General features: G+C 60.2%; 37 protein-coding genes, 1 tRNA gene and 1 pseudogene (1 of these 39 cut by a window edge). 28 read left to right on the forward strand and 11 right to left on the reverse strand.

What is annotated here, in order from left to right; genetic code table 11:
- From AC3WQN_RS14440 to brnQ, 6 genes are all read left to right on the forward strand, one after another.
- Window positions 1–1,671, forward strand: the 3' portion of a protein-coding gene (locus tag AC3WQN_RS14440) for a 2-oxoglutarate dehydrogenase E1 component (protein WP_103399431.1). The gene continues 1,161 nt to the left of window position 1, outside the view; only the last 1,671 of its 2,832 coding nucleotides appear in the window; its start codon lies off the left edge, out of view; its stop codon occupies window positions 1,669–1,671.
- A 42-nt stretch (window positions 1,672–1,713) separates the two neighbouring features.
- Window positions 1,714–2,931, forward strand: a complete 1,218-nt coding sequence (gene odhB, locus AC3WQN_RS14445; RefSeq protein WP_103399430.1) for a 2-oxoglutarate dehydrogenase complex dihydrolipoyllysine-residue succinyltransferase — start codon at window positions 1,714–1,716, stop codon at window positions 2,929–2,931.
- A 161-nt stretch (window positions 2,932–3,092) separates the two neighbouring features.
- Entirely contained in the window at window positions 3,093–4,529 is a 1,437-nt protein-coding gene (lpdA, locus tag AC3WQN_RS14450) for a dihydrolipoyl dehydrogenase (protein WP_103399429.1), read from the forward strand.
- 179 nt (window positions 4,530–4,708) lie between these two features.
- Window positions 4,709–5,875, forward strand: coding sequence for an ADP-forming succinate--CoA ligase subunit beta (gene sucC / locus AC3WQN_RS14455; RefSeq protein WP_007919879.1), 1,167 nt, complete (start codon window positions 4,709–4,711; stop codon window positions 5,873–5,875).
- A complete protein-coding gene (gene sucD / locus AC3WQN_RS14460) occupies window positions 5,875–6,756 on the forward strand; it encodes a succinate--CoA ligase subunit alpha (protein ID WP_095060813.1) in 882 nt (293 codons plus the stop codon). The genes sucC and sucD overlap by 1 nt, the downstream gene beginning before the upstream one ends.
- Window positions 6,757–7,218: 462 nt before the next feature.
- A complete protein-coding gene (gene brnQ, locus AC3WQN_RS14465) occupies window positions 7,219–8,532 on the forward strand; it encodes a branched-chain amino acid transport system II carrier protein (RefSeq protein ID WP_103399428.1) in 1,314 nt (437 codons plus the stop codon).
- A 90-nt stretch (window positions 8,533–8,622) separates the two neighbouring features.
- Here brnQ and AC3WQN_RS14470 read toward each other — a convergent pair whose 3' ends face one another.
- Window positions 8,623–9,867 (reverse strand): NHL repeat-containing protein, encoded by a 1,245-nt coding sequence (locus AC3WQN_RS14470; protein ID WP_158248598.1) that lies wholly within the window; start codon window positions 9,865–9,867, stop codon window positions 8,623–8,625.
- A gap of 342 nt (window positions 9,868–10,209) precedes the next feature.
- On the opposite strand from AC3WQN_RS14470, the gene AC3WQN_RS14475 reads away from it, so the two are divergent.
- Window positions 10,210–10,947 carry a DUF599 domain-containing protein gene (locus AC3WQN_RS14475; RefSeq protein WP_095143807.1) on the forward strand — a complete coding sequence of 246 codons (738 nt, stop codon included), beginning with the start codon at window positions 10,210–10,212 and terminating at the stop codon, window positions 10,945–10,947.
- 159 nt (window positions 10,948–11,106) lie between these two features.
- Here the strand turns inward: AC3WQN_RS14475 and AC3WQN_RS14480 are convergent, their stop codons facing one another.
- Window positions 11,107–11,352, reverse strand: coding sequence for a hypothetical protein (locus AC3WQN_RS14480; RefSeq protein ID WP_095143806.1), 246 nt, complete (start codon window positions 11,350–11,352; stop codon window positions 11,107–11,109).
- 159 nt (window positions 11,353–11,511) lie between these two features.
- On the opposite strand from AC3WQN_RS14480, the gene AC3WQN_RS14485 reads away from it, so the two are divergent.
- The 4 genes from AC3WQN_RS14485 to AC3WQN_RS14500 all read left to right on the forward strand — a co-directional run bounded on the left by AC3WQN_RS14485 (window position 11,512) and on the right by AC3WQN_RS14500 (window position 15,403).
- On the forward strand, window positions 11,512–11,988 hold the full coding sequence (locus AC3WQN_RS14485) for a PaaI family thioesterase (RefSeq protein ID WP_103399426.1): 477 nt from the start codon (window positions 11,512–11,514) through the stop codon (window positions 11,986–11,988).
- Window positions 11,985–12,437, forward strand: a complete 453-nt coding sequence (locus tag AC3WQN_RS14490; protein ID WP_103399425.1) for a PaaI family thioesterase — start codon at window positions 11,985–11,987, stop codon at window positions 12,435–12,437. The genes AC3WQN_RS14485 and AC3WQN_RS14490 overlap by 4 nt, the downstream gene beginning before the upstream one ends.
- Before the next feature lie 89 nt (window positions 12,438–12,526).
- A complete protein-coding gene (htpG, locus tag AC3WQN_RS14495; RefSeq protein WP_103399466.1) occupies window positions 12,527–14,431 on the forward strand; it encodes a molecular chaperone HtpG in 1,905 nt (634 codons plus the stop codon).
- Between the two features lie 243 nt (window positions 14,432–14,674).
- Complete coding sequence (locus AC3WQN_RS14500; protein ID WP_103399424.1) at window positions 14,675–15,403, forward strand: dienelactone hydrolase family protein; 729 nt, start codon at window positions 14,675–14,677, stop codon at window positions 15,401–15,403.
- Window positions 15,404–15,964: 561 nt separating this feature from the next.
- Here the strand turns inward: AC3WQN_RS14500 and AC3WQN_RS14505 are convergent.
- A complete protein-coding gene (locus AC3WQN_RS14505; RefSeq protein WP_103399423.1) occupies window positions 15,965–16,837 on the reverse strand; it encodes a pirin family protein in 873 nt (290 codons plus the stop codon).
- Between the two features lie 62 nt (window positions 16,838–16,899).
- A complete protein-coding gene (locus AC3WQN_RS14510) occupies window positions 16,900–17,316 on the reverse strand; it encodes an OsmC family protein (protein WP_095143801.1) in 417 nt (138 codons plus the stop codon).
- Between the two features lie 190 nt (window positions 17,317–17,506).
- On the opposite strand from AC3WQN_RS14510, the gene AC3WQN_RS14515 reads away from it, so the two are divergent.
- Complete coding sequence (locus AC3WQN_RS14515) at window positions 17,507–17,971, forward strand: DUF3859 domain-containing protein (RefSeq protein ID WP_103399422.1); 465 nt, start codon at window positions 17,507–17,509, stop codon at window positions 17,969–17,971.
- 140 nt (window positions 17,972–18,111) lie between these two features.
- Here AC3WQN_RS14515 and fabB read toward each other — a convergent pair whose 3' ends face one another.
- From fabB to AC3WQN_RS14540, 5 genes are all read right to left on the reverse strand, one after another.
- Window positions 18,112–19,332: a beta-ketoacyl-ACP synthase I gene (fabB, locus tag AC3WQN_RS14520; protein ID WP_103399421.1), complete on the reverse strand. Its 1,221-nt coding sequence runs from the start codon at window positions 19,330–19,332 to the stop codon at window positions 18,112–18,114.
- 11 nt (window positions 19,333–19,343) lie between these two features.
- On the reverse strand, window positions 19,344–19,859 hold the full coding sequence (fabA, locus tag AC3WQN_RS14525; protein ID WP_103399420.1) for a 3-hydroxyacyl-[acyl-carrier-protein] dehydratase FabA: 516 nt from the start codon (window positions 19,857–19,859) through the stop codon (window positions 19,344–19,346).
- A 247-nt stretch (window positions 19,860–20,106) separates the two neighbouring features.
- Complete coding sequence (locus AC3WQN_RS14530) at window positions 20,107–22,005, reverse strand: ATP-binding protein (RefSeq protein ID WP_103399419.1); 1,899 nt, start codon at window positions 22,003–22,005, stop codon at window positions 20,107–20,109.
- Window positions 22,002–22,931: an ABC transporter substrate-binding protein gene (locus tag AC3WQN_RS14535; RefSeq protein ID WP_103399418.1), complete on the reverse strand. Its 930-nt coding sequence runs from the start codon at window positions 22,929–22,931 to the stop codon at window positions 22,002–22,004. Before AC3WQN_RS14535 ends, AC3WQN_RS14530 begins: the two co-directional genes overlap by 4 nt.
- A 1-nt stretch (window position 22,932) precedes the next feature.
- Window positions 22,933–25,056, reverse strand: a complete 2,124-nt coding sequence (locus tag AC3WQN_RS14540; RefSeq protein WP_103399417.1) for a TonB-dependent receptor plug domain-containing protein — start codon at window positions 25,054–25,056, stop codon at window positions 22,933–22,935.
- Between the two features lie 196 nt (window positions 25,057–25,252).
- Here AC3WQN_RS14540 and AC3WQN_RS14545 point away from each other — a divergent pair, with 196 nt between their 5' ends.
- From AC3WQN_RS14545 to pyrF, 11 genes are all read left to right on the forward strand, one after another.
- Entirely contained in the window at window positions 25,253–26,278 is a 1,026-nt protein-coding gene (locus tag AC3WQN_RS14545; protein WP_103399416.1) for an NAD(P)H-dependent glycerol-3-phosphate dehydrogenase, read from the forward strand.
- 31 nt (window positions 26,279–26,309) lie between these two features.
- Window positions 26,310–26,657: a DUF4389 domain-containing protein gene (locus tag AC3WQN_RS14550; RefSeq protein WP_103399415.1), complete on the forward strand. Its 348-nt coding sequence runs from the start codon at window positions 26,310–26,312 to the stop codon at window positions 26,655–26,657.
- Window positions 26,654–27,103 (forward strand): phosphohistidine phosphatase SixA, encoded by a 450-nt coding sequence (sixA, locus tag AC3WQN_RS14555; RefSeq protein WP_103399414.1) that lies wholly within the window; start codon window positions 26,654–26,656, stop codon window positions 27,101–27,103. Before AC3WQN_RS14550 ends, sixA begins: the two co-directional genes overlap by 4 nt.
- Window positions 27,104–27,373: 270 nt before the next feature.
- Entirely contained in the window at window positions 27,374–29,041 is a 1,668-nt protein-coding gene (locus AC3WQN_RS14560) for an AMP-binding protein (protein ID WP_103399413.1), read from the forward strand.
- A 32-nt stretch (window positions 29,042–29,073) separates the two neighbouring features.
- Entirely contained in the window at window positions 29,074–29,517 is a 444-nt protein-coding gene (locus AC3WQN_RS14565) for a hotdog fold thioesterase (protein WP_103399412.1), read from the forward strand.
- A 159-nt stretch (window positions 29,518–29,676) separates the two neighbouring features.
- Window positions 29,677–30,483: an alpha/beta fold hydrolase gene (locus tag AC3WQN_RS14570; protein ID WP_103399411.1), complete on the forward strand. Its 807-nt coding sequence runs from the start codon at window positions 29,677–29,679 to the stop codon at window positions 30,481–30,483.
- On the forward strand, window positions 30,480–31,331 hold the full coding sequence (locus AC3WQN_RS14575) for an alpha/beta hydrolase (protein ID WP_103399410.1): 852 nt from the start codon (window positions 30,480–30,482) through the stop codon (window positions 31,329–31,331). The genes AC3WQN_RS14570 and AC3WQN_RS14575 overlap by 4 nt, the downstream gene beginning before the upstream one ends.
- Window positions 31,332–31,381: 50 nt before the next feature.
- Entirely contained in the window at window positions 31,382–32,041 is a 660-nt protein-coding gene (locus AC3WQN_RS14580) for a glutathione S-transferase family protein (RefSeq protein ID WP_103399409.1), read from the forward strand.
- Between the two features lie 23 nt (window positions 32,042–32,064).
- Window positions 32,065–32,871 carry a DUF4892 domain-containing protein gene (locus tag AC3WQN_RS14585; RefSeq protein ID WP_371918479.1) on the forward strand — a complete coding sequence of 269 codons (807 nt, stop codon included), beginning with the start codon at window positions 32,065–32,067 and terminating at the stop codon, window positions 32,869–32,871.
- Between the two features lie 72 nt (window positions 32,872–32,943).
- The gene (locus AC3WQN_RS14590; RefSeq protein WP_103399407.1) at window positions 32,944–33,999 is read left to right on the forward strand and encodes an AI-2E family transporter; all 1,056 of its coding nucleotides are present in this window, start codon (window positions 32,944–32,946) and stop codon (window positions 33,997–33,999) included.
- 171 nt (window positions 34,000–34,170) lie between these two features.
- On the forward strand, window positions 34,171–34,869 hold the full coding sequence (pyrF, locus tag AC3WQN_RS14595) for an orotidine-5'-phosphate decarboxylase (protein WP_172736464.1): 699 nt from the start codon (window positions 34,171–34,173) through the stop codon (window positions 34,867–34,869).
- A 77-nt stretch (window positions 34,870–34,946) separates the two neighbouring features.
- On the opposite strand, the gene AC3WQN_RS14600 is transcribed toward pyrF, so the two are convergent.
- Window positions 34,947–35,951, reverse strand: a complete 1,005-nt coding sequence (locus AC3WQN_RS14600; RefSeq protein WP_103399406.1) for an NADP-dependent oxidoreductase — start codon at window positions 35,949–35,951, stop codon at window positions 34,947–34,949.
- 232 nt (window positions 35,952–36,183) lie between these two features.
- On the opposite strand from AC3WQN_RS14600, the gene AC3WQN_RS14605 reads away from it, so the two are divergent.
- The 4 genes and pseudogenes from AC3WQN_RS14605 to AC3WQN_RS14620 all read left to right on the forward strand — a co-directional run bounded on the left by AC3WQN_RS14605 (window position 36,184) and on the right by AC3WQN_RS14620 (window position 40,830).
- On the forward strand, window positions 36,184–36,945 hold the full coding sequence (locus AC3WQN_RS14605; RefSeq protein ID WP_103399405.1) for an SDR family oxidoreductase: 762 nt from the start codon (window positions 36,184–36,186) through the stop codon (window positions 36,943–36,945).
- 392 nt (window positions 36,946–37,337) lie between these two features.
- Window positions 37,338–38,732 carry an aminotransferase-like domain-containing protein gene (locus AC3WQN_RS14610; protein WP_103399404.1) on the forward strand — a complete coding sequence of 465 codons (1,395 nt, stop codon included), beginning with the start codon at window positions 37,338–37,340 and terminating at the stop codon, window positions 38,730–38,732.
- Between the two features lie 286 nt (window positions 38,733–39,018).
- Window positions 39,019–39,924, forward strand: a pseudogene (locus tag AC3WQN_RS14615) (methyl-accepting chemotaxis protein); the annotation flags it as partial.
- Window positions 39,925–40,125: 201 nt separating this feature from the next.
- Window positions 40,126–40,830 (forward strand): methyl-accepting chemotaxis protein, encoded by a 705-nt coding sequence (locus tag AC3WQN_RS14620; protein WP_492606943.1) that lies wholly within the window; start codon window positions 40,126–40,128, stop codon window positions 40,828–40,830.
- 90 nt (window positions 40,831–40,920) lie between these two features.
- Here the strand turns inward: AC3WQN_RS14620 and AC3WQN_RS14625 are convergent, their stop codons facing one another.
- Complete coding sequence (locus AC3WQN_RS14625) at window positions 40,921–41,679, reverse strand: hypothetical protein (RefSeq protein WP_178081885.1); 759 nt, start codon at window positions 41,677–41,679, stop codon at window positions 40,921–40,923.
- A gap of 370 nt (window positions 41,680–42,049) precedes the next feature.
- Here AC3WQN_RS14625 and AC3WQN_RS14630 point away from each other — a divergent pair.
- Window positions 42,050–42,122 (forward strand) — tRNA-Glu (locus tag AC3WQN_RS14630).
- Window position 42,123: the final 1 nt, after the last annotated feature.

Here is a 42,123-nt window from a genome sequence, read left to right on the forward strand (position 1 = left end):
GGCACCGTGCACATCGTGATCAACAACCAGGTCGGTTTTACCATCAGCAACCCGCTGGACTCGCGTTCCACCGAGTACGCTACCGACGTTGCGAAAATGATCCAGGCGCCGATCCTCCATGTGAATGGTGATGATCCGGAAGCCGTATTGTTCGTGACCCAGTTGGCCATCGACTACCGCATGCAGTTCAAGCGTGACGTGGTGATCGACCTGGTCTGCTACCGTCGTCGCGGCCACAACGAGGCCGACGAGCCAAGCGGCACCCAGCCGATCATGTATCAGCAGATCACCAAACAGCGCACCACCCGTGAGCTGTATGCCGATCGCCTGACTCAAAGCGGTGTGCTGGACGCGGAGCGTGTGCAGTCGAAAATCGACGAATACCGCAACGCACTGGACAACGGCCTGCATGTTGTAAAAAGCCTGGTTAAAGAGCCGAACAAAGAGCTGTTCGTGGACTGGCGTCCGTATCTGGGCCATGCCTGGACTGCGCGCCACGACACTCGCTTCGACCTCAAGACCCTGCAGGAACTGTCCGCCAAGCTGCTGGAAATTCCAGAAGGCTTCGTGGTTCAGCGCCAGGTTGCGAAAATCTACGAAGACCGTCAGAAGATGCAAGCCGGCGGCCTGCCGATCAACTGGGGTTACGCCGAAACCATGGCGTACGCGACCCTGGCGTTCGAAGGTCACCCGATCCGCATGACGGGTCAGGACATCGGTCGCGGTACGTTCTCGCACCGTCACGCTGTCTTGCACAACCAGAAAGATGCAGGGACCTACATCCCGCTGCAAAACCTGTACGAAGGCCAGCCACGTTTCGACCTGTACGATTCGTTCCTGTCCGAAGAAGCCGTACTGGCGTTCGAATACGGTTACTCGACCACCACGCCTGACGCACTGGTGATCTGGGAAGCCCAGTTCGGCGACTTCGCCAACGGTGCCCAGGTCGTTATCGATCAGTTCATCACCAGTGGCGAACACAAGTGGGGCCGTCTATGCGGTCTGACCATGTTGTTGCCGCACGGTTACGAAGGTCAGGGGCCTGAGCACTCCTCGGCACGTCTGGAGCGTTACCTGCAACTGTGCGCCGAGCACAACATTCAGGTAGCCGTACCGACTACGCCGGCTCAGATCTACCACTTGCTGCGTCGTCAGGTGATTCGCCCGCTGCGCAAGCCATTGATCGTACTGACGCCGAAGTCGCTGTTGCGTCACAAGCTGGCCATCTCGACCCTGGAAGATCTGGCCGAAGGTTCGTTCCAGACCGTTATCCCGGAAATCGATGCTCAGGATCCGAAAAAGGTCGAGCGCATCGTCCTGTGTAGCGGCAAGGTCTACTACGACCTGCTGGAAAAACGCCGTGCCGAAGGTCGTGACGATATCGCCGTCGTGCGTATCGAGCAGCTGTACCCATTCCCTGAGGACGACTTGAACGAAGTCCTGGCTCCTTATACCAACCTCAAACATATCGTTTGGTGTCAGGAAGAGCCGATGAACCAGGGTGCCTGGTACTGCAGCCAACACCACATGCGCCGCATCGTAGGCAATCACAACAAGTCTCTCGTACTTGAGTACGCGGGCCGTGAGGCTTCTGCTGCACCTGCTTGTGGTTATGCATCGATGCACGCTGAGCAGCAGGAAAAACTGCTGCAAGACGCCTTTACTGTTTAACGCCTTCGCGCACCTGAAACCGAATTTAAGGAACTACAGACAATGGCTATCGAGATCAAAGCCCCCACTTTCCCGGAATCGGTTGCCGATGGCACCGTTGCCACCTGGCACAAGCAACCGGGCGACGCGGTCAAGCGCGACGACCTGATCGTCGACATCGAAACCGATAAAGTCGTACTGGAAGTGTTGGCGACCGCCGACGGCGTGTTGGGCGCTATCGTCAAGAACGAAGGCGAAACCGTTCTGTCCGACGAAGTCCTGGGCTCCATCGAAGCGGGCGGCGTTGCTGCCGCTCCAGCCGCTGCTCCAGCTGCTGCCGCACAGGCTGCTGCTCCGGCCGCTGCTGGCGAAGACGATCCTGTTGCTGCACCAGCTGCTCGCAAGCTGGCTGAAGAAAACGGCATCAACATCGCTTCCGTTGCCGGTACCGGCAAAGGCGGTCGCGTGACCAAGGAAGACGTAGTCGCTGCCGTTGCTGCCAAGAAAGCCGCACCGGCTGCCGCGCCTGCCAAGGCTGCCGCACCTGCCGCCGCCGCTCCTGTGTTCGCCGCTGGCGACCGCATCGAGAAGCGTGTTCCGATGACCCGCGTTCGCGCTACCGTCGCCAAGCGTCTGGTTGAAGCTCAGTCGAACATGGCGATGCTGACCACGTTCAACGAAGTCGACATGACCGAAGTCATGGCCCTGCGTTCGAAGTACAAGGACCTGTTCGAGAAGTCCCACAACGGCGTACGCCTGGGCTTCATGTCGTTCTTCGTGAAAGCGGCCACCGAGGCGCTGAAACGCTTCCCGGCTGTCAACGCGTCGATCGACGGCGGCGACATCGTTTACCACGGTTATGCCGACGTTGGCGTGGCGGTTTCCAGCGACCGCGGTCTGGTTGTACCGGTTCTGCGTAACGCCGAACTGATGAGCCTGGCTGAAATCGAAGGCGGCATCGCCACCTTCGGCAAGAAAGCCCGCGATGGCAAGCTGTCGATGGACGAAATGACCGGTGGTACGTTCACCATCACCAACGGCGGTACTTTCGGTTCGATGATGTCGACTCCGATCGTCAACCCGCCACAGGCGGCTATCCTGGGCATGCACAACATCCTGCAGCGTCCTATGGCGATCAACGGTCAGGTCGTTATCCGTCCGATGATGTACCTGGCTCTGTCCTACGATCACCGTTTGATCGACGGCAAAGAAGCTGTGACTTTCCTGGTGACCATCAAGAACCTGCTGGAAGACCCGGCTCGTCTGTTGCTGGATATCTGATAGAGAAGCAGCGGCAAGCTTCAAGCGACAAGCTGCAAGTACAAGCAGTTTGGTTTGGGGGTTGCCGCGTCACATACAGCGATGAGCTGCAAGCGCAGGTTGCAAGGTAACGCAGCTTGGCTTGTAGCTTGTAGCTTGAAGCTAAAAGAGGATTCTTTTACATGTCGCAGAAATTTGACGTAGTAGTGATCGGCGCGGGCCCTGGCGGTTACGTGGCTGCCATCAAGGCCGCGCAGCTGGGTCTTACGACCGCCTGCATCGAGAAGTACACCGACAAGGAAGGCAAACTGGCTCTGGGCGGTACTTGCCTGAACGTCGGCTGCATTCCATCCAAGGCCCTGCTGGACAGCTCGTGGAAATTCCACGAAGCCCAGGACGGTTTCGCGATCCACGGTATCAATCACGCTGGCGTGACCATGGACGTGCCAGCGATGGTCGGCCGTAAAGCCAACATCGTCAAAGGCCTGACCTCTGGCGTTGCGACCCTGTTCAAAGCCAACGGTGTGACCTCCATCCAGGGTCACGGCAAGCTGCTGGCCGGCAAGAAAGTCGAAGTCACCAAGCCAGACGGCTCGGTTGAAGTCATCGAAGCCGAAAACGTCATCCTCGCTCCGGGCTCGCGTCCGATCGACATTCCGCCAGCTCCGGTTGACCAGAATGTGATCGTCGACTCCACCGGCGCCCTGGAATTCCAATCGGTTCCAAAACGTCTGGGCGTGATCGGCGCTGGCGTGATCGGTCTGGAACTGGGTTCGGTATGGTCCCGTCTGGGCGCTGAAGTGACTGTCCTGGAAGCCCTGGACACCTTCCTGATGGCTGCCGACACCGCCGTTTCCAAAGAAGCACTGAAAACCCTGACCAAACAAGGTCTGGACATCAAGCTGGGCGCTCGCGTCACCGGTTCCAAAGTCAACGGCGAAGAAGTTGTCGTGACCTACACCGACGCCAACGGCGAACAGACCATCACCTTCGACAAGCTGATCGTAGCCGTTGGTCGCCGTCCGGTGACCACCGATCTGCTGGCCGCTGACTGCGGCGTGACCCTCGACGAGCGCGGTTTCGTGCACGTTGACGATCACTGCGCGACCACCGTACCGGGCGTTTTCGCGATCGGCGACGTGGTTCGCGGCATGATGCTGGCTCACAAGGCCTCGGAAGAGGGCATCATGGTTGTCGAGCGCATCAAGGGCCACAAAGCCCAGATGAACTATGACCTGATCCCTTCGGTTATTTATACTCACCCGGAAATTGCATGGGTCGGTAAAACCGAGCAGGCCTTGAAAGCTGAAGGCGTTGAAGTTAACGTCGGCACTTTCCCGTTCGCAGCCTCTGGCCGTGCCATGGCAGCCAACGATACCGGCGGTTTCGTCAAAGTCATCGCCGATGCCAAGACTGACCGCGTATTGGGCGTCCACGTGATTGGCCCGAGCGCAGCAGAACTGGTCCAGCAGGGCGCAATCGGCATGGAATTCGGCACCAGCGCCGAAGACCTGGGCATGATGGTCTTCTCCCATCCGACCCTGTCCGAAGCCTTGCACGAAGCAGCTTTGGCCGTGAATGGCGGCGCCATTCACATCGCCAACCGCAAGAAGCGTTAAGACAATAAGAAACCACGGCGGAATGGCCCGTCGTGAGCCTTGCATGCAAGACTCACCGCGGAATATCCGCTGGACGCAGTCTTGCGTAGCCCGGCTACGCAAGCAGCAGTCAAAGGTGGTGCGGCACTTGAACAAGTGCAGCACCGAATGCGCAGTACCTAACGAAGACGGTAATAAGCATGAATCTTCACGAGTATCAGGGTAAGCAGCTGTTCGCTGAATACGGCCTGCCAGTATCCACCGGTTACGCGGTAGACACCCCGGAAGCAGCAGCAGAAGCTTGCGACAAAATCGGCGGCAGCGAGTGGGTTGTCAAAGCCCAGGTCCACGCCGGTGGTCGCGGTAAAGCGGGCGGCGTCAAGCTGGTTCGCAGCAAAGAAGACGCTAAGGCATTCGCTCAACAGTGGTTGGGCAAGCGTCTGGTGACTTACCAGACTGATGCCAATGGTCAGCCAGTCACCAAGATCCTGGTTGAATCGTGCACTGATATCGCTAAAGAGCTGTACCTGGGCGCTGTCGTTGACCGTTCGAGCCGTCGCATCGTGTTCATGGCTTCCACCGAAGGTGGCGTGGACATCGAGAAAATCGCTCACGACACCCCTGAGAAAATCCTCAAGGCCACTATCGATCCACTGGTTGGCGCTCAGCCATTCCAGGGTCGCGAGCTGGCATTCCAGCTGGGCCTGGAAGGCAAGCAAGTTGCTCAGTTCGCCAAGATCTTCGTAGGTCTGGCCAAGCTGTTCAAGGATCACGACCTGGCTCTGCTGGAAGTGAACCCGCTGGTGATCAAGGCTGACGGCGATCTGCACTGCCTGGACGCCAAGATCAACATCGACGCCAACGCCATGTACCGTCAGCCTAAGCTGAAGACTTTCCACGATCCGTCGCAAGACGATCCGCGCGAAGCGCACGCTGCCAAGTTCGAACTGAACTACGTAGCACTGGAAGGCAACATCGGTTGCATGGTCAACGGTGCTGGCCTGGCCATGGGTACCATGGACATCGTCAACCTGCATGGCGGCAAGCCAGCCAACTTCCTCGACGTGGGCGGCGGTGCTACCAAAGAACGCGTTACCGAAGCGTTCAAGATCATCCTGTCCGACACTAACGTCGCTGCAGTACTGGTCAACATCTTCGGCGGCATCGTTCGTTGCGACATGATTGCCGAAGGCATCATCGGCGCTGTGAAAGAAGTCGGCGTGAAAATCCCGGTTGTTGTTCGCCTTGAAGGCAACAACGCTGAGCTGGGCGCTAAAGTACTGGCAGAAAGCGGTTTGAACATCATCGCTGCTACCAGCCTGACCGACGCTGCTCAACAAGTTGTTAAAGCTGCGGAGGGCAAATAATGAGCGTCCTGATCAATAAAGACACCAAAGTTATCTGCCAGGGTATTACCGGTTCGCAAGGTAGTTTCCACACCCAGCAAGCCATCGAATACGGCACCAAGATGGTTGGTGGCGTAACTCCGGGCAAAGGCGGCACCGAGCACCTGGGCCTGCCAGTGTTCAACACCGTGAAAGACGCTGTAGCTGCCACTGGCGCCACCGCCAGCGTGATCTACGTTCCGGCTCCTTTCTGCAAGGACTCGATCCTGGAAGCTGCCTTCGGCGGCATCAAGCTGATCGTGTGCATCACCGAAGGCATTCCTACCCTGGACATGCTGGATGCCAAGGTCAAGTGTGACGAGCTGGGCGTGATCCTGATCGGCCCTAACTGCCCAGGCGTGATCACTCCAGGCGAATGCAAGATCGGCATCATGCCAGGTCACATTCACTTGCCAGGCAAGGTCGGTATCGTTTCCCGTTCCGGCACCCTGACCTACGAAGCTGTTAAGCAAACGACTGACGCCGGTTTCGGTCAGTCGACTTGCGTCGGCATCGGTGGTGACCCGATCCCGGGTTCGAACTTCATCGACATCCTGAAACTGTTCCAGGAAGACCCGAAGACCGAAGCGATCGTGATGATCGGTGAGATCGGCGGTTCGGCTGAAGAAGAAGCGGCTGCCTACATCAAGGCACACGTGACCAAGCCGGTTGTTTCCTACATCGCTGGTGTGACTGCTCCTCCGGGCAAGCGCATGGGCCATGCTGGCGCAATCATCTCTGGCGGCAAAGGCACTGCAGACGAGAAGTTTGCTGCCCTGGAAGACGCAGGTGTTAAAACCGTGCGTTCGCTGGCAGACATCGGCAAGGCTTTGTCCGAGCTGACCGGTTGGGCTGTCAAGTAAGCCTCGCGCTTAACTGACGCTTTACCAGGCAAAGGCCACCTTCGGGTGGCCTTTGTCGTTTGTGGCATTGCGGAAAATATCCAGCGCTTGTGGCGAGGGAGCTTGCTCCCGCTGGGCTACGAAGCGGCCCCGATTCAGGCGATCATCATCTTTCAGATGATCCGCGTTCTCTGTTTTTACGCCTGCTGCGCAGGCGAGCGGGAGCAAGCTCCCTCGCCACGGGGGGGCAGAGGTGAAATATAGATATGTAAACGCGACAGAATAATGTCGCATATCGGATAGTTCGCCCTCAAACAGTGCGTTTGTCGGACAAATTCGTTAGGCTAGCCGCCATTTTGCGATTGCGGCCCACAAGGTTGCTGCGCGCTAAACGGGTCAGTCCCAAACGGACCGGCAGCATTTCCCTCACCCTTCAGGGAAATCCCTCTCTAAATTCCGATTCAGTAGTGTGGTATTTCCTTAATGAAAGTGTTGAAAGGCCAGGACATTCTGGCACTTGGTTTTATGACGTTTGCCCTGTTCGTCGGGGCTGGCAACATCATCTTCCCGCCTATCGTCGGTTTGCAGTCCGGGCCCCATGTCTGGATGGCGGCGCTGGGCTTTCTGATCACCGCGGTGGGTTTGCCGGTGGTTACCGTGATCGCTCTGGCCAAGGTCGGTGGCGCCATGGACGCCCTGAGTAGCCCGATCGGTAAAGTCGCCGGTGGTGTGCTCGCTGCTGCTTGCTACCTGGCCGTGGGGCCGCTGTTCGCCACGCCGCGTACCGCTACGGTGTCCTTCGAAGTGGGCTTGGCACCGCTGACTGGCGAAAGTCCGCTGGCGCTGTTCCTCTACAGTGCGGTGTACTTCCTGGTGGTGTTCTTCATCTCGCTGTACCCGGGTCGCCTGCTGGATACGGTCGGCCGTTTCCTGGCGCCGCTGAAGATCATCGCACTGGCCGTCCTCGGTATCGCGGCATTCATGTTGCCGGCGGGTGACGTTGGTCAGGCAACCCCCGAATACATCGCGGCGCCGTTCTCCCAAGGGTTTATCAATGGTTACCTGACCATGGATACCCTGGGCGCACTGGTATTCGGCATCGTCATCGTCAACGCCATTCGTTCCCGTGGCGTCGAGTCCCCGGCCTTGATCACCCGATACGCGATCATCGCCGGGCTGATTGCCGGCGTTGGTCTGGTGCTGGTGTACGTGAGCCTGTTCCGTCTCGGCTCAGGCAGCCATGAAGTGGCAGCCGGCGCGACCAATGGCGCGGCGGTACTGCACGCTTATGTGCAACACACCTTCGGCTCCCTGGGCAGCGGTTTCCTGGCTGTGCTGATCTCCCTGGCGTGCCTGGTCACCGCAGTCGGCCTGACCTGTGCCTGCGCCGAGTACTTCAGCCGAGTGCTGCCGCTGTCCTATAAGACACTGGTGGTGATCCTGGCGGCGTTCTCGCTGGTGGTGTCCAACCTGGGCTTGACCAAGCTGATCGCGTTCTCGATCCCGGTACTGACCGCTATCTACCCGCCGTGCATCGTGCTGGTAGCCTTGAGCTTCTGCAAAGGTTTCTGGCTGGAACAGGGCCGCATTGTCGGGCCGGTGATGCTGGTGTCGTTCCTGTTCGGCTTGATCGACGCACTCAAGGGGGCGGGCCTGGCTGACTGGATGCCGACCCAACTGGCGCATCTGCCGCTGGCTGAGCAAGGCCTGGCGTGGCTGGTGCCGTGCGTCTTCACCCTGGTGGTCGCGGTCGCTTGTGACCGTATGCTGGGCAAGCGCAGCGAAGCCCTGGCTTAAGCTTCACGGCTCGTCACGAGCGGGCCGGCCAAGTAGAAACAGAAATGCCCCGTATCAATCGATACGGGGCATTTTTACTGGTGAGTGCCGTTATGTCTCCTGATAGCGGACCACCGTTGCAGGATCTGTTTTGAACGTGCAATCGCCGGATACCAGGATTTTTTGGTTGGGCTGTACCAACACCGATAGCCATTCTTCGCGACCGGACCCGATATCTGTTACTCGGTATCCGCCGTCGCCAAATGAGGAATCAAGCTCCCCGTTTATCTTATAGCGTGCGATCAGGCAGCTTTCGCTGCCTTTCAAGCCTATTGAGCCTACGACAACGAGGTGGTCTCCTGGGGTCGCGGAGATGGCCCTCCATCGACAGGCCAGACCGGAAGGGAGTTCTGTGACGACTGGTTTACCACCGTTGAACACCCGATTGGGTTTGCCGTTGCTATCGAGCGCAGCCAGGATTCCTCTTCGTTTCGATTCGGTTGTATCAAAAATATCGGTATCCATCAGCCCGGTGACAAATAAGCTGCCGTCATCGCGTAAAAGCAAGCCGTAAACAAGTGTCGCCGCACTGCCGCCCTCGGCAATGCTGAAAATCGAATAACCGTTATCTCCAAAGCCAAGATCCGGAGTGCCATCGGCATTGAAGCGAGCAATCGTTCCCTTTCGTTCTCGATTGATGCCTGCGACGGTAATACTTCCGCTTGCCGATACCCCTACCGCGTGGGTATTACTCAGTCGAACACTGAATTCAAAATCCTCGCTTCCATCGCTGAGATATCGCCTGACCTTGTTTCCGATTGCCGTTACGAGCTCCCCATTTGGTCCTATCGCTGTAGCGAGACGAAGGGCGTTGCGCTTGTTCTCCAGGGCGGCCGGGGCTTGGGGAGGCTCAGAGGCACTGGGAAGGGGAGGAATGTAAATGCCCCCATCTCCAAATGTGTTGTCCAGTGATCCATCCGCTAGAAATCTTGCAAAGGCCAACTGAGCCAAATGGCCGTAGTGCGTACCTATGAGCAGGGTCTTGCCGTCATTGAGTAAATGAGCGCCATATGTCTCTGCGTGGATATTTTTCTTGAAGCCTCCTGTCACGATGCCATTGGCTCCGAAATTCGGGTCGGGAGCTCCATTTTCAAGTAATTGAACAAGTTGAAATTGCAGCAGTGCCGGCTCTGTGGGAACACCCACTGCGGACCCCGCGAGCAGGATTTTCCCGTCGTCGCGGATTCCTAAGATTTGCATGGGCAAACTACCAGGAGCAAATTCATAGAACATACCGCGATTCGCAAAATCAGGGTCAAAGCCCTGTTCAACGGGATCAATTTTGATATGGGACATGATTGGACTCGCTGCGTAAATGAAGTGGAATCCCGGCGAACGCATTCATACGGGATGACCTCTCAAGTTACTCACCGTTGAATTGCATTGATAGCTGTTAGAAGTGACAGCTATCGATCCTTTTTTTTTAATAGGCTCCGCATATCAGTCTGGCGTGCATGAAGGATATTTGTTCATTGTCCAGATTTGACTGCTTGGCAGCCGTTGCTGGCATAGTGAAGTTCTAACGTGTCTTTTTCCTTCTGGCCACGTCGAATCTGTACGTGTGCCCTGCGTGGAAAACCTGCGATTGAATCCATGCTGCCAAGCTTTCTCCCCAGTCAAAATCAAACAAGGACCTGCATGTCGTTCATCCACGCCAACCTGATTCACCTTATCGCCGCGCTCTGGTTTGCCATCTGCTGGGGCGGCTACACCCGTTATGCATCGTGGAAGGGCCGTGACACCGCGTGCCTGGCCAGCGTACTGCACTTGTACCGTGAAGACTGGATGCGCCGCATGCTGCTGCGTGACAACCGCATCGCCGACGCCAGTGTGATCGGCAACCTGGAGCGCAATGCCTCGTTTTTCGCTTCCAGTACGTTGATTATCCTCGCCGGTATTCTCACGGTGCTGGGGGCGTCCGAGCGGGCGGTGTCGTTGCTGGCGGATATTCCGATGGTCCAGCAGGCTTCCCAGGGGATGTCGGAGATCAAGCTCCTGTGCCTGGCGCTGGTGTTCGTCTATGCCTTCTTCACGTTCAGTTGGTGCATGCGCCAGTACAACTTTGCCGCGATCCTGGTGGGGTCGGCACCGATGGTGGGGGAGCGCCATGTTTCCGAGCAGGAGCGCAAGGCGTTTGCCGCACGGGCGGCGCGAGTGATCTCGATGGCGGCCAACCAGTTCAACTTCGGTTTACGTTCCTATTACTTCGGCATGACCATGCTCGCCTGGTTTGTCAGCCCCTGGTTGTTCATGTTGATGAGCGCCGGCGTAGTGCTGGTGTTGTATCGTCGGGAGTTCCATTCCGATGTGCTGGAGGTCATGGTCTATACCCCGACCGAGGCGCCATTGCCTGAGGCGGGCAAAGAGGCGGCTTGATGGCGCACACCCCACAAGTGGCAGGTTGATGGATAGCCTGCCTGTTCGTTGCTGCCAATGTTGAGTCCGGTATTCAGGGCGATCCTGCTCCACGCCTGTATTACGGACAAAAGAAAACCCGCACAAGGCGGGTTTTCTTTTGTCACACTAAAAACCGAATTAGTTCTTAGGTGCTTCCGGAGCGGCTTCTTTTGCTGCTTCTACGCTCGATTCAGCCTGATCTTTGGCGGCTTCGGCGTTTTCTTTTGCCGCTTCGTTCACTTTATCCTGAGCTTCGTTCATTTTTTGCTGGGCTTGCTCAGCAGGTTGGTTAGGCGCTTGAGCTTTGTCCTCGGATTTTTTATCGCAGGCAGCGAGACCGAGGGAAGCGGTCAACATCAAGGCAATAGCTAAAGTCTTACGCATGGGGTGTTTCTCCTTGTGGAAAATATCTAGTTGGCCTTTCGAACGCGGCGTCATGGGTTAAGTTCAATGTTTCGTTCAGATATATAAGTTTGTTCTTTCGGGAACTTTTTCTTACACCCTCAATGGCTGTGCCACGTCACTGCAAAGAGTCTTTCTCGAATGACAGAAAACCCCGTTTTTGAGCGTGCAATGCGGTTTTTATCGGCGCTGCGTCATTGCCAGGTATTGGGCTTGCGCATACACAGTGCCGATCACGAAGGACTGACCATTACCTTGCCCTATAGCCCACAGATCGTCGGAAATCCACAGACGGGGGTGATTCATGGCGGCGCGATCACCTCGTTGATGGACACCGCTTGCGGCATGGCAACACTGTGCGTGCTGCCGGAGTTCGAGGTGTGCCCGACCCTGGATTTGCGGATCGACTACATGCATCCGGCCGAGCCTCATAAAGATGTGCATGGCTTTGCCCAGTGCTACCGGGTGACGACTGACGTTATTTTTACCCGCGGCTTTGCTTATCAGGACGACCCCGAACAACCGATCGCCCACGTGGTCGGGACCTTCATGCGCATGGGCAAGGGCGTCAAAGGCACCAAGGGCTTTGGCGGTGTGATCAGTGGTGAGACGAAATGAGCGATAACTTCAAGGCACAATTGCAGCAGGCCCATGAGCGCGGCGATTACGCTTCGGTGCTGCGCCTGATTCCCTACGCCAAGCTGATTGGCATCGAGTGTTCGAGGGTCGGGGATGAACTGCTTTTTCGCCTGCCGGCCAACAAGGACAATATTGGCAACCCGCTATTGCCGGCGATTCACGGGGGCGTGATTGCCGGCTTCATGGAGTTGGCGGCGGCCTTGCACCTGCTGGTGTTCACCGGCTCCCCGGGGGTGCCGAAAATTATCGATTTCTCCCTCGATTACCTGCGTGCCGGGCAGTTTCGCGATACCTATGCCAAATGCCAGGTGTGCCGGCAGGGGCGACGCGTGGCCAATGTGGCGATAACCGCGTGGCAGAGCACCGAAGCCGAGCCGATTGCTACGGCACGCGGACATTTCAAGATTGAAGAACATCCTGGCCCTTGAAATCCGGCTCTGTGCCCCCAACTCTGATGACATCCCGCCGCCACCCCTTCAGGGAGCGGCCACTGCCATCCAATCGGAGTTTGATGACCATGACCGTGGAAACTCAAAAGGAAACCCTGGGCTTCCAGACCGAGGTGAAGCAACTGCTGCACCTGATGATTCATTCGCTGTACTCCAACAAGGAAATTTTCCTTCGCGAACTGATCTCCAACGCCTCTGACGCTGTCGACAAATTACGTTTCGAAGCCCTGTCCAAGCCTGAGTTGCTGGAAGGTGGCGCCGAACTGAAAATCCGTGTGAGCTTCGACAAGGACGCGAAAACCGTCACCCTCGAAGACAACGGTATCGGTATGAGCCGTGAAGATGCGATTACGCACCTTGGCACCATTGCCAAGTCCGGCACCGCCGATTTCATGAAGCATCTGACGGGCGACCAGAAGAAAGACTCACACCTGATCGGTCAGTTCGGTGTCGGTTTCTACTCCGCCTTCATCGTCGCCGACAAGGTTGATGTTTTCAGCCGCCGTGCGGGCCTCGCGGCGAGCGAAGGCGTGCACTGGTCGTCCAAGGGCGAAGGCGATTTTGAAATCGCCACCCTCGACAAGGCCGACCGTGGCACTCGTATCGTGCTGCACCTGAAGTCCGCTGAAGACGAGTTCGCCGATGGCTGGCGTCTGCGCAACATCATCAAGAAGTACTCCGACCACATCGCGCTGCCGATCGAGTTGCCAAAAGAGGCCGCTGCCGCTGAAGGTGAAGAGGCTCCGGCCATTGAATGGGAAACCGTCAACCGTGCCAGCGCCCTGTGGACCCGTCCGCGTACCGAGATTGCGGATTCGGAATACCAGGAGTTCTACAAACACATCGCCCACGATTTCGAGAACCCGCTAAGCTGGAGCCACAACAAGGTCGAAGGCAAGCTGGAATACAGCTCGTTGCTCTACGTGCCGGCCCGTGCTCCGTTCGATCTGTACCAGCGCGAAGCGCCGAAGGGCCTGAAGCTGTACGTGCAGCGTGTGTTCGTCATGGACCAGGCTGAGTCGTTCCTGCCGCTGTACCTGCGCTTCATCAAGGGTGTGGTCGACTCCAACGACCTGTCGCTGAACGTGTCGCGGGAAATCCTGCAGAAAGACCCGATCATCGATTCGATGAAATCGGCGCTGACCAAGCGCGTGCTGGACATGCTGGAAAAACTGGCGAAGAACGAGCCTGAGCAATACAAGGGCTTCTGGAAGAACTTCGGTCAGGTCATGAAAGAAGGCCCGGCTGAAGATTTCGCCAACAAGGAAAAAATTGCTGGCCTGCTGCGTTTTGCCTCCACTCAGGGCGACGACGGCGAGCAGGTTGTAGGCCTGGCTGACTACCTGGCTCGCGCCAAGGAAGGCCAGGACAAGATCTACTACCTCACCGGTGAAACCTACGCACAGGTCAAGAACAGCCCGCACCTGGAAGTCTTCCGCAAGAAAGGCATCGAAGTGCTGCTGCTGACCGACCGTATCGACGAGTGGTTGATGAGCTACCTCAGCGACTTCGACGGCAAGAGCTTTGTCGACGTGGCACGCGGTGACCTGGACCTGGGCAACCTGGACTCGGAAGAGGACAAGAAAGCCGCGGAAGAAGTCGCCAAGTCCAAGGAAGGTCTGGTTGAGCGGATCAAGAGCGCGTTGGGTGACAACGTTGCCGAAGTGCGGGTTTCCCACCGTCTGACCGACTCCCCGGCGATTCTGGCCATCGGTGAGCAGGACCTGGGCCTGCAGATGCGTCAGATCCTGGAAGCCAGCGGTCAGAAAGTGCCGGACTCCAAGCCGATCTTCGAATTCAACCCGGCTCACCCGCTGATCGAGAAGCTCGACGGTGAGCAGAGCGAAGAGCGTTTTGGCGACCTGTCGCACATCCTCTTCGATCAGGCGGCCCTGGCTGCCGGCGACAGCTTGAAAGACCCGGCCGCCTATGTGCGTCGGCTGAACAAGTTGCTGGTTGAACTGTCGGTTTAACCGCGTTGTAGAAAAACCCGCTTCGGCGCAATGCTGTTCAGTTAAGGTGATGAGGTCGCAATTGTAGGAGCGAGCTAGCTCGCGATGGACGTTAACGATTACGCGTACTTTCTGAGTAACCACGTAGTTCTTGAGTTCATCGCGAGCGCGCTCGCTCCTACAAAGGTCGGCGTTCGCTTAATTGAACAGCATTGCTGCTTCGGCGGGTTTTTTCATTCTGGCGTTTCTTTACGGGAGTGAGTCATGAGTCAAATCACTGTGCGTTCCGTGGTCTATCAGGTTGATGGCAAGTCGTATGAAAGTCGTCTGGCGTTCGATGCCAGTCATTCGGGTCCGCGTCCGGGCCTGTTGATGGCGCCGAACTGGATGGGTGTCGGCGCCGGTGCCGAGGAGATCGCCAAATCCGTCGCTTCCAAGGGTTACGTGGTGTTGATCGCGGACCTCTATGGCCAATCGGTGCGTCCGCAGAACAACGATGAGGCGGGCGCGGCGATGATGCCGCTGAAGAATGACCGTCCATTGCTGCGCAAGCGCATGCAAGCGGCATTCGAACAGCTGCAGAGCCAGGGCGAGGTGGCGGTCGATACGTCGAAGCTGGCCACGTTCGGCTTTTGCTTCGGCGGTTGCTGCGCATTGGAGTTCGCCCGTACCGGCGCGCCATTGAAAGCGGCTGTGTCGTTCCACGGTACCCTCGATACGCCGAACGTCAACGATGGGAAAAACATCAAGGGGTCGGTGCTGGTGTTGCATGGTGCCGCCGATCCATTGGTGCCCAAGGAGCAGTTGCCGGCATTCGAGGCTGAGATGAATGCTGCAGGCGTGGATTGGCAGTTGTTGAGTTATGGTGGGGCGGTGCATTCCTTTACAGATCCCCATGCCAATGTGCCGGGGATGATGATGTATGACGCGAAGGTCGCCGGTCGTGCGTTTGCTTCGATGCATAACCTGTTGGATGAAGTGTTCAAGGGGTGAGGGGTTGTTCGCGGGTAGTCAGCTCATGTGGGGGCTGGCTTGCCCGCGGTGGCGGCCTGACAGTCGACCATTCTTTTGCAGGTGTACATATCCGTTGTTGCGGTAACTGCGGCTGGCGGTTTCGCCCTTACGGCGACTCCCTTTGGCAAGCGCCCCAAAGGAAGCAAAGGTCTTCGCCCCGAGCGTCCGGCCCCTCGCCAAGGCTCGGGGTTCCCTCACTCCGGCATTCTTCAGGGGGCATCGCCTCCGGTCGGCTTCGCTCGACCTCCTCTCGATGTGTTCGGCTGCGCCGAACGGCGCTACGCGCCAGCCCCCTGATGAACGCCTACGTTCGGCCTCCCGAAGGGGCGGGTGGATCAAAAGCCAAAGCCAAAGCCAAAGCCAAAGCCAAAGCCAAAGCCAAAGCAAGATCAAGAGCGGCAGGCGAGCTAACGCTCGGCCTGTTGAGTGGTTGGAGAGCGAAGCGAAGCTAAAAGCCTCCATCTTCTGGAGTATGGTGGGCTGATGTCTATGAGGTTGTCCGTCCGACGACCATGGCGCTCGGGTTGGCCGGTGGTGATTTCAGCCTCGGCCACTTGGCAGTTCGATCCGTTCATTTTCGCCCGGGACGGTTGGCCAGTCCCCGGCTTCCCAGCGTCGACGTGCTTCATCGATCACCACCGGGTCGCTGGCGACGAAGTTCCAGTTGATTCGCCGTGGTCCGTCCATCGGCGCTCCGCCTAGCAATACGGCGTGGCAGTCGCTTTCGGCGAACAGGCTCATTTCTTCGCCCGCTGGCAGCACCACCAACGAGAGTGGCTGAACGGTTTCGCCATTGAGCTGTGCGTCACCTGAGAGTACGTAGAGCGCGCGTTCTTCATGTTCGGTGGGGATCAGCAGGGTTGTTGCGGTTTGCAGTTCAAGCTCGGCGTACAGTGTCGGCGAGAGTACTGGAACCGGTGATTCCAGGCAAAAGCCCGTTCCGGCAATCATCCGGATCTTCACCCCGAGGTTGTCGCTCACGGGCAGGCTCGCGGCGGGGTGGTGGCTGTAGTGGCCGGGGCCTTGTTCGTGTTCCTTGGGCGATGCCAGCCAGATTTGCAGGCCGTGCAGTGTGAAGTCGGTCCCCCATAGTGCTTCGGGCGTGCGCTCGACATGGGCGATTCCGCTGCCGGCGGTCATCCAGCTGACGTCGCCCGGTCTAACGATCTGCTCCGATCCCAGGCTGTCCTTGTGCAGCAGTTCGCCTTCGAACAGGTAGGTGAGGGTGGACAGGCCGATGTGCGGGTGCTGGCGGATGTTCATGCCGCGGCCGGTCGGATAGGTCGTTTCGAGCATGTGATCGAAGAATACGAAAGGCCCGACGCTTCGGCATCTGGCCGAAGGCAGCGGGCGCAGGATCGGCTGGCCTTCGACGTCTTCGGCGCGCGGGCGGATGACGAGTGGAGTGTTCATATGGCATTCCAGGCTGTACGAATGATGCAGCTGAGCATAACCCGCACAGCCCGGGCGTGCCGCTATTGGCTGAACGGGCCTTCGGACAGGTGGGTTTCGATGCTCACTTCACTGGTGGTCATCAGCTTGTGGATCGGGCAACGGTCGGCGACCCGATGCAGTTCGTTGCGCTGGGCATCGGTGAGTACGCCCTTGAGGGTGAGTTTGACGTGCAGGGCGTATTGCCCTGTCTGCTCCTGGCTGTTGTCGTGTTTGACCTCGACCGTGACGCCGGTCAGCGGGATGCCTTTCTTCTGGGCGTACAGCTTGAGGGTCAGGGCCTTGCAGGCGCCCAGAGCCGCGTCGAAGTAGTCGTGTGGCTCGGGCGCCGAGCCTTCGCCTCCCGCGGACACGGGGACATCGGCAAAGAGTTGATGGTCATCGATCTGGACGCTGTGACGAAAACCTTCGCTGGATTCAGTGTTGACGATAACGGTCATGGCTAGCCTCTTGATCAGTGGGGGGGAGGAAAAGACCTTGCAGTTATAGAACATCCAGCGACCGAGGCGTTCCACTTTCTTGGCGGCCAGGGTCCAAGGGCGTTTGCCGGGGGGAGGTGTACCGCGCTTTGTCATCAGCCTGTCACCCCAGCGTCATACCCTCGCGCTCATCTCAATCAAGGAGCGTGATATGTCCCTCACCCGTTTAAGCGCATTGGCGGCGCTGATGTTGATCAGTGGCTTGGCCAGCGCTGAAGTCCGCGTTGAAGGTCCGGTGGAATATGGCGTGTTTGAAGGGCCTTCGGCCGAACTGCAATCGGGTGAGCGCGTATTGCGCCGCAGCAATGAGTCGATCCGGCAGACCGAAACCGTGCCCGCCAAACTCGGCACCAAGTTCGGTATGCGTTATCAGCTGGTGGGCAAAGTGGCCGAAGGGCAGCCGCTGACTCTGCTGTACTTCACCCCGGGCATTCGGACGGCGGACGGTGTGCGCCACGACAAATTCGAAGTGACGCAAAAACTGGTGCCTGGCGCGCCACAGGACGTGATGGCCTACGAGTTCACGGAAAGCCACGAAATCGTGCCGGGAGAGTGGCGTTTCATGGTGTTTCAGGGGGACCGCCTGTTGACCCAGCAACGCTTCACGGTTCGCTGAATCGATATCGGGTTCGTCTGTCAGCCGGCTTCCATCAGGTGTAATCCACCATTGGCAGTGATGTCAGCGATAAATCCCGGACAATAAAAAACGCCCCGAACCAGTCGGGGCGTTTTCATGTGCGGCGTTGTGGCGGGGTATTACTTGCCCTGCCAGCGCTTCAGTACCAAGGTGGCGTTGGTGCCGCCGAAGCCGAAGCTGTTGCTCATCACGGTGTTGAAGGCCACGTTTTCACGGGTCTTGGTCAGGATTGGCATGTCTGCCACTTCCGGATCCAGTTCGTCGATGTTGGCAGAACCTGCCATGAAGTTGCCTTCCATCATCAGCATGCAGTAGATCGCTTCGTGAACGCCGGCGGCGCCCAGGGAGTGACCCGACAGGCTCTTGGTGGAGCTGATGGCCGGGGCCTTGTCGCCGAACACTTCACGCACACCTTTCATTTCCATGACGTCGCCGACCGGAGTCGAGGTGCCGTGGGTGTTCAGGTAGTCGATCGGAGCGTCGACGGTGGACATCGCCATCTGCATGCAGCGGATGGCGCCTTCGCCGCTTGGCGCGACCATGTCGTAGCCATCGGACGTCGCGCCGTAGCCGACGATTTCCGCGTAGATCTTCGCGCCACGGGCCAGAGCGTGCTCCAGCTCCTCGACCACGACCATGCCGCCACCGCCGGCGATGACGAAACCGTCACGCTTGGCGTCGTAGGCACGGGAGGCCTTTTCCGGGGTCTCGTTGTACTGGCTGGACAGTGCGCCCATGGCGTCGAACAGGAACGACTGGCTCCAGTGTTCTTCTTCACCGCCGCCGGCGAACACGATGTCCTGCTTGCCCATCTGGATCTGTTCCATGGCGGTACCGATGCAGTGAGCACTGGTGGCGCAGGCAGAAGCGATGGAGTAGTTCAGGCCCTTGATCTTGAATGGAGTGGCCAGGCAAGCGGAAACCGTGCTGCTCATGGTCCGCGTGACGCGGTATGGGCCGACGCGCTTGACGCCTTTTTCGCGCAGGATATCCAGCGCTTCCATCTGGTTCAGGGTCGATGCGCCACCGGAGCCGGCGATCAGGCCGGTACGCGGGTTGGACACTTGCTCTTCGGTCAGGCCGGAGTCAGTGATGGCGTCTTTCATGGCCAGGTAGGCGTAAGCCGCCGCGTGGCCGACGAAGCGATAGATCTTGCGATCGATCAGCTCTTCGAGTGGTAGGTCAATGGAGCCGGAAACCTGGCTACGCAGACCCATTTCGGCATATTCCGGATTGAACCGGATGCCAGGGCGGCTTGCACGCAGGTTAGCGGAGACGGTCTCTTTGTCATTGCCCAGGCACGAAACGATGCCCAGACCAGTGATAACGACGCGGCGCATGCGAATAACCCTTAGAAGTTGTCAGTGGAGGTGAAAACGCCGACCCGAAGGCCGTCGGCGGTGTAGATCTCACGGCCGTCAACGCTGACCGAACCATCGGCGATGGCCAGGTTGAGCTTGCCCTTGAGCACGCGTTTGATATGAATGTTATAGGTGACTTTCTTGGCCGTCGGCAGTACCTGGCCAAAGAATTTCACTTCGCCCGAACCCAGGGCCCGGCCACGGCCCGGCAGGCCTTGCCAGCCGAGGAAGAAGCCGACCAGTTGCCACATGGCATCAAGGCCCAGGCAGCCTGGCATCACCGGGTCACCTTCGAAGTGGCAGCCGAAGAACCACAGGTCCGGAGTGATATCCAGCTCGGCGACCAATTCACCTTTGCCGTACTTGCCGCCTTCTTCACTGATCAGGGTGATGCGATCTACCATCAGCATGTTCGGGGCGGGCAGTTGCGCGTTACCTGGGCCGAACAGCTCACCGCGACTGCAGCGCAGCAGGTCTTCCCGGGTAAAGGCGTGTTGTTTGGTCATGCGAGCTCCTCAATAGTCCCATGTGGCAGGTGGGGCAAATCTTCCCGGCCAGTCAAAGCATTCATGCCTTGAACTGGCAGCCTACTCATAGACTATTGCGTTGTAGTGAAAGTCACAGCACAAGGGACATGAATGTACACTTGTGCACTGAAATTATTATTCAAGCCCAAAATCGAGCCTGCGCAGGTGCCTAAGACTGCCGCACTTTCGCCTTTCACGCCAGTCGCAGATGGTCGAAAGCACTGCACTACTGTACCCAACGCTGCAGAATTTGCTGCAGATCAGTGCGTTTGAACGGCTTGGCCAGGTAATCGTTCATTCCCGCCGACAAGCAGGCCTCACGGTCACCCTGCAAGGCATTGGCGGTCAGGGCGATGATCGGTAGCTCGCCGCAGCCGGGCAGTTGGCGGATTTGCCGGGTGGCTTCGTAACCGTCGAGCGTTGGCAGCCGACAATCCATCAGGATCGCCTCGAACGCCTGGTTTGCGGCGCTGTGTACGGCCTGCGCGCCGTCGGTGGCGATGCTCACGGTAAACCCCAGGCTGCGCAGCATGGCTTCGATGACGGTGAGGTTGACCGGGTTGTCCTCCACCAGCAGCACATGGCGCCCCTCACCGTGATGGTTGCCCGCAGGCGTGCGCGGCACCGGTACCGGTAGTGCCTGGCGGGACAGGGCCAGCGGCACCTCCAGGGTAAACACCGAACCTTGTCCTTCCTCGCTTTGCGCGCGCAATGTGCCGCCCATCCGCTCGGCCAGCGTACGGGCGATCGGCAAGCCCAGGCCGGTGCCGCCGTACCGCCGGGAGATGGAACTGTCGGCCTGCTGGAAGGCGTTGAACATCAGTTCCAGGCTCTCGGCCGCGATACCAATCCCGCTGTCACGCACCGAGCAGGTGAACCACAGCAGTTCGTGGTCCAGCGATTGCCATTGGGGTTCGATGGTGATCTTCCCTTGTTCGGTGAACTTCAGTGCATTGCCGATCAGATTCACCAGGATTTGCCGGATCCGGGTCGGATCGCCCGCGACCTGCAAGGCCTGCATGCCGTCGGGAAACTTCAGTTCAAGGCTCAAGCCGCGCTGCGCGGCGCTGTGGGCGAAGGCCTGGGCGCAGCTGCCGATCAGCTCGGCGAGGTTGAACGGGATGTGTTCCAGCTCCAGCGCCGAGCGCTCGATGCGCGAGAAGTCGAGGATGTCGTTGATGACCTTGAGCAGGTGTTCGGTGGACTCCGATGCCAGTGCGGCGTACTCGGTTTGCTCCGCCGTCATCTCGGTGGTTTCCAGCAATTGCAACATGCCCAGCACACCGTTCATGGGGGTGCGCAATTCATGGCTCATCATTGCCAGGAAGTCGGACTTGGCGCTGTTGGCCTTTTCCGCTTCTTCGCGTGTCTGGATCAGTTGCGCCATGGCCTGATGCTGCTCACGGCTGGCCTGCTCCAGGCCATCGGCAAGGTTGTTGATATGGCGTGACAGGCTGCCCAGTTCGGCGTCGTCGACGATCGGCAGTGGCCTCTGGTAGTCGCCTTGCTGGATCGCCTTGACGGCGTTGCCCATGGCGCTGATTGGCTCCGACAGGCTGGCGGCCAGGCGGCGGGCCAGCAAGAACGTGAAGAGCAGGGCAAACAACGCCAGGATCCCGGCCTTGAACACGATCTCCTTTTGCCGCTGGCTGAAGGCATCGTTGGACATGCCGACAATCACCCGCCCCAGATAATCTTCGGAAGTGCCCGGGGTGGGGGGCGGACCTTGCAGGAAATCATCGTTGAGCCGGATCCGTTGCAAGCGCACCGGGGCCTGGAACACCTCGACCTGTTGTGGGCGCCCTTTGCTGGCATCGGGTTGCTCGACGTACACCAGCACATTGTTGGCGCTGTCCTGTACTTGCAAGAAGCGTACGTGAGGGGTGGCCAGCGTCGCTTTCATCAGGCTTTCGAGTACTTCCCGGTTGCCGGAAATCACTCCGTACTCGGTGGCCGGGGCCAGTTGGTTGGCGATCAGTTGCCCGGTGTGGTTGAGCTCCTGGCGCAGGTCCTGGATCCGCACGAAGGTAAAGAAGCTGATCAGCAGCAGGGTCAGCAGCAGCGCCGGGCCGAGGCTGATGACCTGGGTGCGGGTATTGATACCCCAATGGCGACGGAACGTCATGGAAGGTGTTCTCCTTCGGCCAACTGCGTTGCAACCGCCGCGGAGTCTATCTGTCCGATCCCCAGGGAGCGCGCGACTTGCGGGTTATTGGCGACCTTGAAGCGATTCGGGTAGAGGCTGCGTGGCCAACTGACCGGTGCCCGGTCAAGCAAGTCGTCAAGGACCGCCAGCCAGTCGCTCTGGTCGCTGTAGGTGCTGGCCAGGCTGCCGGCCTTGACGAAGCCGGCGTTGGGGCCGATCAGGGCAAGCTGTTGGCCATAGCTGCTGAGCAGCAGGTTCTTGGCCGTTTTCGGGTTGTACAGGTCCGGGTCGTCGAGTCCCAGCAATACATCACTGTTGCTGAGCAATGTCTGCAGGGGGCGGCTGTCATTGGTGTTATCCCAGCGTTCGCTGACGATTTCCAGCGACAGTTGGTGGGCCGCCTGATGCAGTTCCTTGAGCAGGAATTCGCTGTTTTTGCCATACAGCACGCCCACGCGCCTGGCTTGCGGCAACAGGTTGCGGGTCAGGCGCAGCTGCCGGCTCAAGGGTGGGTCGCTCCAGAGCAGGCTCAGGTGTAGCGGTCGGGTGTCGCCCACACGTTGATTGGCCTGCAGGCGGCTGACGCGCAACACCAGTGTCGGCGGTCCCTGGCTGTCTTGCAGGCGCCAGTCCAGGGCGGCCAGGTCCAGCAGGATAAGGCGTGTACTGCTGGGGATGCGCGACGGTGGGGGCAGTTCGCCCAGCGGTACAAAGCGCACCCGGTCCTTGGGCCGCTGCCCGGCGAGGGCGTGGGTGAAGGCTTGCATGCCAGGCGTGTCGTCGTCGGCGGTCAACAGCACATCGGCCGCTCGTACGGGCAGGGCGATCAGGCAGGCAAGCAACAGCAGGCCGGCCCAGAGGCCCGGGCTGTTCAGGGTACGGAACCCATTGCGAATGTCGGCCATGTCAGAACACCAGCTCGGCGCTGAAATAGAGCACCTGGCGTGAGTCATAGTTGTTGTCGACAACGGTGGTCGGTTGATTGTCGAGGCGTTGCTGGAGGACACCGGCCAGTTCCAGGCTGGCCTTGCCCAGGCTGAGGCGTTTGGCAATCCGTGTGTCGACGCGCTCGAAGCGGTAGCCGTTGAGCGCGTCATCGCCGTAGTAGAACAGTGCGCTGTTCCAGTCGTTGCCCCAGTCGCGCAGCCAGCCGGCCGAACCACTGTTGCGTGCGGTCAGTTGTTCATCCTGGGGGTTGCTGGCCTGGGCGTCGACATAGGCATATGTCAGGCGCAACCGGTCGGCAGCGCCCAGGTGCCAGTCCAGCTGGGCCTCCGTGCCGCTGAAGCGTGCGGAGTTGGCGTTGCTGGCGATGTATTGGTTGTTGCGCAGCGGTTCACTGATCATGCCGGTGATTTCATCGTGGAACAGCTTTACATCGGCGCTCAGTCCCCACTCCACGAAAAAGCCGTTATAGCCCAGTTCTCGTGAGCGCATGTGTTCCTGTTCGAGGTCGCCGGGGCCGCGGGTCTTGACGAAGTATCGGGCGCTGGTCCGGCCGTAGGCGCCGGGATTGAGCGCGGTCACCTGATAGCTCCAGTTGACGTTGTTCTCGAACATGTCCGGGGAGCGGACGGCTTCGGAGTACACCGCGCGCAGGCCATGGCGTGGATTGATCAGGTAATTGATTGCCACCCGAGGGGTCAGGGAGTCGCCGATCAGCCGGGAGTTTTCGTACATGGCGCCGCCCTGAAGCAGCCAGTGTTCAGTGGCACGCCACTCCAGTTGGCCGAACCCTCGCCAGGTCGTGTCATCGAGGGTGCCATTGAAGTACGTCTCGGAGTCGGCTCGGTCGTAACGATAATTCATGCCGCTGACCAGTCGCAGGCTATCGGCCAGGCTCAGGGTGTCCTGCAACTCAAGGTCGTAACGCGATTCCCGGGAACTCTGGTCAATGTCGCCGCAGACGGTCTGACTGGCACCCGCTTTCCATTGCTCAAGCACTTGATTGCCCAGTGCCTGCTCCGCTGGCGTGCCATTGGGGGCGCCAGGCCCGGTATAGCTTTGCATATGTCGCGCCAGTTGTTCGGCGTAATTGGGATTGAGTTGCCAGAGCTCGGTGAGCTGCGGGCTGAACGACACCTCGGCGTCGCAGGCCCGCCAGGTTTGCTGGCGATCCCAGTGCTGTGCCGAGCCCTGGATGTACAGGCTGTGATCGGGGTTGATGTCCAGGTTCCAGCGCAACGAGCCGGCGTAGTCCTTGGCGACCACGTCGGAGTTGTTGCCGGCAGCGGTAATTCCGGAAAACACCGGGCGGTAGGTATAGGGCCGCTGGTTGCTGCCATCTTTGGCGTTGAGCTGCCAGTCAATGCTCTGTTGCTCGTCGAGGGTTTGACTGACGGCCAGGTTGAAGCGGTTCAGGCGTCGACTGTCGCGGTAATCGTCACCCTGGCGGTCCGAGTCGAAACCGTCATCCTGCTGGCCGGACAGCGACAGGCGCAGGTCGCCGGTTTCCCAGCCGGTGCCTTGGCTGGCGTACCAGTCATCGATGCCGCGCTCACCCCGGGTGACCTTCAGTCGCGTGCCATGACTGGCCGATGGGGCGCGGGTGATGATGTTGACCACCGCCATCAGCGCATTGGCACCGTAGCTGACCGTGTTCGGCCCACGGAAGACTTCGATGCGCTCGATGTCCTCCATGGCCACCGGAATGTCGCTCCAGTCCACCGTCGCCAGGCCTGCGCGGTACACCGAACGGCCATCGATCAGCACTTGCATGCGTCGTGCGCCATCGGCATTGCTGCCGTGGTAGTTCACCACCGCCTGGTTGCCGCTGATATTGCCGACCATCATCCCCGGTACCAGCCTGAGCAGTTCGCTGATGTCCCGGGCTCCGCTGGTCTTGATCAATTCGCTGTCGAGCACGGTCATGCTGCCCGGTACAGCGGCCGGCGACTGTTTGAGGCGAGTGGCGGTCAGCACTTGGGGCAACTGCGCGTTGTCGAGGAACAGGTCATCGGCCAACAGCGCATCGCTGAAGATCAGTGCCAGTGCCAGCGAAGGGCGTAGGTGGGAAGGGCCAACAGACACGATACAGCCTTGATAGCGTTTAGATGTCGCGCATGTTAACCGAGCTCGTTGAGTTTTCCAGTCACGATGCTGGCGTTTTCCTAGGTTTTATTGTCAGGCTTCCTACAAATGCTGGTAATTGTCGCAGGGGCTGGCCGACGGTGGACCGCTCCGTATAATGCGGACATCGCCACTGGTTTGGATGAATGGATTGAATATGACTGAACAGCGCCCGATTGCGGTCCTGGGAGGCGGAAGCTTTGGTACCGCTGTGGCTAATCTGCTGGCTGAAAACGGTCAGCAGGTGCGGCAATGGATGCGAGATCCCGAGCAGGCGGAGGCCATTCGCGTCAATCGCGAAAACCCTCGCTACCTCAAGGGTATCAAGGTGCATTCGGCCGTGGAGCCGGTCACCGATTTGCTGGCCACCCTGACCGAGTGCGACCTGTGCTTCGTCGCGCTGCCGTCCAGTGCCCTGCGCGCGGTGCTCGCCCCCCATGCCGAGCGACTGAGTGGCAAGCTGCTGGTGAGCCTGACCAAGGGCATCGAAGCCCATACCTTCAAGCTGATGAGCGAGATCCTTCAGGAGATCGCTCCACAAGCGCGGATTGGCGTGTTGTCCGGGCCTAACCTGGCACGTGAAGTGGCCGAGCATGCGCTGACGGCCACGGTGGTTGCCAGTGAAGACGAAGCGCTTTGCCAGCGTGTTCAGGCGGCGCTGCACGGTCGTACCTTCCGCGTCTACGCCAGCGCCGACCGCTTTGGTGTCGAGCTGGGCGGGGCGCTGAAAAACGTTTACGCCATCATTGCCGGCATGGCGGTCGCGCTGGGCATGGGCGAAAATACCAAGAGCATGCTGATCACGCGCGCGCTGGCGGAAATGACGCGCTTTGCCGTGAACCAGGGCGCCAACCCGATGACGTTCCTGGGGCTGGCCGGGGTGGGCGATCTGATCGTGACCTGTTCGTCGCCCAAGAGTCGCAACTATCAGGTCGGTTTTGCCCTTGGTCAGGGCTTGAGCCTGGAAGAGGCGGTGACCCGCCTGGGCGAAGTCGCCGAGGGCGTCAATACCCTCAAGGTGCTCAAGGCCAAGGCCCAGGAAGTGGGGGTCTATATGCCGTTGGTCGCGGGGCTGCATGCCATTCTGTTCGAAGGGCGCACGCTGGAGCAGGTGATTGAACTGCTGATGCGCGGCGAACCGAAAACCGATGTCGACTTTATCTCCACCAGCGGTTTCAACTGAGCACTCAATTTACAGGGACTGGGAGCAAGACATGAACGATCCAAAAGCAGAAGCCAAGTATGAGTCCATCCTGTTGCGTGTGCTGTGGATGCTGGTCTATGTGCTGGTCTGGCAGGTGGCGCAGTTTATCCTCGGCGCCGTGGTCCTGGTGCAGTTGATCTATCGGCTGATCTACGGCGCCCCGAGTGCCAGCCTGATGAACTTCGGTGACAGCCTCAGCCAGTTCCTGGCACAGATCGGCCGCTTCGGCAGCTTCCATAGCGACCAGAAACCCTGGCCGTTCGCCGATTGGCCAACCCCGCGCGCGCCTGAAGGCGAGGCCCCGCACACTGTGGCTCCGGCGCCGCACCCGACCCGGGACGAGGAGCCGAAGCTATGAAACTCTGGGTGTTGCGTCACGGCCAGGCCGAGCCCTACGCCCGCAGCGATGCCGAACGGGAGCTGACCGCGCAGGGTCGCGAAGAGGTGCTGCGCAGTGCCGCGCACCTGATCGGCCAGCCGCTGCACGCCATCATCGCCAGCCCCTATGTCCGGGCCCAGCAGACGGCGCAACTGGTGCGCGAGGCATTGGGGTTTGATCCGCAGATTCTCACCGTGCCCTGGCTGACGTCGGACAATAATCCGTTGGCGGTCGTCGGCCATCTCGACTATGCGGACAACATCCTGCTGGTCAGCCATCAGCCATTGGTGGGCAACCTGATCGGCTTGTTGCAGCACGGCCACTTGCGCGCACCGCAACCGATGCACACCGCCAGCCTGGCCGAGCTTGAAGCAGATTACCCACTGGCGGGGGCGATGACGCTCAACAGCGTCAAGCACCCGTAAACACAGGGCTGAACCCGATACCGTGGCGACGGGGCTTGCCCCCGTCGGCCGGTCTGCGTTCGGGCGAAGCAGTCGTCATTCAGTGCGTTCGATCGGTCCGGCAACACGAGGTGACCGGTTTTAGGGCCGCTTCGCGCCCCAGCGCGGGCAAGCCCGCTCGCCACAGGTGCGTGGTTTCCGCTCCCTGATTTGTTCGTAAAAAAAGCCAACCAAGCAACCGCTTGGTTGGTCTATGCTTGCTGCCACCTCGAACAAAAAGGAGCGTCCTCCATGTCCGCCGCTTTTCGTTTGCCGCTGCAAGTGTTCTACGAGCGCGAAGCTCGCCACCCTCATCAGCGCTTCCTGGTGCAGCCCGTGGGCGGCGGACAGGTGGAAAACCTGACCTGGGCTGACGTCGGGCACCAGGCGCGGTGTGCCGCCCACTGGCTGCGCGCTCGCGAATTGCCCAGGGGCAGTCACATTGCCCTGATTTCGAAAAACTGCGCGCACTGGATCATTGCCGACCTGGCGATCTGGATGGCCGGGCATGTTTCCGTTCCGCTGTACCCCAATCTCACTGCCGACTCGGTGGCCCAGGTGCTCGAGCACTCGGAAGCGGCGCTGGCGTTCATTGGCAAGCTCGACGACTGGCCGGGCATGTCCAGGGGCGTCAAGGCCGAGCTTCCCACCATCAGCCTGCCGCTGTGTCCGGCCGGGTCGTTCGACTACCGCTGGGCGGATCTGCAGCGCAGCTCACCGATCCAGGACAACCCGACGCCAGGCGCCGATGAGCTGGCGACTATCATCTATACCTCCGGCACCACCGGCCTGCCCAAAGGGGTGATGCACAGCTTTGGCACCCTGGGGTTTGCGACCACTCATGGCACACAGTTGTTCAACCTGAATGAGTCGGACCGGTTGTTGTCGTACTTGCCCCTGTGCCATGTCGCCGAGCGGATGTTTGTCGAACTGGCGTCCATCTATACCGGGCAAACAGTGTTCTTTGCCGAAAGCCTCGACACCTTCCTTGAGGACTTGCAGCGCGCACGACCCACCGCACTGTTTGGTGTGCCGCGCATCTGGACCCGATTCCAGATGGGGGTCTACAGCAAGATACCGGCCAAGCGCCTGGATTTTCTCCTGGGCCTGCCGATCATCGGCAAGCGGATCGGGCACAAGGTGCTCGCCGGTCTTGGCCTGGATGCCTTGCGCATTGCCCTGTCCGGTGCCGCGCCGGTGCCGTTGGCCTTGCTGCACTGGTACAAGCGCCTTGGGCTGGATGTGCTGGAGGTCTACGGCATGACCGAAAGCTGCGGTTATTCCCATATTTCCCTGCCGGGCCAGAGCCGACCTGGCTGGATCGGCAAGCCTTGCCCGGAGGTGGACGTTCGCATCGACGAATCCGGCGAGGTGCTGGTGCGCAGCGGCGCGACCATGCTGGGCTATTTCAAGGAGCCGCAGAAGACCGCCGAGACCCTCACCGAGGACGGCTTCCTGCGTACCGGCGACAAGGGCGAGCAGGACGCCGAGGGCTATCTGCGCCTGACCGGGCGCCTCAAGGAGATCTTCAAGACCAGCAAGGGCAAGTACGTGGCACCGGCACCGATCGAAAACCGCCTGGCGGTGCATTCGCGCATCGAGCAGGTCTGTGTGGTCGGCGATGGACTGAGTGCGCCACTGGGGTTGTGCGTACTGTCGGCGGTGGGCTTGCAGGACGCCGCCAGTGCCGCGCGCGCGGCCTTGCAGTCAAGCCTGGAAAGCCTGCTGCAGGAGGTCAACGGTGCCCTCGACAAGCATGAGCGCCTGCGCCAGTTGGTGGTGGTCAAGGATAACTGGGCGGTGGAGAACGGCTTCCTGACCCCGACCCTGAAGATCAAGCGCAACGTGATCGAAGCTGCGTATGGCGCCCGGTTTGAAGAGTGGAGTGCGCGTAGCGAGGCGGTCCTGTGGCAGGATTGATTGCGACAACACCAACAACAAAGGACGTAGTGATGAGCCTGTGGCGGACCCTTCCCAACATTGAACACTTGAACGAGACTCAGAAGAACACCATTGGCGAAGTGCTGGATATACGCTTCGAAGCCTTTGATGACGAGTCACTGACCGCCAGCATGGTCGTCGATCACCGTACCCATCAGCCTTTTGGCTTGTTGCACGGCGGCGCCTCGGTGGTCCTGGCTGAAACCGTGGGCTCGATGGCCAGTTTCCTGTGCCTGGACCCCAGCAAGTACTACTGCGTGGGCCTGGAAATCAACGCCAACCACTTGCGCGGCCTGCGCAGCGGACGGGTGACGGCGGTGGCCAGGGCGATCCATATCGGCCGCACCACCCACGTCTGGGACATTCGCTTGAGCGGCGATGAAGGCAAGGTCAGTTGCGTGTCGCGCCTGACCATGGCGGTGGTGCCGCTGGGTGAGGCGCCACCGGCTCGTTGAGATACCTGAGCATCCATGTGGCGAGGGAGCAAGCTCCCTCGCCACAGAGTTCTCCGCGCAATTGGCCTGACTGTCATCACTCATGGCAGTTACAGTCATTGCCGCAGGATCGCGTCTTGCGGACAATCAACACCTGATTTTGTTTATGGACACGCCGTTATGCCGCAGCAGATTTTTTTCACCCATGCCAATGGCTTTCCTTCAGGCACTTACGGCAAGTTGTTTGCCGCGCTGTCGCCGGAGTATCAGGTCGCGCATCTGCAGCAGCATGCCCATGACCCCAGGTTTCCGGCGGACGACAACTGGTACAACCTGGTGGATGAGCTGATTCATCACCTGGAACAGCAACCCGGGCCTGTGTGGGGCGTCGGGCACTCCTTCGGCGGGGTGCTGCACCTGCACGCCGCTTTGCGTTGCCCGCAGCTGTATCGCGGCGTGGTGATGCTCGATTCCCCTGTGCTGACCCGCACGGACCAGTGGGTCATTCGCGCGGCCAAGCGCTTCGGCTTTATCGATCGGCTGACCCCGGCAGGGCGTACCCTGGGGCGTCGCGAAGAATTTGCCGACCTGGAGTCGGCGCGTCGTTACTTCGCCGGCAAGACCCTGTTTCGCGGCTTTGACCCGGAATGCTTTGACGCCTATCTGCAGCACGGCTTGCACAAGGTCGGTGATCGTCTGCGGTTGCGCTTTGATCCGGCCACCGAGATCAGTATCTACCGGGGCGTGCCGCATACCAGCCCGGGGCGCACTCGCCAGTTGAAAGTACCGTTGGCCATCGTGCGTGGCCGCCAGAGCAAGGTGGTCATGCGCCATCACGCAAGCTCCGTCGGACGCCTGCCTCAAGGCGAGTCGCTGACCATGCCCGGTGGCCACATGTTTCCACTGGAGCGCCCACAGGACACGGCCGCGTTGCTCAAGGACCTGTTCACCCGCTGGGAAGGCCGCAGCGCCCGGAGCTGTGCGTGAGCAGCGTTGAAGAGGTTCGCCTGAGCCTGCCGCATATCGAGTTGGCGGCCCATCTGTTCGGACCCGAAGACGGTCTGCCGGTGATTGCCCTGCACGGCTGGCTGGACAACGCCAACAGCTTTGCGCGGCTGGCACCCAAGCTTGAGGGCTTGCGGATTGTTGCCCTGGACATGGCCGGTCATGGGCATTCCGGGCATCGGCCATTGGGCGCCGGTTATGCCTTGTGGGATTACGCGCACGATGTGCTGCAGGTTGCCGAACAGCTGGGCTGGAAGCGCTTTGCGCTGCTGGGTCACTCTCTGGGGGCGATAGTCTCGGTGGTGCTGGCCGGTGCGTTGCCCGAGCGCGTGACGCACCTGGCGTTGATCGATGGGGTGGTTCCGCCCACCACCCTCCACGACAATGCCGCCGAACGCATGGGCATGGCGCTGCAGGCGCAACTGGACCTGCAACACAAGAGCAAACCGGTCTACAGCACCCTGGAACGGGCCGTGGAAGTGCGCATGAAAGGCCTGGTGGCGGTCAGTCGCGAAGCGGCCGAACTGCTGGCGCAACGGGGGTTGATGCCCGTTCCCGGCGGTTACACCTGGCGCACCGACAGCCGCCTGACGCTGGCGTCCCCGCTGCGCCTGTCGGAGGAACAGGCCATGTCCTTCGTTCAACGCATCCAATGCCCCGCGCACCTGGTGGTGGCGGCTGACGGGATGCTGGCCAGGCATGCGCCGTTGCTGGAGCGTCTACCCTTTAGCCGAGAACAGCTGCCGGGTGGCCATCATTTGCACCTGAATGACGAGGCGGGCGCCACCCTTGTTGCAGACTGTTTCAATCGGTTTTTCGCCATTCCTTGACTTGCGCGGGGCAACTGTCGAGGCTGGGCGGGTTGAAATGGGAGACAACCATGATAGATCTCTACACCGCTGCGACCCCTAATGGCCACAAGGTCTCTATCGTGCTCGAAGAACTCGACATGCCCTACACGGTGCATGCCTTGAGTTTCGACAAGAAGGAACAAAAGGCACCCGAGTTTCTCAAGATCAATCCCAATGGCCGGATTCCGGCGATTGTCGACCGCGCCAACGGGGATTTCGCCGTGTTCGAATCCGGCGCGATTCTCATCTATCTGGCTGAACTGAGTGGGCAACTCTTGCCCAAGGACCCGAAAGGGCGCTCGGTGGTGATCCAGTGGCTGATGTTTCAAATGGGCGGCATCGGTCCGATGCAGGGTCAGGCCAATGTGTTTTTTCGTTACTTTCCGGAAAAACTGCAGGGCGCCATCGACCGTTACCAGCATGAAACCCGGCGCTTGTATGAAGTGCTCGACACTCGCCTGGAGTCCGTCGAGTTCCTGGCCGACGCCTACAGCATTGCCGATATCGCGACCTACCCGTGGGTCCGTGGCCATGAGTGGTCGGGGGTCCCGGTCGACGGCTTGCCCGCCCTGCAGCGCTGGATGGCGGCGATGGCGGAACGCCCGGCCGTGCAGCGTGGTTTGTTGGTACCGCAACGCGTTGACGACGCCAGCGTCATCAAGGGCGCCCAGGCCATGCTGATCCGATGAGAGTGCCTTCCAGTTTGAAAAGCATGAGTGTTGCCTGCTGGCTTGCGGCAGGGTGTTTCAGTTCGCTGGTGGTCGCCGCCGATGTTCCCGGCAGCCAGGATCTGCCAGGGGTGCCCCGGATGGCGGATGCGCAGATTGTCGATTACCGTCCGGCGGCCGAGCTCGAGCGGATTTACCCAATGGGTTCGATCCGCAAAATCAGCGGCCAGTTGCGTTTCGACGGGCAGGTCAATGCCCGTGGGCACATGACCTCGGTGACCTACGAACTGCCGCCGGAACATTCGTCCCTCTCGGCCTTTACCGCAGCCCGCGAAGCCTTGCAGAAGCAGGGCGCCGAACTGTTGTTCTGGTGCCAGGCCCGTGATTGTGGCGAAAGCAGCCTGTGGGCCAATGAGGTCTTTGGCAACGCCAAGCTCTATGGCGTCGACAACGCACAGGCTTACCTGCTGCTGCGTCTGGCGCCGCCCCAGGACAATTCGCTGGTGGCGCTCTACAGCATCACCCGCGGCAATCGCCGGGCGTACCTGCATGTCGAGCAGTTCGAAGCCAGTGCGCCACTGGGCGACCTGTTGCCGACCTCCGCCACCTTGTTGCGTCAACTCAAGGACACGGGCGTGCTGGATCTGCCACGCCTGAACGGCGACCCACAAACGGCCTGGCTGACCTTGTTGTCCCGTGGGCTGAATCTGGACACTACGTTACGCATCAGCTTGTCCGGGGCTAATGCCGAAGCCTGGCGCCAGGCGCTGGTCGATCAGGGCGTGCGTACCGCGCGCCTGGAACTTGGCACTGTGGAAACGCCAGGCCTGCGGCTTGAGCTTCTGCGTTAAGCTTGCGGCAGGCGAGCGCGCTGTCAGCCGTTCGCCTGCCTCCTTGTTGATTGACCCTGTTCGAGATTCTTCATGCTCAATAATGATCGGCTATTGGTGCAGATCCTGCTTTTGGTGTTGTTCGGTGCGAGCTTCTGGGTGATGGCGCCCTTCTGGTCGGCGCTGTTCTGGGGCGCGGTGCTGGCATTCGCCAGTTGGCCGCTGATGCGACTTCTGACCCGCTGGCTCAATGGTCGTGAATCCCTCGCGGCGGGCGTGCTGACGCTGGGCTGGATGGTGCTGGTGGCGGTGCCGCTGGTGTGGCTGGGGTTCAACCTGGTGGACCATGTGCGCGACGCAACCGCGCTGTTCAAGGATGTGCAGGTCGATGGCTTGCCCGAAGCGCCGGCGTGGCTGGGCGGTGTGCCCCTGGTCGGCGAACGGCTGGTGGGGATCTGGAACAGCATCGACCAGCAGGGTGCGGCGCTGATGCTGTCGGTCAAGCCCTACCTGGGGCAGGTCGGCAACTGGTTGCTGGCGCGCAGCGCGCAGATCGGTGGCGGTATCCTTGAACTGGCCTTGAGCATCGTCTTCGTGTTCTTTTTCTATCGGGATGGCCCACGCCTGGCGATGTTCGTCCATCGCCTGCTGGAACGCCTGATCGGTGATCGTGCCGGTTACTACATCTCGCTGGTGGCCGGTACCGTGCAGCGGGTGGTCAACGGGGTCATCGGCACGGCCGCCGCCCAGGCCGTCCTGGCCTTGATCGGCTTCCTGATTGCCGGCGTGCCAGGGGCGCTGGTGCTGGGCATCGTCACGTTCCTGCTCAGCCTGATTCCCATGGGGCCGCCGTTGGTGTGGATTCCCGCCACGGCCTGGCTGGTGTGGAAGGGCGATTACGGTATGGCGGTGTTCCTCGGTATCTGGGGCACGTTCATCATCAGCGGTGTCGACAATGTGCTCAAACCGTACCTGATCAGCCGTGGCGGTAACCTGCCGCTGGTGATCGTTCTGCTTGGGGTGTTCGGCGGCTTGATAGCCTTCGGTTTTATCGGCCTGTTTGTCGGCCCGACCCTGTTGGCGGTGGCCTACAGCCTGTTGATCGACTGGAGCAAGAGTCAGGCACGGGTTGAAGAAAAGCGCGAATAACCGGTGTTTGCTGTCGGGCCCCCCATGCCGGGCCCGACACAAATGGCGTGTATGCCGGGTTTTTATCCGTCCAATGACGCCGTTGATGATGATTTACTGATCATCGGGTCCCGGACGGGCTCGTGTTCCGCTACAATGCGCGCCGATTTCGACTTGCCTGAGAGCCCACTCATGTCCGCCTGCCAGACTCCTATCATCGTCGCCCTGGATTTCCCTACCCGTGACGCCGCACTGAAGCTGGCCGACCAGTTGGACCCGAAACTGTGCCGGGTCAAAGTCGGTAAAGAGCTGTTTACCAGCTGTGCATCGGAAATCGTCGGGACCCTGCGCGACAAGGGTTTTGAAGTGTTCCTGGACCTCAAGTTCCACGACATTCCCAACACCACCGCCATGGCCGTCAAGGCCGCTGCGGAAATGGGCGTGTGGATGGTCAACGTCCACTGCTCCGGCGGCCTGCGCATGATGGCGGCCTGCCGTGAAGTGCTGGACCAGCGCAGCGGTCCAAAGCCGTTGCTGATCGGTGTGACTGTGCTGACCAGCATGGAACGTGAAGACCTGGCCGGAATCGGCCTGGACATCGAGCCACAAGAGCAGGTGCTGCGCCTGGCTGCATTGGCGGAAAAAGCCGGGATGGATGGTCTGGTGTGCTCGGCCCTGGAAGCCCGGGCCCTGAAGTCGGCGCACCCGTCGCTGCAACTGGTGACCCCGGGGATTCGTCCGGCGGGCAGCGCCCAGGACGACCAGCGCCGCATCCTGACCCCGCGTCAGGCGCTGGACGCCGGTTCCGATTATCTGGTGATCGGCCGTCCGATCAGCCAGGCGGCCGATCCGGCCAAGGCATTGGCGGCGGTCGTCGCCGAACTGGCCTGATCAAGCACTGAAGATCCGGATGTGGGAGGGAGCGGATCGCCCCCTCCCACAGGATTTTGCTGTCGCCAGGTAGCGCGTTAGACCTTCAGCACCAACTTGCCAAAGTTCTCCCCGCTGAACAACTTCATCAACGTTTCCGGGAACGTCTCCAGCCCGTCGACGATATCTTCCTTGCTCTTGAGCTGCCCCTTGGCCATCCAGCCGGCCATTTCCTGCCCGGCGGCGGCGAACTGCGCGGCGTAGTCCATCACCACGAAGCCTTCCATGCGCGCACGGTTGACCAGTAGCGACAGGTAGTTGGCCGGGCCCTTGACCGCTTCCTTGTTGTTGTACTGGCTGATGGCGCCACAGATCACCACCCGGGCCTTGAGGTTCAAGCGGCTGAGCACCGCGTCGAGGATGTCGCCGCCAACGTTGTCGAAATACACGTCCACGCCTTTCGGGCATTCGCGCTTGAGGCCGGCGAGCACGTCTTCGCTCTTGTAGTCGATGGCACCGTCAAAGCCCAGTTCGTCGATCAGGAACTTGCACTTGTCCGCACCGCCGGCGATACCCACCACACGGCAGCCTTTGAGCTTGGCAATCTGACCGGCAATGCTGCCGACGGCGCCGGCGGCACCCGATAGCACCACGGTATCCCCGGCCTTCGGTGCGCCGACGTCCAGCAGGGCGAAGTAGGCCGTCATGCCGGTCATGCCCAGCGCCGACAAATAGCGCGGCAAGGGAGCCAGTTTCGGGTCGACCTTGTAGAAACCACGGGGCTCGCCGACGAAGTAGTCCTGCACACCCAGCGCGCCATTCACATAGTCACCCACGGCAAAGCCCGGGTGGTTGGAGGCGATGACCTGGCCCACGCCCAAGGCACGCATGACCTCACCGATACCCACGGGCGGGATGTAGGACTTGCCTTCGTTCATCCAGCCACGCATGGCCGGGTCCAGCGACAGGTACTCGTTCTTGACCAGGATCTGACCGGCCGCCGGTTCGCCGACCGGCACTTGCTGATAGGTAAAGGTCTCGCGGGTCGCGGCCCCCACCGGGCGTTTGGCGAGCAGGAATTGACGGTTGGTCTGGGCAGTCATGGCGGGCACTCAAGGGTGGATGAAGTCTGATTGATAGACCCTCGTGGCCGTTGTCGCAAGGTTTGCCGACGCAGCGAATACAGGTCGATCCAGTGGAGTGATAGTCAGGCGGGGATGTTCATCACTGTCACTCATGAGCAATCAACCGGCCTTCTGATAGTGGTGCCGCGTGACGGGGAGGGGTGGCTAGACTGGGGCCGCGCGATCACTCCCATCTTTCGAGGACATAACAATGAGCATGAGATTTTCCGGCCAGGTAGCGTTGGTGACAGGTGCGGCGGCCGGTATTGGCCGTGCGACCGCCCAGGCATTTGCCGCCGAAGGATTGAAAGTAGTCGTCGCGGACCTCGATGTGGCGGGCGGTGAAGGCACCGTCGAGCTGATCCGCGCGGCCGGTGGCGAGGCGGTGTTCGTGCGCTGCAACGTGACCCTGGAAAGTGACGTGAAACACCTGATGGCCCAGGCAGTGAGTACTTATGGACGCCTCGATTACGCCTTCAACAATGCCGGGATCGAGATCGAAAAGGGCAAGCTGGCGGAGGGTACCCTCGATGAGTTCGATGCAATCATGGGCGTCAACGTCAAGGGCGTCTGGTTGTGCATGAAGTACCAGCTGCCGCTGATGCTCGCCCAAGGGGGCGGAGCCATCGTCAACACTGCTTCGGTGGCCGGTCTTGGTGCCGCGCCGAAAATGAGTATCTACGCGGCTTCCAAGCATGCGGTGATCGGCCTGACCAAATCAGCCGCCATCGAGTACGCGAAGAAAAAAATCCGGGTGAACGCGGTGTGCCCCGCGGTGATCGACACCGATATGTTCCGCCGCGCCTATGAAGCCGATCCCAAGAAGGCTGACTTCGCCGCCGCCATGCACCCGGTAGGGCGCATTGGCACGGTGGAGGAAATCGCCAGTGCCGTGTTGTACCTGTGCAGCGATGGTGCCGCGTTTACCACCGGCCATTCACTGGCGGTCGATGGTGGTGTAACGGCGTTCTGAGAAATTGACGAAAAGCGCGTTGTTCGCCCGAGGTACGACTCGGTCAGGGTGATCACCGTCCCGTGGCGAGGGAGCTTGCTCCCGCTGGGCAGCGAAGCGGCCCCCGATAAGGCTATTGCGGTCCTTCAGAAAGAACCCGGTGAGCGGTCTTGGGGTTGCTGCGCAACCCAGCGGGAGCAAGCTCCCTCGCCACGGGGCATGTATGCGCAGCCCAGCATTACGCATTCTTGCGGGGCCTCTCAGCGTCCGACTCCAGCACGTCGTGTGGTCGCGGTTTGTGTTTCAAAGAGTTAGACGCTCATGTGTTGGCGGCGTTGTCGCACATCGATGTGAGGGGCCCTGTGCTTAACTGTTTTTCGGACATGCCATCAAACAGTTGGAGTGGGGCTCTCATGGAGTTGAGAATCGATCGCCAGGCGCTGGTGCCCGTGGTGCAGCAAATCGTTGACGCCCTCGTGGGCTGGATTCGCCAGGGTCGCGTCGAACCTGGAACGCGTTTGCCATCTATCCGGCAACTGGCCCGGGATAACCTGCTCAGTCAGTCCTGCGTCGTTGAGGCGTATGAGCGCATGGTTGTCCAGGGCGTGCTCGCCTCGCGTCAAGGTTCGGCATTTTTTGTCGCCGTGCCTCGGCCCGTGTCCCACGGTAGCGCTGCCGAGTTGGGCCTCGCAGGCAGTGGTGCGGCAACTGAGGGCCCATTGGACAGCTTGCCGCTCGGGCGCGCAGGCATGCCCGAAAGCTGGCGGGAGAGCGATGACCTCCGTTATGCCATTCGCCAGGTGGCCGGCACCGACATGGCCGGGCTGTTCAATTACAGCACCTCCCATGGCTTGCCAGCCTTGCGCCAACAGATCGTCAAGCGTCTGAAGCAGCAGGCAATCGCTGTCGAGGAACAACAGGTGCTGACGACCGCAGGCGCTACCCAGGGGCTGGATCTGATTATCCGGGTCCTGCTCAAGCCCGGTGATTGTGTCGTGGTGGAAAGTCCCGGTTATTCGAATCTGTTCGAGCAACTCAGGTTGTGGGGCGTCCGCTTGCTGGAGGTTCCGCGAACCCCGTGCGGGCCTGATACCGAAGCGTTGGAGCGGTTGCTGGATGGGCACACGCCACGGGCCTTGTTCATCAACAGTCAGTTTCACAACCCGACGGGCAGTTGCCTGACTCGCGAGGTGGCGCAGCGGGTGCTGGAACTGGCCGAGAGTCATGGGCTGATCATTGTCGAGGACGACGTTTATGCTGATTTCCAGGAGCGCACGGGCAGCCGCCTTGCCGCGCTGGATACCGGCGGGCGAGTGGTATACGTCGGCAGTTTTTCGAAAACACTCAGCAGTTCGTTGCGGGTCGGTTACGTGGTGGCCAGCGCTGAAAGGATCGCGTGCCTGGCACGGGTCAAGATGATCAGCAGCCTGGGTGCCTCGCGGTTTTGCGAATCGGTGCTGGCCTGTCTGCTGGCCAATGGCGCTTACCGTAAGCTGGTGCAACGTCAGCGCCAGCGCCTGAAACGTGACATGAGCGCCGCGTTGCAGGCGCTGGAAGAGGTCGAGTGGGAGGTCTTCGGCAAACCCGTCGGCGGCCTGTACCTCTGGGCACGACCCAAGGCGTGTGACCCGGCCCGGGTACGTATGCTCGCCGAGCGCTTGGGGGTTTCACTGTCGTCCACAACCGCGTTCAGCCCGGCTGGCCGGGCCAGTGATTGGTTGCGCATCAATGTGGCCTATGCCGGTGACTCACGGGCACTGGCTTTCTTTCGAGCCTGCGCATTACCAGATCGACCTCAAGCGTTCTGAAAGCGACCAGTGTGTAGCTTTTTGCCATTATTGCGGCGCCGGAGACTTGTGCTTGGGGCCGCCCCGTTGCGACTCTGCGTCAACAGACAATGGCCGCGTCGCCATTGGCCACTGACGGGGGTTGCGAGCAATGATTTCGGACGTGCAAGGACGTTTTGCCAACCTGGGTATGGCAAAGAAACTGAGTCTGGGGTTTATGCAGGTTTTGCTGTTGACGGCGCTGGTGGCCGCCATCGGTGTCTGGTCCTTGCACACCATCAGTCAGCGCTTCGATGGTCTCAAGCAGATGTCGTCGCTCAACAGCGGCTTGCTCAAGGTCCGTCTGCTGGAGCAGGAGTACGCTTTGCACGGCGACTCGAAAACCGTCGATGCCTTGCATGAAGGTGTCGATGCGCTGATCGTTCTGGCAGGCCAGCTCAAGGCTCAGTCAGCAGCCAATGCGGCGCTGATGGATGAGGTGGGGCAATCCCTGGGCGCCTACCGCAAGGCCTTCGATGAATTTGTCGAACTGGCCTCGGCCAAGGACCTGGCACTGGAAATGGCCAGTTGGTCGGTCTCCAGCGTGGCCAATAACCTTGATGTGTTGCAGGCCGGGCTGGCCGATGATGGCGCCTATACACTCAAGGAGTCCGAGGGTAAGGACGGCGCGGAGTTTATCGAGCAGGCCAATCAGGTCAGCCAGGTGTCGAAGCTGATGCTGCAGGCGATGAACGAAGCGCGGCTACGCCTCGAGCAGAGTCGCAAGGCCAGCGAGGACGGTGCCGGGCAGGGCGGGATCGAGCAGGCCGACCAGGCGCTGGCCCAGGCACAAACGCTGAGGGGCGCGGTCAAGGATGCGGGTTATCAGACGGTGCTCAGTGAAGTGGCCGGACATATCGCCAGTTTCAGCGAGAAGCTCACCGAGTACACCGGCTTGCTGACCCAGGAGAGGCTGGTGTATCAGCGGTTGCATGAGCGTGCCGATGAAGTCGTGCAGCGGGTTGATCAAGCCTATCGCGGGCAGGACCAGGCGATGCAGGTGGAGCTCAAGAATAACGCGCTGTTGATCATTGCGTCTTCGGCATTGGCATTGTTGGTCGGTGTGATTGCCGCGTGGTTCATTACCCGACTGATCGTTGCGCCTCTGCGCAGCGTGATTCGCGTAGCCGAGCAAATCGCCGCGGGCGACCTGAGCGCCACCGTGCAGGTGACGCGTCGCGATGAAATCGGCCAGTTGATGCAGGCAATGCAGACCATGGGGGCCGGGTTGAGCCAGATCGTCAGCGGGTTGCAGGCGGGCATCGAGCAACTGGCGAGCTCCGCGCAGTCCTTGTCAGCCGTGACCGAGCAGACCAATCTCGAAGTCAGCAGCCAGAAGGAAGAGACCGATCAAGTCGCCACCGCGATGAACCAGATGACAGCCACCGTACACGACGTGGCACGTAACGCCGAGGAAGCGGCGCTGGCGGCGCAAACGGCCGATGGCAAGGTCGAAACCGGCCAGCAGGTGGTCCGCCAGAGTATGCAGCGGATCGAACAACTGGCCGACTCGGCAGGTTTGGCCAGCGCCAGCATCGAGAGCCTCAGTTCGGAAATCCAGAACATTGGCACGGTGCTCGGTGTCATCAAGAGCGTCGCCGAGCAAACCAACCTGCTGGCGCTCAACGCGGCGATCGAAGCTGCGCGGGCGGGGGAGCAGGGCAGGGGCTTTGCCGTGGTGGCGGATGAAGTTCGGGCATTGGCCAAGCGCACCCAGCAATCGACCGAAGAAATCGAGCGGCTGGTGAGTGCCTTGCGCGCGGCCGCGCAGGCGTCGGTGCAGCAGATCCAGAGCAGTGGCGAGCTGGTCAAGCTCGCGGTCAGTGATGCGTTGCAGACCGAAAGCGCGCTGGGCAGCATCGCCGCGGCGGTATCGCTGATCCAGCAGATGAACCAGCAGATTGCGGCGGCCGCCGAGCAACAGAGTTCGGTGGCTGAAGAGATCAACCGCAGCGTGACCAGCATCCGGGCCAGCGCCGATCAGTCCTCGGTGGCCATGCAAGGCAATGCCGCGTCAAGCATCGAACTGGCGCAGTTGGGGGGTGAGCTGAAGGGGATGGTGGGGCATTTCAGGTTGTAGCGCAGGGAGAATGGCTCAAGACCCCGCGCGCCTGTCGGTGAATCCCTTCAGGCGCTGGCAAGGCGGGTGCTCGGTCGCGGTACGGCGCACTCAGTCGTAGATGGCCTTCTTCTTCCAGTCCGCATCGGCCTCGACGTCCTTGAGGCCTTCGGTCAATTCGTTGACCTCGCCTTCAACCGGTGCAATGTGGGTCAGCACCATGGAGTTGGCGCGAGCCAGGAGCTTCTCCAGATATTGCAGCTGTTCGCTGTAAACCTTGGGGTCCGGTTGTTTGCGCAAGTACTGCACGCCGCGCTCGAACGCCAGGCGGGCCTGGCCGGGTTGTTCCTGTTGCAAGGCGTGCTGGCCGAGGTTGTTGAAGAACTCGATGTGCAGCAGCACCAGCATGTGGCGAATCTCGCGGATCCAGCCTTTGGCTTCGTTGGTCGGCAGGAAGCCGTCGTGGGCCGCCCGCGTCACCTGGCCATGCAAGGCCTCGAGCAGGAAGCGAACGTCCTTGGCCTTGGCTTCGGTCTGGATCGGCGCTGGCGGGTTATTGACCGGGATGGACTCGCCTTGTGCGACCAAGGCTGTCAATTCATCAATGCGGGCTTTCAGGCTGGCGCTGGATTTATCCAGATTCAGCATGCGCTGGCAGACATTGAGCTCCAGCCGGGTCAACAGCAGTTTGAGCGCCGGGGTCATCAACTGCCCGGGGAAGGTCTCGGTGATTTCGCCACAGCGGCGCAGGCGGTCGTTGAGTTCGACCTTGGTTCGGGCCTTTTCCAGTTTATTGTTTTCCACCACATGGTTCATGTAGCCAATGGCGATCAATAGTGCGATCCCGACTATTACTAGCAGGGTGATCATGAGTGGTGTCACCGTGAAGACCTCTTTATTGGGTTTGCGTACGAGTGTAGTGGCTAAGCCTGGGGGCGGATAGGGCACCGCGACGGGCTGGAACGGCCGATCGCGCTACGTGCAAAGGCAGCGCAAGGATGGATGCATATCGCCAGTATCGTTATGGAAAGGACTATAGCGTCTTGGCGGGTGACAGAATATAGGCGTCAAAGCCCGGTCGGACGAAAAGCCCGAATCGCCCCTGAAAGGGCGGCGAAGTCATTGATTTAAATAAATTTATATCGGGGGGTTGACGACCCCTCAATCCATCCATAGAATGCGCGCCACTTACAGCGGAAAGCGAACAACGCAACGCGGTAGGGAGTGAAGTTGTAGCTGTGTCCCCTTCGTCTAGTGGCCTAGGACACCGCCCTTTCACGGCGGTAACAGGGGTTCGAGTCCCCTAGGGGACGC

It is taken from the genome of Pseudomonas sp. FW300-N1A1 (assembly GCF_058789115.1).

Excerpts from the sequence above, each read along its gene's own strand:
- AC3WQN_RS14585 (WP_371918479.1), top strand. The coding sequence starts at position 32,065 with ATGAGTGTTGCCTGCTGGCTTGCGGCAGGGTGTTTCAGTTCGCTGGTG.
- AC3WQN_RS14500 (WP_103399424.1), top strand. The coding sequence starts at position 14,675 with ATGAGTCAAATCACTGTGCGTTCCGTGGTCTATCAGGTTGATGGCAAG.
- AC3WQN_RS14475 (WP_095143807.1), top strand. The coding sequence starts at position 10,210 with ATGTCGTTCATCCACGCCAACCTGATTCACCTTATCGCCGCGCTCTGG.
- AC3WQN_RS14505 (WP_103399423.1), bottom strand. The coding sequence starts at position 16,837 with ATGAACACTCCACTCGTCATCCGCCCGCGCGCCGAAGACGTCGAAGGC.
- sucC (WP_007919879.1), top strand. The coding sequence starts at position 4,709 with ATGAATCTTCACGAGTATCAGGGTAAGCAGCTGTTCGCTGAATACGGC.
- AC3WQN_RS14515 (WP_103399422.1), top strand. The coding sequence starts at position 17,507 with ATGTCCCTCACCCGTTTAAGCGCATTGGCGGCGCTGATGTTGATCAGT.
- AC3WQN_RS14545 (WP_103399416.1), top strand. The coding sequence starts at position 25,253 with ATGACTGAACAGCGCCCGATTGCGGTCCTGGGAGGCGGAAGCTTTGGT.
- pyrF (WP_172736464.1), top strand. The coding sequence starts at position 34,171 with ATGTCCGCCTGCCAGACTCCTATCATCGTCGCCCTGGATTTCCCTACC.
- AC3WQN_RS14625 (WP_178081885.1), bottom strand. The coding sequence starts at position 41,679 with ATGATCACCCTGCTAGTAATAGTCGGGATCGCACTATTGATCGCCATT.
- AC3WQN_RS14620 (WP_492606943.1), top strand. The coding sequence starts at position 40,126 with ATGACAGCCACCGTACACGACGTGGCACGTAACGCCGAGGAAGCGGCG.
- AC3WQN_RS14610 (WP_103399404.1), top strand. The coding sequence starts at position 37,338 with ATGGAGTTGAGAATCGATCGCCAGGCGCTGGTGCCCGTGGTGCAGCAA.
- odhB (WP_103399430.1), top strand. The coding sequence starts at position 1,714 with ATGGCTATCGAGATCAAAGCCCCCACTTTCCCGGAATCGGTTGCCGAT.
- AC3WQN_RS14605 (WP_103399405.1), top strand. The coding sequence starts at position 36,184 with ATGAGCATGAGATTTTCCGGCCAGGTAGCGTTGGTGACAGGTGCGGCG.
- brnQ (WP_103399428.1), top strand. The coding sequence starts at position 7,219 with ATGAAAGTGTTGAAAGGCCAGGACATTCTGGCACTTGGTTTTATGACG.
- sucD (WP_095060813.1), top strand. The coding sequence starts at position 5,875 with ATGAGCGTCCTGATCAATAAAGACACCAAAGTTATCTGCCAGGGTATT.
- AC3WQN_RS14535 (WP_103399418.1), bottom strand. The coding sequence starts at position 22,931 with ATGGCCGACATTCGCAATGGGTTCCGTACCCTGAACAGCCCGGGCCTC.
- AC3WQN_RS14560 (WP_103399413.1), top strand. The coding sequence starts at position 27,374 with ATGTCCGCCGCTTTTCGTTTGCCGCTGCAAGTGTTCTACGAGCGCGAA.
- AC3WQN_RS14490 (WP_103399425.1), top strand. The coding sequence starts at position 11,985 with ATGAGCGATAACTTCAAGGCACAATTGCAGCAGGCCCATGAGCGCGGC.
- fabA (WP_103399420.1), bottom strand. The coding sequence starts at position 19,859 with ATGACCAAACAACACGCCTTTACCCGGGAAGACCTGCTGCGCTGCAGT.
- AC3WQN_RS14485 (WP_103399426.1), top strand. The coding sequence starts at position 11,512 with ATGACAGAAAACCCCGTTTTTGAGCGTGCAATGCGGTTTTTATCGGCG.
- AC3WQN_RS14600 (WP_103399406.1), bottom strand. The coding sequence starts at position 35,951 with ATGACTGCCCAGACCAACCGTCAATTCCTGCTCGCCAAACGCCCGGTG.
- AC3WQN_RS14530 (WP_103399419.1), bottom strand. The coding sequence starts at position 22,005 with ATGACGTTCCGTCGCCATTGGGGTATCAATACCCGCACCCAGGTCATC.
- lpdA (WP_103399429.1), top strand. The coding sequence starts at position 3,093 with ATGTCGCAGAAATTTGACGTAGTAGTGATCGGCGCGGGCCCTGGCGGT.
- AC3WQN_RS14565 (WP_103399412.1), top strand. The coding sequence starts at position 29,074 with ATGAGCCTGTGGCGGACCCTTCCCAACATTGAACACTTGAACGAGACT.
- AC3WQN_RS14570 (WP_103399411.1), top strand. The coding sequence starts at position 29,677 with ATGCCGCAGCAGATTTTTTTCACCCATGCCAATGGCTTTCCTTCAGGC.
- AC3WQN_RS14480 (WP_095143806.1), bottom strand. The coding sequence starts at position 11,352 with ATGCGTAAGACTTTAGCTATTGCCTTGATGTTGACCGCTTCCCTCGGT.
- AC3WQN_RS14580 (WP_103399409.1), top strand. The coding sequence starts at position 31,382 with ATGATAGATCTCTACACCGCTGCGACCCCTAATGGCCACAAGGTCTCT.
- AC3WQN_RS14590 (WP_103399407.1), top strand. The coding sequence starts at position 32,944 with ATGCTCAATAATGATCGGCTATTGGTGCAGATCCTGCTTTTGGTGTTG.
- AC3WQN_RS14510 (WP_095143801.1), bottom strand. The coding sequence starts at position 17,316 with ATGACCGTTATCGTCAACACTGAATCCAGCGAAGGTTTTCGTCACAGC.
- fabB (WP_103399421.1), bottom strand. The coding sequence starts at position 19,332 with ATGCGCCGCGTCGTTATCACTGGTCTGGGCATCGTTTCGTGCCTGGGC.
- AC3WQN_RS14550 (WP_103399415.1), top strand. The coding sequence starts at position 26,310 with ATGAACGATCCAAAAGCAGAAGCCAAGTATGAGTCCATCCTGTTGCGT.
- sixA (WP_103399414.1), top strand. The coding sequence starts at position 26,654 with ATGAAACTCTGGGTGTTGCGTCACGGCCAGGCCGAGCCCTACGCCCGC.
- htpG (WP_103399466.1), top strand. The coding sequence starts at position 12,527 with ATGACCGTGGAAACTCAAAAGGAAACCCTGGGCTTCCAGACCGAGGTG.
- AC3WQN_RS14470 (WP_158248598.1), bottom strand. The coding sequence starts at position 9,867 with ATGTCCCATATCAAAATTGATCCCGTTGAACAGGGCTTTGACCCTGAT.